Annotated in this window: 55 protein-coding genes (1 of these 55 running past the window's edge); 30 read left to right on the forward strand and 25 right to left on the reverse strand. The window is 66.5% G+C overall.

Annotation, left to right across the window (positions count from 1 at the left end; genetic code table 11):
* The 4 genes in view from R5H30_RS11125 to R5H30_RS11140 are tightly spaced (at most 39 nt apart) and all read left to right on the forward strand, a layout consistent with a single transcriptional unit that may run on beyond the window.
* Positions 1 to 612, forward strand: partial view of an oligosaccharide flippase family protein gene (locus R5H30_RS11125; protein WP_318328379.1) — the final stretch only. The gene continues 624 nt to the left of window position 1, outside the view; only the last 612 of its 1236 coding nucleotides appear in the window; its start codon lies beyond the left edge, outside the window; the stop codon is at positions 610 to 612.
* Positions 612 to 1526 (forward strand): glycosyltransferase family 2 protein, encoded by a 915-nt coding sequence (locus R5H30_RS11130; protein ID WP_318328380.1) that lies wholly within the window; start codon positions 612 to 614, stop codon positions 1524 to 1526. The genes R5H30_RS11125 and R5H30_RS11130 overlap by 1 nt, the downstream gene beginning before the upstream one ends.
* 12 nt (positions 1527 to 1538) lie before the next feature.
* Positions 1539 to 2513 (forward strand): glycosyltransferase family 2 protein, encoded by a 975-nt coding sequence (locus R5H30_RS11135; protein WP_318328381.1) that lies wholly within the window; start codon positions 1539 to 1541, stop codon positions 2511 to 2513.
* A gap of 39 nt (positions 2514 to 2552) precedes the next feature.
* Positions 2553 to 3536: a glycosyltransferase family 4 protein gene (locus tag R5H30_RS11140; protein ID WP_318328382.1), complete on the forward strand. Its 984-nt coding sequence runs from the start codon at positions 2553 to 2555 to the stop codon at positions 3534 to 3536.
* A gap of 63 nt (positions 3537 to 3599) precedes the next feature.
* On the opposite strand, the gene R5H30_RS11145 is transcribed toward R5H30_RS11140, so the two are convergent.
* Complete coding sequence (locus tag R5H30_RS11145) at positions 3600 to 4361, reverse strand: DUF2189 domain-containing protein (protein WP_318328383.1); 762 nt, start codon at positions 4359 to 4361, stop codon at positions 3600 to 3602.
* Between the two features lie 270 nt (positions 4362 to 4631).
* On the opposite strand from R5H30_RS11145, the gene R5H30_RS11150 reads away from it, so the two are divergent.
* Positions 4632 to 6590 (forward strand): HWE histidine kinase domain-containing protein, encoded by a 1959-nt coding sequence (locus R5H30_RS11150; RefSeq protein WP_318328384.1) that lies wholly within the window; start codon positions 4632 to 4634, stop codon positions 6588 to 6590.
* A 143-nt stretch (positions 6591 to 6733) separates the two neighbouring features.
* Positions 6734 to 6916: a hypothetical protein gene (locus R5H30_RS11155; protein ID WP_318328385.1), complete on the forward strand. Its 183-nt coding sequence runs from the start codon at positions 6734 to 6736 to the stop codon at positions 6914 to 6916.
* Positions 6917 to 7005: 89 nt separating this feature from the next.
* Here the strand turns inward: R5H30_RS11155 and R5H30_RS11160 are convergent, their stop codons facing one another.
* The 4 genes from R5H30_RS11160 to R5H30_RS11175 form a co-directional block, all read right to left on the reverse strand.
* Entirely contained in the window at positions 7006 to 7617 is a 612-nt protein-coding gene (locus R5H30_RS11160; protein ID WP_318328386.1) for an Isoquinoline 1-oxidoreductase subunit, read from the reverse strand.
* An 8-nt stretch (positions 7618 to 7625) separates the two neighbouring features.
* The gene (locus R5H30_RS11165; protein WP_318328387.1) at positions 7626 to 9809 is read right to left on the reverse strand and encodes a xanthine dehydrogenase family protein molybdopterin-binding subunit; all 2184 of its coding nucleotides are present in this window, start codon (positions 9807 to 9809) and stop codon (positions 7626 to 7628) included.
* Between the two features lie 4 nt (positions 9810 to 9813).
* Positions 9814 to 10272, reverse strand: a complete 459-nt coding sequence (locus R5H30_RS11170; protein ID WP_318328388.1) for a (2Fe-2S)-binding protein — start codon at positions 10270 to 10272, stop codon at positions 9814 to 9816.
* A gap of 110 nt (positions 10273 to 10382) precedes the next feature.
* Positions 10383 to 11192: an SDR family NAD(P)-dependent oxidoreductase gene (locus R5H30_RS11175; protein ID WP_318328389.1), complete on the reverse strand. Its 810-nt coding sequence runs from the start codon at positions 11190 to 11192 to the stop codon at positions 10383 to 10385.
* A 190-nt stretch (positions 11193 to 11382) separates the two neighbouring features.
* On the opposite strand from R5H30_RS11175, the gene R5H30_RS11180 reads away from it, so the two are divergent.
* The 3 genes from R5H30_RS11180 to R5H30_RS11190 all read left to right on the forward strand — a co-directional run bounded on the left by R5H30_RS11180 (position 11383) and on the right by R5H30_RS11190 (position 14845).
* Positions 11383 to 12336, forward strand: a complete 954-nt coding sequence (locus R5H30_RS11180) for a TAXI family TRAP transporter solute-binding subunit (protein WP_318328390.1) — start codon at positions 11383 to 11385, stop codon at positions 12334 to 12336.
* Positions 12337 to 12382: 46 nt separating this feature from the next.
* Positions 12383 to 14155, forward strand: coding sequence for a TRAP transporter permease (locus R5H30_RS11185; protein WP_318328391.1), 1773 nt, complete (start codon positions 12383 to 12385; stop codon positions 14153 to 14155).
* 171 nt (positions 14156 to 14326) lie between these two features.
* Entirely contained in the window at positions 14327 to 14845 is a 519-nt protein-coding gene (locus R5H30_RS11190; protein WP_318328392.1) for a hypothetical protein, read from the forward strand.
* On the opposite strand, the gene R5H30_RS11195 is transcribed toward R5H30_RS11190, so the two are convergent.
* The 6 genes from R5H30_RS11195 to R5H30_RS11220 form a co-directional block, all read right to left on the reverse strand.
* A complete protein-coding gene (locus R5H30_RS11195; RefSeq protein WP_318328393.1) occupies positions 14832 to 17966 on the reverse strand; it encodes an efflux RND transporter permease subunit in 3135 nt (1044 codons plus the stop codon). The two genes, R5H30_RS11190 and R5H30_RS11195, sit on opposite strands and share 14 nt — an antisense overlap.
* A gap of 24 nt (positions 17967 to 17990) precedes the next feature.
* Positions 17991 to 19124, reverse strand: a complete 1134-nt coding sequence (locus R5H30_RS11200; protein ID WP_318328394.1) for an efflux RND transporter periplasmic adaptor subunit — start codon at positions 19122 to 19124, stop codon at positions 17991 to 17993.
* A 189-nt stretch (positions 19125 to 19313) separates the two neighbouring features.
* On the reverse strand, positions 19314 to 20093 hold the full coding sequence (locus R5H30_RS11205) for an SDR family NAD(P)-dependent oxidoreductase (RefSeq protein ID WP_318328395.1): 780 nt from the start codon (positions 20091 to 20093) through the stop codon (positions 19314 to 19316).
* A 74-nt stretch (positions 20094 to 20167) separates the two neighbouring features.
* Positions 20168 to 20929, reverse strand: coding sequence for an ion channel (locus R5H30_RS11210; RefSeq protein WP_318328397.1), 762 nt, complete (start codon positions 20927 to 20929; stop codon positions 20168 to 20170).
* A 91-nt stretch (positions 20930 to 21020) separates the two neighbouring features.
* Positions 21021 to 21905, reverse strand: a complete 885-nt coding sequence (locus tag R5H30_RS11215) for a hypothetical protein (protein ID WP_318328398.1) — start codon at positions 21903 to 21905, stop codon at positions 21021 to 21023.
* Between the two features lie 98 nt (positions 21906 to 22003).
* Positions 22004 to 23215 (reverse strand): lytic murein transglycosylase, encoded by a 1212-nt coding sequence (locus R5H30_RS11220; protein ID WP_318328400.1) that lies wholly within the window; start codon positions 23213 to 23215, stop codon positions 22004 to 22006.
* Positions 23216 to 23393: 178 nt separating this feature from the next.
* On the opposite strand from R5H30_RS11220, the gene R5H30_RS11225 reads away from it, so the two are divergent.
* Positions 23394 to 23663, forward strand: coding sequence for a DksA/TraR family C4-type zinc finger protein (locus tag R5H30_RS11225; protein WP_318328401.1), 270 nt, complete (start codon positions 23394 to 23396; stop codon positions 23661 to 23663).
* Between the two features lie 88 nt (positions 23664 to 23751).
* The gene (locus R5H30_RS11230; protein WP_318328402.1) at positions 23752 to 24921 is read left to right on the forward strand and encodes a WD40/YVTN/BNR-like repeat-containing protein; all 1170 of its coding nucleotides are present in this window, start codon (positions 23752 to 23754) and stop codon (positions 24919 to 24921) included.
* A gap of 4 nt (positions 24922 to 24925) precedes the next feature.
* Here R5H30_RS11230 and R5H30_RS11235 read toward each other — a convergent pair whose 3' ends face one another.
* Positions 24926 to 25252 (reverse strand): DUF1330 domain-containing protein, encoded by a 327-nt coding sequence (locus R5H30_RS11235; protein ID WP_318328403.1) that lies wholly within the window; start codon positions 25250 to 25252, stop codon positions 24926 to 24928.
* 108 nt (positions 25253 to 25360) lie between these two features.
* Positions 25361 to 26716, reverse strand: coding sequence for an oxygen-independent coproporphyrinogen III oxidase (hemN, locus tag R5H30_RS11240; protein WP_318328404.1), 1356 nt, complete (start codon positions 26714 to 26716; stop codon positions 25361 to 25363).
* A gap of 53 nt (positions 26717 to 26769) precedes the next feature.
* Here hemN and fnrL point away from each other — a divergent pair, with 53 nt between their 5' ends.
* From fnrL to recR, 11 genes are all read left to right on the forward strand, one after another.
* On the forward strand, positions 26770 to 27504 hold the full coding sequence (gene fnrL, locus R5H30_RS11245) for a transcriptional regulator FnrL (RefSeq protein WP_318328405.1): 735 nt from the start codon (positions 26770 to 26772) through the stop codon (positions 27502 to 27504).
* A gap of 74 nt (positions 27505 to 27578) precedes the next feature.
* Positions 27579 to 27986 carry a universal stress protein gene (locus R5H30_RS11250; protein ID WP_318328406.1) on the forward strand — a complete coding sequence of 136 codons (408 nt, stop codon included), beginning with the start codon at positions 27579 to 27581 and terminating at the stop codon, positions 27984 to 27986.
* A 125-nt stretch (positions 27987 to 28111) separates the two neighbouring features.
* On the forward strand, positions 28112 to 29716 hold the full coding sequence (gene ccoN, locus R5H30_RS11255; protein ID WP_318328407.1) for a cytochrome-c oxidase, cbb3-type subunit I: 1605 nt from the start codon (positions 28112 to 28114) through the stop codon (positions 29714 to 29716).
* Positions 29717 to 29728: 12 nt separating this feature from the next.
* Entirely contained in the window at positions 29729 to 30553 is an 825-nt protein-coding gene (ccoO, locus tag R5H30_RS11260) for a cytochrome-c oxidase, cbb3-type subunit II (RefSeq protein ID WP_318328409.1), read from the forward strand.
* Positions 30554 to 30565: 12 nt separating this feature from the next.
* Positions 30566 to 30772, forward strand: a complete 207-nt coding sequence (locus R5H30_RS11265) for a cbb3-type cytochrome c oxidase subunit 3 (RefSeq protein ID WP_318328410.1) — start codon at positions 30566 to 30568, stop codon at positions 30770 to 30772.
* Positions 30765 to 31655, forward strand: a complete 891-nt coding sequence (gene ccoP / locus R5H30_RS11270; RefSeq protein WP_318328412.1) for a cytochrome-c oxidase, cbb3-type subunit III — start codon at positions 30765 to 30767, stop codon at positions 31653 to 31655. Before R5H30_RS11265 ends, ccoP begins: the two co-directional genes overlap by 8 nt.
* A gap of 142 nt (positions 31656 to 31797) precedes the next feature.
* A complete protein-coding gene (ccoG, locus tag R5H30_RS11275; protein WP_318328414.1) occupies positions 31798 to 33231 on the forward strand; it encodes a cytochrome c oxidase accessory protein CcoG in 1434 nt (477 codons plus the stop codon).
* Entirely contained in the window at positions 33228 to 33680 is a 453-nt protein-coding gene (locus tag R5H30_RS11280) for a FixH family protein (RefSeq protein WP_318328415.1), read from the forward strand. The genes ccoG and R5H30_RS11280 overlap by 4 nt, the downstream gene beginning before the upstream one ends.
* Positions 33677 to 35827: a heavy metal translocating P-type ATPase gene (locus R5H30_RS11285; RefSeq protein WP_318328416.1), complete on the forward strand. Its 2151-nt coding sequence runs from the start codon at positions 33677 to 33679 to the stop codon at positions 35825 to 35827. The genes R5H30_RS11280 and R5H30_RS11285 overlap by 4 nt, the downstream gene beginning before the upstream one ends.
* Positions 35824 to 35964: a cbb3-type cytochrome oxidase assembly protein CcoS gene (ccoS, locus tag R5H30_RS11290; RefSeq protein WP_318328417.1), complete on the forward strand. Its 141-nt coding sequence runs from the start codon at positions 35824 to 35826 to the stop codon at positions 35962 to 35964. Before R5H30_RS11285 ends, ccoS begins: the two co-directional genes overlap by 4 nt.
* A 115-nt stretch (positions 35965 to 36079) precedes the next feature.
* Positions 36080 to 36673, forward strand: a complete 594-nt coding sequence (gene recR, locus R5H30_RS11295) for a recombination mediator RecR (protein ID WP_318328419.1) — start codon at positions 36080 to 36082, stop codon at positions 36671 to 36673.
* Here recR and R5H30_RS11300 read toward each other — a convergent pair.
* Complete coding sequence (locus tag R5H30_RS11300) at positions 36670 to 37485, reverse strand: sugar phosphate isomerase/epimerase family protein (RefSeq protein WP_318328420.1); 816 nt, start codon at positions 37483 to 37485, stop codon at positions 36670 to 36672. The genes recR and R5H30_RS11300 overlap by 4 nt on opposite strands.
* A 122-nt stretch (positions 37486 to 37607) precedes the next feature.
* Between R5H30_RS11300 and R5H30_RS11305 the strand changes: the two genes are divergently transcribed.
* From R5H30_RS11305 to R5H30_RS11315, 3 genes are read left to right on the forward strand one after another with little or no spacing between them, the layout of a single operon-like run.
* Positions 37608 to 38462 (forward strand): transketolase, encoded by an 855-nt coding sequence (locus tag R5H30_RS11305; protein WP_318328421.1) that lies wholly within the window; start codon positions 37608 to 37610, stop codon positions 38460 to 38462.
* On the forward strand, positions 38459 to 39496 hold the full coding sequence (locus tag R5H30_RS11310) for a transketolase family protein (RefSeq protein WP_318328422.1): 1038 nt from the start codon (positions 38459 to 38461) through the stop codon (positions 39494 to 39496). Before R5H30_RS11305 ends, R5H30_RS11310 begins: the two co-directional genes overlap by 4 nt.
* Before the next feature lie 32 nt (positions 39497 to 39528).
* Positions 39529 to 40281 carry an SDR family NAD(P)-dependent oxidoreductase gene (locus R5H30_RS11315; RefSeq protein ID WP_318328423.1) on the forward strand — a complete coding sequence of 251 codons (753 nt, stop codon included), beginning with the start codon at positions 39529 to 39531 and terminating at the stop codon, positions 40279 to 40281.
* Positions 40282 to 40300: 19 nt separating this feature from the next.
* Here R5H30_RS11315 and R5H30_RS11320 read toward each other — a convergent pair whose 3' ends face one another.
* The 4 genes from R5H30_RS11320 to R5H30_RS11335 all read right to left on the reverse strand — a co-directional run bounded on the left by R5H30_RS11320 (position 40301) and on the right by R5H30_RS11335 (position 46107).
* Positions 40301 to 41530, reverse strand: a complete 1230-nt coding sequence (locus R5H30_RS11320; protein WP_318328424.1) for a tetratricopeptide repeat protein — start codon at positions 41528 to 41530, stop codon at positions 40301 to 40303.
* Positions 41531 to 41780: 250 nt separating this feature from the next.
* Entirely contained in the window at positions 41781 to 42959 is a 1179-nt protein-coding gene (locus R5H30_RS11325) for a type III PLP-dependent enzyme (RefSeq protein ID WP_318328425.1), read from the reverse strand.
* Between the two features lie 318 nt (positions 42960 to 43277).
* Positions 43278 to 44996, reverse strand: coding sequence for an autotransporter outer membrane beta-barrel domain-containing protein (locus R5H30_RS11330; RefSeq protein WP_318328426.1), 1719 nt, complete (start codon positions 44994 to 44996; stop codon positions 43278 to 43280).
* Positions 44997 to 45318: 322 nt separating this feature from the next.
* Positions 45319 to 46107: a DUF1013 domain-containing protein gene (locus R5H30_RS11335; RefSeq protein WP_318328427.1), complete on the reverse strand. Its 789-nt coding sequence runs from the start codon at positions 46105 to 46107 to the stop codon at positions 45319 to 45321.
* Positions 46108 to 46234: 127 nt separating this feature from the next.
* On the opposite strand from R5H30_RS11335, the gene R5H30_RS11340 reads away from it, so the two are divergent.
* A complete protein-coding gene (locus R5H30_RS11340) occupies positions 46235 to 46864 on the forward strand; it encodes a ribonuclease T2 family protein (protein WP_318328428.1) in 630 nt (209 codons plus the stop codon).
* Positions 46865 to 47075: 211 nt separating this feature from the next.
* On the opposite strand, the gene R5H30_RS11345 is transcribed toward R5H30_RS11340, so the two are convergent.
* Positions 47076 to 48050: a quinone oxidoreductase family protein gene (locus R5H30_RS11345; RefSeq protein ID WP_318328429.1), complete on the reverse strand. Its 975-nt coding sequence runs from the start codon at positions 48048 to 48050 to the stop codon at positions 47076 to 47078.
* 43 nt (positions 48051 to 48093) lie between these two features.
* Positions 48094 to 49077 (reverse strand): NAD(P)H-quinone oxidoreductase, encoded by a 984-nt coding sequence (locus R5H30_RS11350; RefSeq protein WP_318328430.1) that lies wholly within the window; start codon positions 49075 to 49077, stop codon positions 48094 to 48096.
* Between the two features lie 81 nt (positions 49078 to 49158).
* Here R5H30_RS11350 and R5H30_RS11355 point away from each other — a divergent pair, with 81 nt between their 5' ends.
* Entirely contained in the window at positions 49159 to 49503 is a 345-nt protein-coding gene (locus R5H30_RS11355; protein WP_318328431.1) for a hypothetical protein, read from the forward strand.
* Here the strand turns inward: R5H30_RS11355 and R5H30_RS11360 are convergent.
* Positions 49500 to 50198 (reverse strand): COQ9 family protein, encoded by a 699-nt coding sequence (locus tag R5H30_RS11360; protein WP_318328432.1) that lies wholly within the window; start codon positions 50196 to 50198, stop codon positions 49500 to 49502. The genes R5H30_RS11355 and R5H30_RS11360 overlap by 4 nt on opposite strands.
* 117 nt (positions 50199 to 50315) lie before the next feature.
* On the opposite strand from R5H30_RS11360, the gene rpsU reads away from it, so the two are divergent.
* Positions 50316 to 50522, forward strand: a complete 207-nt coding sequence (gene rpsU / locus R5H30_RS11365; protein WP_318328433.1) for a 30S ribosomal protein S21 — start codon at positions 50316 to 50318, stop codon at positions 50520 to 50522.
* 91 nt (positions 50523 to 50613) lie between these two features.
* Here the strand turns inward: rpsU and R5H30_RS11370 are convergent, their stop codons facing one another.
* From R5H30_RS11370 to R5H30_RS11380, 3 genes are all read right to left on the reverse strand, one after another.
* The gene (locus R5H30_RS11370) at positions 50614 to 50922 is read right to left on the reverse strand and encodes a hypothetical protein (protein WP_318328434.1); all 309 of its coding nucleotides are present in this window, start codon (positions 50920 to 50922) and stop codon (positions 50614 to 50616) included.
* Between the two features lie 154 nt (positions 50923 to 51076).
* Positions 51077 to 52672 (reverse strand): GMC family oxidoreductase, encoded by a 1596-nt coding sequence (locus R5H30_RS11375; RefSeq protein ID WP_318328436.1) that lies wholly within the window; start codon positions 52670 to 52672, stop codon positions 51077 to 51079.
* A 22-nt stretch (positions 52673 to 52694) separates the two neighbouring features.
* Positions 52695 to 53153: an Lrp/AsnC family transcriptional regulator gene (locus tag R5H30_RS11380; protein ID WP_318328437.1), complete on the reverse strand. Its 459-nt coding sequence runs from the start codon at positions 53151 to 53153 to the stop codon at positions 52695 to 52697.
* A gap of 135 nt (positions 53154 to 53288) precedes the next feature.
* Between R5H30_RS11380 and ald the strand changes: the two genes are divergently transcribed.
* Both ald and R5H30_RS11390 read left to right on the forward strand, forming a co-directional pair.
* On the forward strand, positions 53289 to 54407 hold the full coding sequence (gene ald / locus R5H30_RS11385; RefSeq protein ID WP_318328438.1) for an alanine dehydrogenase: 1119 nt from the start codon (positions 53289 to 53291) through the stop codon (positions 54405 to 54407).
* Positions 54408 to 54503: 96 nt separating this feature from the next.
* A complete protein-coding gene (locus R5H30_RS11390) occupies positions 54504 to 54728 on the forward strand; it encodes a hypothetical protein (protein WP_318328439.1) in 225 nt (74 codons plus the stop codon).
* Positions 54729 to 54811: 83 nt separating this feature from the next.
* Here R5H30_RS11390 and mscL read toward each other — a convergent pair whose 3' ends face one another.
* Positions 54812 to 55240 carry a large conductance mechanosensitive channel protein MscL gene (mscL, locus tag R5H30_RS11395; RefSeq protein WP_318328440.1) on the reverse strand — a complete coding sequence of 143 codons (429 nt, stop codon included), beginning with the start codon at positions 55238 to 55240 and terminating at the stop codon, positions 54812 to 54814.
* Positions 55241 to 55247 lie beyond the last annotated feature (7 nt).

Below are 55247 nucleotides of genomic sequence, written 5' to 3' on the forward strand. Positions count from 1 at the left end.
CGCCCGTTCATCGGCTTCGGGGCTGCCATCCTCGGTGTCGAGATCGTCAAGGCCATGCGCCAGCAGGCCGACAAGCTGGTCGTCGGCGCGCTGATGGGGGCCGAGGCGCTCGGTGTCTACTTTCTGGCCTTCAACGCCGGTCTCGGCCTTGCCAACTCCTTTGCGCAGGCTTTCTCGGTGGCGCTTTTCCCGCGTCTTTGCACCGCCGAGGACCGCAACACGGCGCTGCGCGACGCACTGCTGCTCGGCACGGCGCTGATCTCGGCCGCCGTCGTCTGCCAGGCGCTTGCCGCCCCGGTCTACGTGCCGATCCTCTTCGGGCCGGAATGGGACGGTATCTCGGCTGTGGTGTCGATCCTCTGCCTTGCCGCGATCCCCGGCGTGATCTGGTCCGCCGCGGCGCAATGGCTGCGCGCCCACGAACGCCCGCAGACCGAACTTGTCGTGACCGTCGCTGTGACTGTCGCCCTGATCGCGAACACCGCCCTGTTGGCCCCCGCCGGACTCGAGGCGGTGGCCTGGGGCTACCTTGCCATCGCCGTCATCGTGCAAGTCGGCGCCGCCATCCCGGTGCTGCTGCCGGTCCTGCGCAAACCTGCCGGAGCCTTCTGATGCCACGTTTTTCCATCGTCCTGCCCTGTTACAACGCCGCCGCAACCCTGCCCGAGACGCTGGCGTCGATCCGCGCCCAGACTCTCGCCGACTGGGAGCTGATCTGCATCGACGACGGCTCGGAAGACGACACCGCCCGCCTGCTGAAGGACGCGACCGCTGCCGACGGACGCATTCGCCTCGTGCCCAACCCGTCGAGCGGCCCAAGTGCGGCGCGTAACGTGGCCTTGTCGCACGCCCGCGCCGACATCATCGCCTTCTGCGACGCCGACGATCTCTGGGCCGCGCACAAGCTCGAGCGACTGGAGGCCGAATTCAAGGACCCTTCGGTCGCCGCGTCCTACGCCCGCGTTGCGTTCTTCGATGGCGACCGCGCGCGATCCCACTCGACCGTGCCACAGGGCGACCTGAGCATCGCCACCCTTCTGGGCGAGAACCCGGTCTGCACCATGTCGAACGTGGCCGTGCGCCGCGACGCCTTTCGCCAGACCGGAGGGTTCGACACAGACATGGTTCACAACGAGGACCTGGAATGGCTGATCCGCCTCGTCGGCGATGGTCACCGGGTGACCGGTATCGACGACTGCCTCGTCCAGTATCGCACAAGCCACTCGGGCCTTTCCGCCGATCTTGCCGCCATGCGTGCCGGGCGCGACAGGGCACTGGCCACCGCCGCGCGCTACGGCCATGTCGCCGACCGCGCCGCCGAAGCGGTCTACGCGCGCTATCTCGCGCGGCGCGCCCTGCGTGTCGGCGCCCCCGGCGCCGAGGCCTTCCGCCTGTCGCTGCACGGCATCGCCACCAGCCCGCGCGGTTTTTTCTCGGACTTGCGCCGCGGTCTTCTGACCGCGGCCGGCGCCTGCGCCGCCCCGCTTCTGCCCGCCGGCCTACGCCGGACACTCTTTGCCAGCTGAAAGGACTGCGCCATGCCCGCCGCCACCATCGTCGTCCCCGCCTACAACGTCGCCGAAACCATCGGCGACACCCTGAACAGCCTCTGCCGCCAGAGCTTCGAGGATTTCGAGATCGTGGTCGTCGACGACGGCTCGACCGATCAAACGGCTGAGGTCGTGCGCGCGGTCGCCGATCCGCGCATCCGCCTCGTCCAGCAATCCAATCGCGGCCTCGCCGGTGCGCGCAACACCGGGATCTTCCACGCACGCGGGCGCTACGTCGGCTTCTGCGACGCCGACGACCTGTGGCGCCCGGCCAAGCTTGGCACCCATGTCGCGCACCTCGACGCCCGCCCGGATGTCGGTATCAGCTTCTCGGGGTCCGAACTGATCGACGCCGAGGGACGCCCGAACGGCCTTGCCCAGACGCCGCGGCTGCGGGGCATCGATGCGGCGCATGTCTTCATGCGCAACCCCGTCGGCAACGGTTCGGCCCCGGTGATCCGGCGCGATGCACTCGACAGCATCGCCTGGCGCCCGGCGCACGAGACCTGCCGCGACTGGTGGTTCGACGAAAGCTTCCGCCAGTCCGAGGACATCGAGTGCTGGCTGCGCATCGCGCTCACGACCGACTGGATCATCGAGGGCGTGCCCGGCCTGCTCACCCGCTACCGGATCGTTCCGGGCGGCCTGTCGGCCGGAACCGAAAAGCAGTTCGCGTCTTGGGAGCGGATGGTGACCAAGCTCACTGCGCTTGCGCCCGAGTTCATGCAGCGCCACGCGCCCGCCGCGCGCGCCTATCAGCAGCGCTACCTCGCCCGGCGCGCGGTCACCTCCGGCAACGGGCGCGAGGCGCTGCGGCGCGCGATGGCCGGCCACCGGGCATCGCTGCGCCCGATGATGGAAGAACCGGTCAAGACCGGCGTCACCCTGGCAGCGGCACTGGTGCTCGCCGGCTTCGGCTGGTCACCGCTCAAGCACAGCGCACCGTCGCCCGCGGGCGGCTGACGACCGAATCGACAGGACAAAACAGGAAAGGACAGGGCAATGACCCGCATCGTACATCTCATCGACGACACCCAGCCCGGCGGCGTGATGCGCTACCTCGAATTTCTGGCGCGCGACGCCGGCCTCGCCGGTCTCGCCTCGCACGCGGTCGTCCCGGTTCCGCGCAAGGCGCCTTATGCCGTGCATGTCGAAGGCGACCTCATCGTGTCGCACCTCACGGTTTCCTGGGGCGGCCTCGCCGGCCTGATGACCCTGCGCGCGCTGCACGCCGGCACGCCGATGGTGCATGTCGAGCACAGCTACTGCGCCGGTTTCGCCGCAGCGAACGTCCGCGCTCCGCGCCGCTTTCAGACATTGCTGCGCTGCGCCTATGCGCTGTTCGACCGCGTCGTCGCGGTCAGCGAAGGACAGGCCGACTGGCTGCGCACCCGTCGCCTGGTCGATACCGATGCGCTGCGAGTGATCCGTCCCTGCGTCGATCTTTCCGGGTTCCGCAATCTTCCGGCACCGGCACGGATCCGCACCATCGGCGCCATCGGACGGTTCGACCGGCAAAAGGGTTTCGACCTGCTCATCCGCGCCTTCCGCGCCGTGCCCGACCCGGACCTGCGCCTGCAGATGATCGGCGACGGCGAGGAGGCCGCGGCGCTGGTCGCTTTGGCGGAGGGGGATTCGCGGATCACCTTCCCCGGCTTCGCGCCCGACCCGGTCGCGGCGATGGCCGGTTGCGACGCCATCGCCATGCCCTCGCGCTGGGAACCCTACGGGATCGTCGCCCTGGAATCGCTCGCCGCGGGCCGCCCGCTTCTGGTCTCGCGCGCCGACGGGCTGCGCGATCATGCCACGAACGGCGCCATCGCGGTTCCGGACATGAGCGTGGAATGCTGGAGCGACGCGCTTGCCCATGTCGCCGCGGGCGTCACGCCGCCGTCCCGGGGCACCTCGGCCGAAGCGACCCTGCGGCTGGGCTGGACCGCTCTTCTGGACGAACTTGTCTTCGACGCCGAGCCCTTGGCCGCCTGACGACGCCGGGCCGTGGACCACGACGGGGACCCTGCATCCCGGCGCGTCGCGCGCCGAACCGGCTCAGGGCACCACGCGCCGGTAGAGATGCCAGCTGGCGTGGCCCAGGATCGGCAGCACGAGGAAGAGGCCCAGGAACCACGGAACCAGCGCCAGCAAGGTCAGCACCGCGATCATGCAGGCCCAGACCAGCATCACCCGCAGGTTGTCGCGTGTCACGCGCAGGCTGGTCAGCATCGCGGTCACGAAATCGACCTCGCGATCCAGCAGCATCGGCAGGCTGACCGCGGTCAGCGCGAACAGCAGAAACGCCAGCACCGCACCGCTGGCAAGCTCGGTCAGTGTCAGGGCGAGGCCGCGCCCGGTCAGGTAATGAGTGATATCGTCCGGCGGGCCCAGCAACGCGGACGGCCCCATGAACAGCGCGAACAGCATGTGCGCAAAGAAGCTCCAGAACAGGAAGTAGATCACGATGATCGCGCCGGCCCAGGGGATCTGGCGGGTCCTTTCCTGCCAGATCACGCCGAGGATCTCGGAAAACACCAGCGGCGCGCCGCGCTCCAGCCGGCGGCTGACCTCGTAAAGCCCGACCGCAAGGAACGGCGCCACCAGCGGGAAGCCGAGCGACAGTGTCAGCGTCCAGGTGAACATCCCCGCGCCGAGCTGCAGCAGGATCAGCCCGGCCAGCACGTAGACCCCTGCGAAGAAGAGCCCGTAGACGGGGGCGGCACGAAAATCGGCCCAGCCGAGCCTGAGCACGGCCCGAAGGTCCCCAAAGCCAAGCCGGACCTCCTGCGTGTTTCCGTCATTGTCGAGGCTGCTCATCCCCAGCACCTTCCGCTTCGCCGCGCGCGACCGTCGTCCCGCACAGGCGCTCTCGTCGGCGTCCATCATGGTCGCAGGACCGCCCGTCCGGCAAGGGCGCTGCAACCTTTGGATGCGCCGCAGCGTTTGCGCGGCAACGACGCGAAGGAAACCGCGGTCCGTCGTGATTGCCTATTGCCAAAACCGCCACGTCTCCCATGATGCACGAGCAGGCGAATTCTCGCCAGACGGCCCTTTATGCTGAAACTGCAAGACCCAAATCTCGATCCCATGAGTTTCCTCGTCGGCGACGGCGAGATGGCCGGTCGCATCAGGGACTTCGATTGGGCCAACCATCCTTTCGGTCCGGCAGAGCAATGGCCGCAATCGCTGCGTTCGGCATTGGGCATCTGCCTGAACTCGGCCTTTCCGACGGCGATCTATTGGGGCCCGGAGCTGCGCCTGCTCTACAACGACGCGTGGTCCGTGATCCCCGGTCCGCGGCATCCGGCCTGTCTCGGCGCACGGGCCGAGGACGTGTGGTCGGACATCTGGCATGTCATCGAACCGCAGTTCAGCCACCTGATCCGCACTGGCGAAGGCCTTAACGTCGAAGACCAGATGCTGCCGATGCAACGCTACGGCTACGTCGAGGAGACTTACTGGAGCTACAACTTCACCCCGATCCGGGGCGAGGACGGAGCGATCCACGGCGTCTTCAACTCTGGCAGTGAAAGTACCTCAAAGGTCTTACAGCAACGACATTCGCAGTTCCTGCTGGCGCTCTACGAGGTGCTGCGCGACAGCACCGACGCCGAGGCGACGATGGCGGCCGTCTGTGACGCGCTGGGGCCGCATTTCGGCGCCAGTCGCGTTGTGTTGTGTGAGGTGGAACAGGGCGGAACGCTGCAGCAGTCGCCGGTCTCCGCGCACTGGAGCGCCGACCCGGAGGCAGCGGTCCCCGACCATCCTTCCGCCGAACTCGAGACCATCGCGCACGGCCTCGAGGGCAATGCCATCGTCAGGCACGACGACGTCGCCGCGATCACTTCGGAGGCGCTGCGCAAGCAGCTCGAGCGTCAGGGTGCCGGAGCCTTTCTTGCAGTGCCCTGGGTCGAGAACCGCGTCTTGCGTCACGTGCTGACCCTCTCGCTGCCCGATCCGCGGCGCTGGAGCGACGAGGATGTCTCGACGGTCGAGAAAGTTCTGGAGCGCACCATCGGTGCAATCGACCGCGCGAAGGCCGCGCAGCGCGAGCGGGTGATGGCCGGCGAAATCGACCATCGCGCACGCAACCTTCTGGCTGTGGTCAGCGCCCTGGCGCGGGTCAACGACGCGCCGGATGTCGACAGTTTCCGCGAGAAATTCCTCGACCGGGTGATGGCCCTGTCGCACACGCATACGTTGTTGGCCGGCAATCGATGGACTGGCCTGTCTTTGCGGCGGCTGCTGCACGAGTTGCTGGCTCCGTACAACTACGGCGCCGCGTCCCGCGTGTCGCTCGAAGGGCCGCGCATCCTTCTGGAGCCCGAGATCGCGCAATACCTCGGGATGGTCTTCCACGAGCTTGCCACCAATGCCGCCAAACATGGCGCTTTGCGGGCCAAGGACGGTAGCCTGCGCATCGTCTGGACGTTGCATGACAAGCAGCGCCTCGACATCGAATGGTGCGAGGACGGCATCGGTGTCGAGGACGGCACGCCGCGGTTCAAAGGTTTCGGCTCCATGCTGCTGCGCCGCATCATCGAGCAGCAGCTTGCCGGCACGATCTCCAAGACATTCGCGGCGGGCCAGCTGTCCTGCGACATCTCGATGCCTTTCAAGATGGTCGATACGACACGCGCCGAGCCACCGGCGCCGGTTGGTGACCCGGGCCCCAAACGCGACGCGGTTCGCGTGCTCGTGGTTGAAGACGACCCGATCATCGCGCTCGATCTCTCCGCGGCGCTGACCGAACTCGGCTATGCCGTGGTGTCGTCTGCGCGCACTGTCGAAAGCGCGCTGGCATTTGTCGAGGAAAGCGAACCGCAACTCGTGCTTCTGGATCTCAATCTTGCCGGCGAAAGCTCGGAACCGGTGGGCGTCGCTTTGGTCGAGCGCGACGTGCCGTTTCTTCAGATCACCGGGTACGAAAAGGACGTCCGTCCCGATAGCGTCTTCGCCAATCGTCCCCGGATCATCAAGCCCTACACGATGAGCGAATTGCGCGAACAGCTGGACGAACTCAGCGCGCCACTACGGCAGAGCTGATCGTCACAATCTCGCACGATTTCTGCAATTCCGGGCCGATTCTCGAAAATTCACCGCGAATCGTGTATCTTCGGTCTCCCATCCCGGCGTTCTCGCCTCAGGTCGCGGCGCCGGGCGCACTCCGAAGGCATGGAGGACATGACATGGATGCAATCAAGACAACCGAATACGCGCGCGCGCTCTATCGCGCCCACGGCGATGCCGCAGAAGCCGAAGCCGCGAAGCGTGCGCGCGACTGCCAGACGTCCGGCAAGACCGACGAGGCGCAAAACTGGCAGGCGATCCGACGTACGATCCACGAATTGCGCGGCCCAAACCAGGGGTGATGCGGCGCGCGCGTTTTCGTTGTCGATAAGAAACACGCGCGCCGGACCGACATCCGGCGCGCACTAATGGGGTCGTCGATGCGGCGAGGTCAGCCTTGCGGGCAGGCCGCGCCGGTATCGATCCAGGCCTGGGTCAGCTGGCCGAAAACCTCCTGCGTGCCAGGAACCGGCGTGCGCCCCTCGCCGGGATGCCAGCCCCACCCGACAAGACCGTCCTCGGCATTGTGCTCGTGCAATTCGGCCATCGTCTTGCCGCGATTGCGCTCCTCGTCTTGGATCTGGGCGCAGATCTCGGCCGGCGATTTGCCGACCCAGGCGGTTTCGATGGGTGCGAGTTGCCAGGGTTCATGGCCGGGTATTGACCCCTCGCCCGTGGTGTAGGCAACGTTTTCGGCCCCGTGGCAGGTGTTGCAGCGCATGCCCGGCGCGCCGAAATCGGACGCGCCGCGCACCACGGGCGGCTGGTGCGGCTGCATGTCGTCGCCCTGAAGCGGCGTGTCGCCCGCCGGATGGCAGTTCATGCACCGTGGATGCTGGAACACCACCAGCATCTCCTCGAAAATCGCGACGGACCGTTCGGTCTCGTCCGAGATACTCTCGAAGGCCGCGGGCGTCTTGAGGCCATTTACCTCTTCCTGCGCGGCAAGCGGCGCCGCGAGAAGAGTCGCCGCGAGGATCGTCGTCAGTCTGGTCGCTGTCATTGTCCCGCTCACACTCCGGCGTTGCCGGCGAACGGCAGCTTGGTCACGTTCCGGCCCGTCAAGGCGCGCCAGGCATTGGCGACGGCCGGACCGATGGGCGGCGTTCCGGGTTCCCCGATGCCGGTCGGATCGGCGTCGCTGTCGATGATCGCGACCTCGACCTCGGGCATCTCGTTGATGCGCAGCATCCGGTAGGTGTCGAAGTTGGTTTCTACCACCGTGCCACCCTCTTCCAGCGTCACCGCGTCGAACAGGATGCTGCCCAGCCCGTAGCCGATCCCGCCCTCGATCTGGGCACGGATCACGTTGGGATTGACCGCGACGCCGCAGTCGACCGCGCACCAGACCTTGTGAACGCGCGGCATGCCACCCTCGTCCGACACCTCGACGATCTGGGCGACGTAAGTGCTGAAGCTTTCGTGGACAGCAACGCCGTAGCCCTTGCCGTTCTTCACCTTCTCGCCGTTCCAGCCGGCCATCTCGGCGACGCGCTCAAGCACCGCCTTGTCGCGTGCCGCAGTGTCGCCGGTCATCAGGTCGAGCCGACCCTGGACCGGATCCTTGCCGCCCTTCTCGAGCAGCATGTCAAGGAAGACCTCTGTGGCGTATCCGGTGTGGGTGTGCCCGACGGAGCGCCACCAGAGCACCGGCACCGCGCTGTCCTGCCGGACCCAGGAAACACGCGCCGCCGGCAGGTCGTATGGCATTTTGGTGGAGCCTTCATACGAGGTCGGGTCCATCCCGTCCTGCATCATCGCCTCCATCGGGCCACCGGCCATGATCGACTGGTTGACCACGACGTTCGACCAGGCGGTGATGTTGCCGTCGGCATCCAGCCCCCCCTGCATTTTGTGAACGGTGAGCGGGCGATAGTAGCCGCCGGTCATGTCGTCCTCGCGGGTCCAGACCAGTTTCCAGCAGCCGTCGCCGCCCGCCGCCTTGGCGATCTCGGCAACTTCGGCCGCCAGATGCGCCGTATCCTGCGCGCGGCGCCCGAAACTGCCCCCGGCCAGCATCACGTTGATCCGGATGTTGGCGGGATCGAGTTCAAGGATCTGCGCCAGCGTCGGATGGTCGAGCGCCGGGAACTGCGAGCCCGCCCACATCTCGGCCTTGCCCTCCTTCACCTCGAGCACCGCGTCGAGCGGCTCCATCGGCGCATGGGCCAGGTAGGGAAACAGGAACTCGGCCTCTACCGTCTCGGCAGCATCTTCGAGTGCCGTGTCGAATTCGCCGATCTCTTCGGCGGATTGCCCGCCTTCCGCCGCGGCGGCGGAAAACTCGGCATACATCTGCTCGGACGACCGGGTCTCGGCTCCGCTTTCATCCCAGGAGATCTCGAGCGCGTCGCGCCCGCGCAGGGCCGCCATTGTCGAGGTCGCGTAGACCGCCACGCCGGACGAGATCTGGCGCACCGCCTCGACCCCGTCGACCGAAAGCGCGGCACTGTCGTCGAAGCTCGCGACGGTCGCGCCGAACTTCGGCGGGCGCGCCACGACCACGGTCTGCATGCCCTCGCGGTAGACATCCATCGTGAAAACCGCTTGGCCGGTGCTCTTGTCGCGGCTGTCGAGCTTGGGCACATCGGTGCCGATCAGCGTGAACTGGTCGCGCGTCTTGAGCGTGGGCTCGGCCGGCGGGGTCATTTCGGCGGCCTTCTCGGCGAAAGCGCCGAAGCCCGCTTCGTTGCCCGACCCGGCATGGGTGATGCGGCCTTTCGAGATCGTGATCTCGTCTTCCGGCACGCCCCATTCGGCGGCGGCCGCGGCAACCAGCATGGCCCGCGCGGCGGCCCCCGCCTGGCGCATCTGGGTGTAGGAATTGGCCATCGCGGTCGACCCGCCGGTGCCCTGCATCCCGAAAGCGAGGTTCTTGTACAGCTCGTTGTCGGAAGGCGCGCTCGCCGCGCGCATCTGGCTCCAGTCGGCGTCGAGTTCTTCGGCGACGAGCGTCGACAGGCCGGTGTTCGGCCCCTGACCGAACTCGATGTGCTTGATCAGAACCGTCACCGTGTCGTCGGGCGCGATGCGGATGAAGGCGTTGGGGGCGAAAGTGCCCTCGGGCACCGCGCCGGAGCCGAGCGCGGCTTCGGCGCCGGATTGCGCAAATGCGCGCGGCGGCAGGGTGACGGCGACGACGAGGCCGGCGGCGCCCTGAAGAAAACGGCGGCGGCTGGGTGTGTGCACGGTCATGGTCTCAGCCCTCCAGTGTCTTGGCGGCATCGTGGATCGCGGCCCGGATGCGGACGTAGGTGGCGCAGCGGCAGACGTTGCCGGCCATCGCGTTGTCGATGTCCTCGTCGCTGGGCTGCGGCATCTCGCGCAGCAGCGCGGTGGCGCTGACCACCTGCCCCGACTGGCACCAGCCGCATTGCGGGACGTCGATCTTGGTCCAGGCCGCCTGAACCGCTTCGGCCTCGGGGCCTTGCAGACCCTCGATGGTCTCGACATCCATGCCGTCGACCGAGCCCACAGGCGTCACGCAGCTGCGCCGGGTCATGCCGTTCATGACCACGGTGCAGGCTCCGCATTGCGCGATGCCGCAGCCGAACTTGGTTCCGGTCATCTTCAGCTCGTCGCGCAGCACCCACAGCAGCGGGGTGTCTTCGGGCACATCGACGCTGACGTCCTTTCCATTGACTGTGAATGTCACCATCTCGGGTCACCTTTCTGGCTGGGAAATTCGTCCATGCCGGAGGGTAGCCCGGGACGACGGGCTTTCCACCACCGATTGCGGATACGCGAGGCGGCGCCAAAAGGCGCGGCTCAGTCCTTGGCGGCGAACCGCTCGGCCCAGTCGGGATGCCAGCGCGAAAGCGCCGGGCGGTTCTCGATCATGTCGCCCGCCGCCCAGGCCATGCGTTTTGCATCCATCTCGGGCGTGACCTCGTTGTCCGGGCAGATGATGTAGAAGTCACCCCGCTCGAGGCGTTCGAGCATCAGCGCGACGACCTGATCCGGCATCCAGCCACCCGGGTCAGGCCGGCGCGGGCCGGTGATGGTCCAGCCCGGCACCAGCAGGTGCGCGCTGACCTTGCAGCCCTCGGTGTTGCGCAGCTGGTGCTGCAAGCCCTCGGTATAGGTCTTCAGGGCCGATTTGGTGACATTGTAGATCAGGTTGCCCGGCGGGTTGGTGATCCCCTGCTTCGAGCCGGTGTTGACGATCATCGCGGGACGTCCGGCTTCGATCATGCGCGGCAGAAAGGCGCGTTCGGCCTCAACGGCCGCCCAGAAGTTGACCTCCATCGTGCGGCGCCACTCGTCGAGATCCTCGCTCTGCCCGCCGGCGACCCGGCGCGCGGCGTTGTTCATCAGCAGGTCGACCCGACCGAAGCGGTCATAGACGTCGTTGGCAAGCTTGCCCATCGCGGCGCGGTCCGACACATCCATGGCGCAGGTCAGGATATCGCCCGCACCGATCTCTGCGGCGGCGTCCTCGAGTCGGGCCGCCTCGACATCGACCATGGCGACCGAAAGACCGCGCGCGACCAGCGCCTCGACCGTGGCGAGACCGATGCCGGAGGCGGCACCGGTGACAACGGCGACGGCTCCGGATGACAGGGCTTGATGGGACATGTCGTTCCTCCTTTGAGCCGCGCGGGACGGCGCGGTCGGGTGACGGACGCGCCTGCAGTCTGGCCCCCGCGGCCGTGTCCTGCAAGCCCTACGCAAGGTGGCGCGGGCGGCCCGCAGGCGGCGCTTTCCTTTCCAACGGCGCGTGCATAATCTGCGCGCGACACAACATGTCGAACCCCGGGAGGACTCCATGAAACACACCACATTCCTGATCGCCACCGCGCTCGCCGCAGGCATCGCCGGCGCTGCGGCAGCGCAGGAGCGCATCACCTACAAGTCCGCAAAGACCGGCACGTCCTACTACCAGATGGGCGTCGAACTGGCCGAGGCGGTCAAGTCCGGCACCGATGGCGGCGCCATCGTGACCGTCGAGGAAAGCCAGGGCTCGGTGCAGAACGTGATGGAGGTGCGCGCGCGCGCCGGCGACTACGTCTTCACCACGCCGCCGGGTCTAGTTTCGGCGGCCCAGAACGCCGCCGGCCCCTTCGACGGAAAGGGCGATCCGGCCTTCGACGGAATCCGGGCGCTGTTCCCGATCCCGTCGCTGACCATGCATTTCGTGATGTCTGCCGACAGCGGCGCCAAGACGCTCGCGGATCTCGAAGGCAAGACGATCCTGCTGGGCAGCGGATCCTTCGGGGCGACCGAAGGCGAGAAGTACCTCGAGCTCTTCGGGTTGACCGACAAGGTGACGCTGGCGGATTCCGAGCTCAGCAACGCCGGCGACGCGCTGAAGAACGGCCAGATCGACGGTTTCGTGACCGCCGGCTCCTTCCCTGCGCCGAACGTGATCGAGGCCGCGGCCTCGACCGGGGTCACGGTGCTGTCGATGTCCGACGACGAGGTGGCTCAGACCAAGCGTACCAAGCTGGTGATCCCCGCCGGAACCTACGCCGGACAGGAGGCCGACATCGTGACGACCTCGCTCGACGTGGTGGCCTTCGCGACCACCAAGATGTCCGAGGATACCGCCTACATGCTGACCAAGACGTTCTGGGAAGAGCGTGAGCAGATGGCCGAAAGCGCGCCCTGGTGGGGCGCCGTCAGCACCGACATGCTGACCTCGATCGGCACCAAGCTGCATCCCGGTGCGGTGAAGTACTACCAGGAAATCGGCGTCGAGCTCAGCGACGCGCAGATGTGACCAAAGGCGCCGGCCCGAGGCGGGCCGGCGCAAGGACTTTTCGCGCATGACGCCTTCTTCCTTCCGTCCAGCCTGGGTCGCGCTGGGGTTCCTGACCGCCGCCGCGCATCTCGGGCTGGTGTTCTACGGGCTCGTGCCGAACCTCGTCGCACGGCCCCTGCATATGGCGCTTCTGCTACCTTGGGTGTTCCTCTGGCCTGCCGAAACGCGGCAGGGCGCGCTGCTGGGCGCGGTCGCGACGATCGTCGGCGTCGCGATCTGCGTTTGGATCGCACTCAACCACCGCCTTCTGCGCGACCAGTACGGTTTTCTCGAAGGTCAGGGACAGGTCGTCATGGCGATCGTGCTGCTTGGACTGGTGATCGAGGGCGCGCGGCGGATGATCGGCTGGCCGCTGCCCGCAGTTGCCGCGCTGACGCTCGCCTATGGGCTTTGGGGGCACCTGCTGCCGGGCGAGTTCGGGCATGCGGGCACGCCGCTGCCGAGCTTTCTCGGCACGCTGACCATCGCAGAGGGCGGGGTCTGGGGCAGCCTGACCGGAGTGTCGGTGGGGGTCGTCGCGATCTTCGTGATCTTCGGCGCGGTACTCAACGCCGGCGAGGCCGGACAGGGGTTCATGAACGTAGCCGCGGCGGCGGCCGGACGGCTCAAGGGTGGTGCCGCCAAGGTCTCGGTGCTGTCATCGGCGCTCTTCGGGTCGATCTCGGGGTCGGCCTCGGCCAACGTCGCGTCGACCGGTGCCGTCACCCTGCCCGCGATGACCGGCCTCGGCTATCCGCGGCGCCTGGCTGCGGCGACCGAGGCGGTGGCCTCGTCGGGCGGACAGATCATGCCGCCTCTGATGGGGGCCGGCGCCTTCGTGATGGTGGAACTGACCGGCACGCCCTACACGCAGATCATTGCCGCGGCACTGCTGCCCGCGATCCTATACTTCTGGGCGGTCTGGTCGGGCATCAACGCCTATGCCAGCCGCTACAACCTGCGCGGCATCGCCGAGGACGCGCGGCCTTCGCGGCGTGACGTGCTGGTGACCTCGGCCTTCTTCGCGGTGCCCTTCGCGGTCCTGCTCTGGCTGATGTTCGGCGCGGGGTTCACGCCGCAATACGCCGCTGCGATCTCGGTTCTGGTCGGGGCCGCGGCCCTTTTTGCCGACGGGAGGCGCGGTCCGGACCTGCGGCAGGGTCTGGCGCGGATGGCCGAGGCCTCGATCGGCGCCGGACGCCAGATCGCGATGATCGGCTCGATCATCCTCTGTGCCTCGATCGTTATCGGCGTGCTCGGGATCACCGGGCTCGGTGTCAAGCTGACCTCTGTGATCGTCGGCAGCTCGGGCGGCACGCTCTGGCCGTCGCTGCTGCTGACCGCGCTGGCCTGCCTGATCCTCGGCATGGAGGTGCCGACGACGGCGGCTTACGTGATCTGTGTCTCGGTCGCAGGGCCGGCGTTGACGGCGCTGGGGCTGCAGCCGCTGCTGGCGCATCTCTTCGTCTTCTGGTTCGCGCTTTTGTCGACGATCACTCCACCGGTCTGCGGCGCGGTCTTCATCGCCGCTGGCATGGTGCAGGAAAACTGGCTGCGGGTCGCAGGCACCGCGATGGCATTGGGGGTCGGGCTCTACGTCATTCCCCTTGGCATGGTCGCGAACCCCGCGGTCATCGCGCTGCAGACCGCTCCCGGCGCGGCGCTGCTCGCTTTCGGCAAGATCGGCGCGGGGCTTGCCTGTCTTTCCTGGGCGCTGATCGGGCGGGCGGGTCTGCCGCTGCGCGCGGGGCTAGGTGTGGCCGGAGTCGCGCTGGTCTTCCTGCTGCCGGTGCGCTGACCCGGCGGGCGGAGGCGCGGGGTGCCGCATGCGGGAGCCTCCGGCGGGGATATTTGGAAACCAGAGAGGGGCCGATCGTTTTGCGGCAGGCGGCGTCGGTCAATTCGGAACTGGACGCGGCACGGCGCGCGGTGACAGACTGCCGGCTAGGGACGCAGGAGGAGTGGCGGTATGACGACGGACCCCGAGGCGCGCGGCTGGAGCCCGCGCTGGATCGCGGCGCTGATGATGGCCCTGAGCGGCCTTTTCTTCTTTCTCGCGTTGCTGATGCAGGACATGCGGGCGCTAGACTCGCTGAACCGGGAGACGGTTCCCATCGGGCTGATGCTCCGGTACGCGGTCGCGATGGCGCTGGGCGGGGCGCTGGCGGGATACCTCACGTCGGCCCTGTTCGGGCGCGGTGCTTTCGGTGGCTTGCTGCGCAGCTTCGGAGGCTACCTGCTGGCGATCGTCGCGGGCATTGTCGCCTCGATCTTTGCCGGCGCTTTCGGCGCGGCCTTCGGCGAGGTGCCGGAGCTTCTGCGCGACGGCTACCACACCCGTGACCTGGTGCCGATCGCAGGCGGCGCGGTGATCCTCGCCTTCGTTGCGGCCGGCCGCCCCGTGTTGCTTCTGGTCTGGTTCGGCATCGTCATCGCCACCCATGTCTGGACCCGCAAGGCGCGCCGCGCGCGGTTCATTCCGGGCTAGCCGCAGGGTCTGCCGGTGCCGGACGCGCCTTGCCGCCGCGGAAGAGGCGGGTGACGATCACGAAGAAAAGCGGGACGTAGATCACCCCGAGGATCGTCGCCGAGAGCGTGCCGCCCAGCACGCCCGAGCCGATGGCGTTGCGCCCGCCCGAGCCTGCCCCGCTCGAGATCACCAGCGGCAGAACGCCCAGCGAGAAGGCCATTGAGGTCATGATGATGGGTCGGAACCGCTCGCGCGCTGCCTCGACGACCGCATCGACGACACGCTCGCCCGCCTCGTAGCGTTCGCGGGCGAACTCGACGATCAGGATGGCGTTCTTGCCGGTCAGCCCGATGACCGTCAGCAAGCCGACCTGGAAAAAGACCCCGTTCTCGAACCCGCCGGCCCAGGCGCCGAGCAGCGCGCCGAGCACGCCGATGGGCATGGCGAGCATCGCCGCGAAGGGGATCGACCAGCTTTCGTAAAGTGCGGCCAGCGCGAGAAACACCGCGCCGAGCGACAGCGCGTAGAGCAGCGGGGCCTGGTTGCCCGATTGCCGTTCCTCGAGAGAGAGCCCGGTCCAGGCGACGTCGAAGCCGGTGCCGATCTGCGACGCGAGCCGTTCGATCTCGGCCATGGCCTCGCCGGTCGAAACTCCTTCGGCCGGGCTGCCCTGCAACTGCACCGCCGGGACACCGTTGTAGCGGTAGAGACCCTGGGCCCCGTAGGCCCAGTCGCCGCGGGCGAAGTTCGAAAACGGCACCAGCCCGCCGGTGGCGTTGCGCACGCGCCACTTGTCGATGTCGGTGGGCACGGAGCGCGCGCTTTGCTCGCCCTGTACGTAAACCCGCTTGATCCGGTCCTGGTCGATGAAATCGTTGACGTAGCGCCCGGCCCAGGCGATCGACAGCAGGTTTCCGACATCGGTCGGGCTGACCCCCATCGCACCGGCCTTGCGCCAGTCGATGTCGAGGTTGTACTGCGCCGCATCCTCGAGCCCGCTGGGCCGCGCCGATGCGATTAGCGGGCTTTGCGCGGCGAGGCCCAAAAGCTGGTTGCGGGCGGTGACGAGCTGCTCGTGGTTCTGCCCGCCGCGCGCCTGCAGGAAGAAATCGAAGCCCGACACGTTGCCAAGCTCGATCACCGAAGGTGGCACGATCGGGAATACCAGCGCGTCGCGGATCTGGGAAAAGGCACCGAAGGCGCGGCCCGCCAGTCCCTGCACGCTGAGATCCGGTGTCTCACGCTCGGCCCAGTCCTCGAGCTGGACGAAGGCCAGCCCCATATTCTGCCCCGAGCCCGCGAAGCTGAAACCGACGACACCGAAGACCGATTTCACCACCGCGTCCTCTTGTTCGAGGTAATAGCTTTCGACCTGCTCGAGCACGTCGAGCGTGCGCTCGGTCGTGGCTCCGGTCGGCGCCTGGATCAGGGTGAAGAGAATGCCCTGATCCTCGTCCGGCAGAAACCCGGTGGGCGTCCGCAGGAACAAAAGCGCCATGCCGGCGGCGAGTGCCAGGTAGATCGCGAAGGTGCGCACCGGGCGCTTCACCGTCCAGCCGACGCCGCGCGCATATCCGCCAAGCAGCCCCTCGAAGCCGCGGTTGAACCAGCCGAAGGGACCGCGTTTCGTGGCATGCGCCTTTGGTTTCAACAGCGAGGCGCAGAGCGCCGGTGTCAGGGTCAGCGCGACGACCACCGAAAGCGCCATCGCCGAAACGATGGTGATCGCGAATTGCTGGTAGATCACGCCGGTCGAGCCCGGAAAGAACGCCATCGGCACGAAGACCGCCGAGAGCACGATGGCGATGCCGATCAGCGCCCCGGTGATCTGGCCCATCGACTTGTGGGTCGCCTCGCGCGGTTCGAGGCCTTCCTGTTCCATGATCCGCTCGACGTTCTCGACGACGACGATGGCGTCGTCCACCAGCAGTCCGATTGCCAGCACCATCGCCAGCATGGTCAGGGTGTTGATCGTAAAGCCGAAAGCCGCGAGAATCCCGAAGGTACCCAGCAGCACGATGGGCACGGCCAGCGTGGGGATCAGGGTCGCGCGAAGGTTCTGCAGGAAGAGGAACATCACCAGGAAGACAAGGCCGATCGCCTCGAACAGCGTCTTGACCACCTCCTCGATGGAAATCTCGACGAAAGGCGTGGTGTCGTAGGGGATGACGTAGCTGACGCCCTCGGGGAAGAAGCGCGCGAACTCGTCCATGCGCGCCTTGACCACTTCCGCCGTTTCCAGCGCATTGGCGCCAGTGGCGAGGCTGATCGCCATGCCTGAGGCCGGGGCGGCGTTGAACCGCGCGAGGGTGGCGTAGTTCTCGGCGCCGATCTCGACCCGGGCGACGTCGTCGAGCAGGACCAGACCGCCGTCGGTCTCGGCGCGCAGCACGATCTGGCGGAAATCTTCGGGCGTGCGCAGCAGGGATTGCGCGGTGATGGTGGCGTTGAGCTGCTGGCCGTCGAGCGTGGGACGGCTGCCGAAGGATCCGGCGGAGATCTGCGCGTTCTGGGCCGAGACCGAGGCCACGACATCCGACGGGGTCATTTCGAACGCGGCGAGCTTGGACGGGTCGAGCCAGATACGCATGGCGTATTTTCCGCCGAAGACCTGCACCGACCCAACCCCTTCGATCCGGCTGAGTTCATCGACGAGGTTGGTGATCATGTAATCGGCGAGGTCGACGTCCTCGAAGCGACCGTCCTCTGAAATGAGGCCGATCACCATAAGGAAGCCGGCCGAGGATTTCTCGACCTGGATGCCCTGCCGCTGGACGATCTCGGGCAGAAGGGTCGTGGCCTGGCTCAGCTTGTTCTGGACCTGCACCTGCGCGATGTCGATGTCGGTGCCGGTTTCGAAGGTCAGGGTGATCTGAGAAGTGCCGTCGGACGTCGAGGACGAGGAGAAATAGCGCAAATTGTCGAGCCCGGTCATCTGCTGCTCGACGATCTGCGTGACCGTGTTGGCGACGGTTTCGGCGGAGGCACCCGGGTAGGTCGCGCGCACGGTCACCGAGGGCGGCGCGATCTCGGGATATTGCGCGACCGGCAGGACGCGGATCGCAAGAATGCCGACCGCCATGATGAAGATCGAGATGACCCAGGCGAAAACGGGACGGTCGATGAAAAAGTGGGCCATGCGGTCAGTCCCTTTCCGGCGCGATCACTCCGACGCCTCGGTCTCGGCCTGTGTCTCGGGCGTGACGGGCGCACCCGGCGCGGCCTTCTGGAAACCGGCGACGACGACACGGTCGCCGGGCGCCAGCCCGTCGGACACCACCCAGCTCGACCCCATGTCCTGCAGGATGGTCAGCGCACGCTCTTCGATGACGTTTTCGTCCGACACCGTCCAGGCCACGGGACGGCCGCGACGATCCCGGGTGACGCCTTCCTGCGGAACGAGATAGACGTCGTCCGCCTCTTCCACGGGAACTTCGACCTGTACATACATTCCGGGCAGCAACAGTTTGTCGTCATTCGGAAATTCCAGTCGCAGCGTGACGACGCCGGTCTGCGGATGCACGTTGGGCTCGGCCGCGGTCAGCTTGCCGGTACCGTCATAGACGCTGCCGTCGGCCAGGGTCAGGCGGACGGTATCGTCGCGGATCTTTCGCGTACCGCCATCCTTGCCACGCCGCCAGCGCATCAGGTCGGCGGCCGACTGGGTGACGTCGACATAGACCGGGTCGATGTTGCGGATCACGGCCAGCGGTGCGGCCTGGCTTGCGGTCACAAGCGCCCCGGGGCTGGTCTGAGCAAGACCGATCTCGCCGGAGAGCCGCGCGCGGATGGTGGTGCGTTCGAGCTCGATCTCGGCCGCGCGCAAGGCCGCGCGGGCCACCTCGAGCGCCGCTGCGGCCGAGTCGCGGGCGCTCGTCGCCTCGTCCAGCGCCTGTTCGCTGGCCACGTTGCGCTGTTGCAACGCGATCAGGCGGTCGGCTTCGGTGCTGGCGCGCTTGCGCTCTGCCTCGGCCTGCGAGACGCTCGCCCTAGCCTGCGCGACGGCCGCGCGATAGCTGGCGTCGTCGATCCTGAAGAGCACGTCACCCTCGGAAACCGACGCGCCTTCCTGGAACAGGCGTTCGATGATGATGCCGTTGACCTGCGGACGGACCTCCGCCTCGGCGGAGGCCGCGACCCGTCCCGGCAGGGTGCTGGTCAACGTCACGGTCTCGGGCTGCACCTCAACCACCGTGACTGCCGCCGGAGGCCGCCCTTCCTGCGCCGCAAGGCTCGCCGGTCCTGCTGCCAGGACCAGAGCCAGAAACCTGAAGCCCCGTCTGGACAAGTCGATCATCTGCGTCATCCTTCGCGGAAGTTGTCGCGCCGTGTGCGCCGGGAGAGGCAATGTGCGTCCACACCTGCCTAGTCCGCATCCTGACCCCAAGGCAAGCGGCCACCGACACGATCACGCGAAATCCATCGGGGTTAGGCTGGTGAGACCGAAATTGCGTCGTTCCGCCCGAACGGCGCGGATCTACCGCGCTCAGACGGTCTTCAGCATCCCGCCATCGACGTGGTAAGCCGAACCGACGCTGTAGGCTGCGCGCGGGGAACACAGGAAGACGCAGAAATCGGCCAGTTCCTCGACCGTGCCGAAGCGGCGGATGTCGGCATGTTCGTCGGCGACCTCCTGCAGGTAGGTCTCCCAGTCCTCGCCGCGCAATTCGCGCGTCGTATTCTCCCAGTCCGGCGTGCGGATCAGGCCGGGATTGACCGTGTTCACGCGGATGCCGCGCTTGATCATCTCGGTCGAAAGACATTTCGAGAACATCATCAGCGCCGCCTTGGTGGTGTTGTAGATCGGCTCGTACCAAAGCGGCTGCACCGCGCAGATCGAGGCGTTCATCAACATCGCGCCGCCGCCCTTGGCCTCCATCTGGTCGGCCAGCCCGCGCGACAGGCGCACGGCCGCCATCACGTGCAGGTTCCAGTAGTCCATCCACTTGTCGTCGGAAGCCTCGGCCACGGTCTCGTTCGATCCGGTGCCGGCGTTGGAGACGAAGATGTCCGCGCCGCCGAAATCCTGCGCCGCATCGATCACGTAGTCGCATCCCTCGGCGGTGGCGACATCCGCGGCGACCGACAGGCAACGCACCCTGTGCCGCGCGCTGATCTCGCGTGCCGCCTTTTCGATCGCCTCCTCACCCCGGGCATTGATGACGAGATGCGCGCCCTCGCGCGCGAAGGCGTTGGCGATCCCGAGCCCGATGCCTTTCGAGGCGCCGGTCACGACGGCAAGCTTGCCTTTCAGTCCGAGGTCCACCTGCGCCCCTTTCCTGCGGTTATCGCCCTCACGGTAACCCGGTTCGGCCGTTCCGGGCAAACTCCGCGCGCTGGTCAGACCGTCCCTTCCGTCTTGATGTGGATGGTTTCGCCGCAGTGCTTGCAATGGACCGCGTCGGCGTCGTGCAGCACCAGCCCACAGGTTCCGCACTCCTGCCGGACCTTCACGGGCCGCACGATGACCTGAAGCAGACGCAGGAACAGGGTGACGCCGAAGATCATCACCGCCACCGACAGCATACGGCCCCAGGGACCGGTCAGGATGATGTCTCCGAAGCCCGTGGTCGTCAGCGTGGTGACGGTGAAGTAAAGCGCATCGGCATAGTTCCGGATGTCCGGGTTGATCGCGACCTGAGTGGCATAGATCAGGCCCGTCATCACGAAGAGAAACACTGCGAGGTTGATCGAGGCCAGCACGATGTCCTCGTTCTCGCGAAAGAAGCGGAAGTCGCGGCGCAGTCGGTAGAGCAACTGGTAGGTGTGCAAGAGGCGCAAGGTCCGCAGGATGCGCAGGAACCCGAGCCCCTCGCCCGCGATCGGCGCAAGGAACGAGAAGATGGCGGCGATGTCTGCCCAGCTCGACAGGCGCAGCAGCATCCGCCCGCGATCTGACTCCAGCCAGAGCCGCACGAGGAAATCGCACAGGATGAGCAGGCCGAAGACCATGTCCAGCTTCTCGATGATCGGCGTGTGCGGAATGAAGGACGTCGCGATCACGAAGAGGATGGTGACGATATCGAAGACCAGCAACGCATAGCGAAACCGGTGCGCCCGGGGCGTATTGTCCTCGTAGAGCGATCTCAGTCGTGCAAGCAAACCCGGCCCTGTGCCTCTGCGCCGGAAGACGATGCCACGGCAGTGCAGGCTTGGCCAGATGCCGAAGTCCGCGGTCGTCGGCGCGTGCGTTTCAGGCCGTGTTGGTGCGTGGAGGCTCGGCGGTCTGCGGCCCGGGGAACGGGCCGAGACAGCTGGCACGATGCGAGACCTGGAAGACGTGGTTGTAAAGCTGCGCCACCCACTGCTTGCCTTCCATCGTCTGCTCGAGATGCCCCAGCGCCGGTCCGATCAGCGGCTGCACCTGTGACCAGAAGAAGTTCGGGAACTGCTCCATCAGGTCCATCGGGGTCTCGTAGCCGAGCTTTGCGGCCATTCCGGTTTCGACGAACTCGTGGAACAGCCCGTTGATCTTGCGGTGATAGAATGGGTCGGCGATCTGGCCGATCAGGTCGGCGGCCCGCACCAGTGCCGGTTCGCTGTCGGTGCAGCGGTAGGCCGGGTCCTCGGGCACAGGGAAGCGCGTGTATTCGATGGCCTTCGCGATCCGGTGCTCGTCGATCAGGCTGGCCTTGGCGAACCGCTGAACGGCGTAGAGCTTGCCGCGATCCACGTGGTAGGGCGCAAGGTAGGCGTCCGAGGCCCCGCGCGGCGGGCAGACGCGGTCGCCCGCGGCGTTGATCACGACCTCGGTATCGGTGTCGCCTTCGCAGACATCGCGCAGATAGCCGACGTCATGCACCAGCAGGGCGATCATGAAATGCAGCCAGTCCTCGGGTTGCACGGCCTGGGTGACGAGTTGTCCGCGCACGATCTGCTGGCCGACCAGCGTGACCATCATCGTGTGCTCGGCGTTGTGATAAAGCGCGTCCGAGTTGCCCAGACGCTCCAGCATCATGCGGGCGCATCCGTTGATGTAGGCAGCGTATTCCGCTTTCCGCCCCGAGAAGTACTGCAGATAGGTCTCGGAGAGGTAATCCCCGAATTCCGCAGCAACCACGGCGGTTGGGTTGAACATCTGCCGGCCTCCTGAGCGCGGAGAAGCTGGGCTATACTATCATAGGCCCCCCGCCCTGCATAGCGGCGGCGGCAAGCCGCGCCTGTGCCTCGAAAGGCTCAGCGCAGGCGGTTCAGCAGGTCCAGTGACGGCTCGCCGGTGACCGGCAGTCCCGCACTTTGCTGGTAGGCCGAAATCGCAGCCACGGTTTTCGAACCGATCACCCCGTCGGCGCCCGCGGTGTCGAAACCGCGCGCGGTCAGACGTTCCTGAAGCTCGCGTCGGTCGTCGATCGTCATGCCCTTTGAATCGGGCGGGAAATCGCCCTGGATCGGCGCGCCGCCGACGAGACGGTCGGAGAGATGGCCGACCCCGATCACGTAGTTGGTCGCGTTGTTGTAGCGCGAGATGACGGTGAAGTTGTGAAAGATCATGAAGGCCGGGCCGCGCCCGCCGGGCCGGATGATCGTCGCACTTCCGTAGTCCGGGATGCTGCCGCCCGCGGCCGGGCGCACGCCCAGCGCTGCCCATTGCGACGGCCTGCGCCGGCCCGAGGTCGAAACGCCGGCGGGCACCCGCACCTCGACACCCCAAGGCTGGCCCGCGCGCCAGCCCGAGCGCGAGAGATAGGCGGCGGCGGAGGCAAGCGCATCGGTAGGATCGTCCGACCAGATGTCGCGGCGTCCATCACCGGTGAAATCGACGGCATAGGCTTCGAAGGAGGTCGGGATGAACTGCGTATGCCCCATCGCCCCGGCCCAGCTTCCGGTCATGCGCTCGGGGCTGATGTCGCCGCGCTGCAGGATGCGCAGTGCAGCCATCAACTGCTGTTCAAAAAACGCGCCGCGCCGACCGTCGTAGGCCAGCGTCGAGACCGCCGAGATCACGGGGACCGATCCGCGCTGTTCGCCGTAACGACTCTCGAGCCCCCAGATCGCGGTGACGACTTGCGGCTCGACCCCGTAACGCCCCTGGATCGCCGACAGTGTCGACCCGTAGCGCCGCAGCATCGCCTTGCCGGTCGACACCCGCTCGGGCGAGGCGGCGATGGCGAGGTAGTCCTCGAGCGTTCGGGTGAATTCGGTCTGGTTGCGATCGCGCTCGACCACGAGCGGCAGGTAACCCGCGCCCCGGAACGCGGCGTCGATCGTGGACTGCGAAATGCCGCGACCGGCCGCGCGGCCCTTGAAGGCCGCGACCCAGGCATCGTAGCCCGAATTGGGCACCGCGCGGTATTCGGGCTCCGCAGATGGTGAGACGCCGCCGCCCCCCGCGCAGGCGGTCAGGAGAAGCGCCGGAATTCCGAAGGTAATTGCCCGTCTCGAGATCATGGCCCTTGCTCTCCCGTGCCCGCATGTCCGGCGGTTGATCCGCCGTGATCCAAGGTGCAGAGTTGCACGCTTCACGTGCAGCCGCAACATCGCGCACGCGGGCCGCGGGCCCACGCGGGCAAGGCTTTGCCAGCGGCCGGCGATGCGGCTAGTCTGGGTGACGCGCAGGGAGGTCAATATGGCAGGCGGATGGGCGCGCGATGGCGCGGTGAACGAACAGATCGAAGCCTCGATCGAGGACGAGTTGCAGCGCATGAAGTCGCGCAGCGCGCCGAGCGGCGAAAGCTGGACCCACTGCGCGGAGTGCGAGGAACCGATCCCGGAGGCCCGCCGCCGCGCTGTACCCGGCGTCAAGATCTGCATCGACTGCCAACGCGAGCGTGACGGCCAGCCCGCAACGCGCGGCGGTATCAACCGGCGCGGCTCGAAAGACAGCCAGCTCAGGTAGACCCTTCCAGCGCTTGCCCGACTCGGTCCATCGGTCCCATGATGCCTGCGGGCGCCCGAACACGGCCCCAGTGGATCGGAGCAAGACGATGACCACGACGATACTTCTGGGAACGACCAAGGGCGCCTTCCTGCTCGACGCCGATGACGAACGCGCGGCCTGGGAGGTGCGCGGCCCCTTCTGCGACGGTTGGCCGATCAATCATGTTCTGGGCAGTACGGATGGCCGGCGGCTCTGGGCCGCGGGCGGCAGCGACTGGCACGGCGCCGGCGTCTGGCGCTCGGAGGACGGCGGCGACAGCTGGTCACTCAGCAAGCTTGCCAATGGCGAGTTCGACGCGTGGATCGCAAACGATCCGGACATGGCGCAGCAATTCGGGCTGGAGCCTTCGCCGCCCGCGCCGTTCGACGGCGAGATCACGGCGCTTTGGTCGCTGGGCCGCACCGACGATTGCCTTTACGCGGGGGCCAAGCCCGCGACGCTGTTCCAAAGCACTGACGGTGGCGAAAGCTGGGAAAAGGTTTCGGGCCTCACGGACCATCCCTCCCGCGACAGCTGGCAGCCGGGCGGCGCGGGGCTGGTGCTGCACACCATCGTGGCGCGCGCGGACGATCCGCAAAAGCTCTGGGTCGGGATCTCCGCCGCGGGCGTTTTCGCCACCGAGGATGGCGGGGAAACATGGGACCGGCGCAACCGACGCTCGAACGAGGATGCCGTGGACCACGCGCCGCATCCCGGTCATGCCCATGACGACGGGCACGAGGTCGGGCATTGCGTCCACAACGTCGTACGCGCGGCGACGAACGGGTCCGGCGGCGACCTGCTCTACCAGCAGAACCATCACGGCGTGTTCCGCAGCCTCGACGGCGGGCGCAGCTGGCAGGATATCGCGGCCGGCCTGCCGTCGACCTTCGGCTTCCCGATCGCGGTGCATCCGCACGATCCTGAAACGATCTGGGTTCTGCCGCTCAACGGCGATTCGATCGGGCGATACCCGCCGGACGCTTCCGCCTCGGTCTGGAAGTCGAGCGACGGCGGCGTACGCTGGACCGGTCATTCCGAGGGGCTTCCGGTGAAGAACTGCTTTTTCACCGTGCTGCGGCAGGCGATGGCAACCGACCGCGAAGCGCAGCCGGGGCTCTATTTCGGCACCAACAGCGGCTCGGTCTTCGCCAGCGTCGACGGCGGCGAACGCTGGTCCGAGATCGCGCGCCACCTGCCCACGGTCCTGTCCGTCGAGACCGCCGTCCGGGCGTGAGATCTCAGCCCGCAGTCAGGTAGGGGATCGTCCCGGCGATATCGGTATCGTCGATCACCCGGAACCAGCTTTCGCTGCCTGCCTGGCGGGCATTGCCGTAAGGCGCGTATTCGGGGTCCTCCGCGAAGGCCGTCACCGCGTCTTTCGAGGGGAACTCCAGGATCGCGATAAGGGTGCTGCCGCTTTCCGCGCCTTCGAGCGTGTCGATGTTGCCGCTTCGGGCGAGGTATCGCCCGCCATGCTTCTCGACCAGCTTGTGAACGTTGGCGGCGTATTCGGGGATCCAGCCGTCGTCGGTCACCTTGATGTCGGCAATCAGGTAGGCACTCATTCAGCTCTCCTTTCCTGCAAGTCCGGCGGCCATCGGTCGACCGCCCGCGAGCAGTCTGCGCCGAACACCCGCCCCCGATCCAGCCCCTTGCACGCCGCGCAGCAGCGATCAGACCGCAAGGCTGTGCGACATCCCGGGTGTGACAAAGCGGTCGAGCGTGGCGGCGATGACACGGATCAGCGGGCGTCCGCGCCGCGCGATGACGACCCGGCCCGCCTCGTACCGACAGAGGTCCGGCCAGGTATCGAGAAGCCGCCGGGTGGCGCTGGCGATATCGCCGCGGGCGCCCGGGAACTCGGCCTCCAGGCCCCCGGTGTCGAGCGTGAAGTGGCACATCAACTGTTCGATCATGCGCGCCGCCAGTCGGTCCGCCGAGGACAGAACGAAGCCGCGCTGCCCGGCCAGCCGATCGGCGCGCACCATGCGCGAATAGGCCGAGGTCGCGGCGGCGTTCTGGCAATAGCCGCCGGCAAAACGCGAGATCGCCGAGGCGCCGAGCCCGATCAGCGTTTCTGCGGTGTCGTCGGTGTAACCCTGGAAGTTGCGCCGCAGCCGGCCCGCATCTCTGGCCAGCGCCAGCCCGTCGCCGGGCCGGGCGAAATGGTCGATGCCGACCTCGGTGAAGCCGCTTTGCAGCAAAAGCGCCCGCGCGACCTCGGCCAGTTCGAAGCGTTGCTGCGCCTGCGGCAGCGTCGCCGCCTCGATCATCGACTGGCGCTTGGACATCCAGGGCACATGCGCATAGCCGTAAAGCGCGATCCGGTCGGGCGCGAGGTCGAGGACCTTGTGCAGACTGCGCGCGAGCGTCTCGTCGGTCTGGTGCGGCAGACCGTAGAGCAGGTCGACATTGAGGCTCCGGACTCCCGCCTTGCGGAGGATCTTCACCGCGCGCCTTGTCTGGGCGAAGCTCTGCTCGCGACCGATGGCCGACTGCACGGCAGGCTCGAAATCCTGCACCCCGATGCTGGCGCGGTTCATGCCGAATTCCGCGAGCATCCGCAGCGCTGCCTCCGAAGCCTCGGTCGGGTCGATCTCGACCGAAAACTCGAAATCCTCGCCGGGATCGAAGGCGTCGAAGATGCCGGTGAGCAGAGTCTTCGCCAGGCTTGCGTCGAGGATCGTCGGCGTTCCGCCTCCGAGGTGCAGGCGCGACAGGCTGGGGCGGGCGGTCATCCGTGCGGCGACGAGGCCGATTTCGTGCAGCACGTCCTTCACATAGGCGGCCACCGGACGCAGGTTCGACGTTCCCTGCGTGCGGCAGGCGCAGAACCAGCACAACCTGCGGCAGAACGGGATGTGCACGTAGAGCGAGATCGCATCGTCATCGGAAAGCGACGCCAGCCAGGCTGCCTGGTTCTCGCCTCCGGCGGTCGCGGAAAAATGGTTCGCGGGCGGGTAGCTGGTGTAACGCGGTACACGTGCGTCGAAAAGTCTTTGCAGGTCAGCTTGATGATGCGTCAGCATGTGGTTACGCTTAATCACAGCGGCGGCTTATCTCATTGATCCAGGTCAAACCCATGACCATCTCGCTCAATACTCGCGTGACGTGCGACGCCTGCCCGATCCGGCATCGGGCGATCTGCTCGCGTTGCGACAGCGAGGAGCTCTCGCTGCTCGAACGGATCAAGTCCTACCGCACCTACAAGGCCGGCGAGACGATCCTGTGGCGCGGCGACGACCTGCATTTCGTGGCCTCGGTGGTGAAGGGCGTGGCGACGCTCGGCAAGACGCTCGAGGACGGCCGGACCCAGGTGGTCGGCCTGCTTCTGCCATCGGATTTCGTCGGACGCCCGGGCCGTCCGCAGATCGACTTCGACGTGACCGCCGTGACCGACGTCACCTTGTGCTGTTTCGAACGCGGAGCCTTCGAGGAACTGCTGACGACCACTCCGCATGTCGCCGAGCGGATGGTCGAGATCGCGCTGGACGAGCTGGACGCGGCGCGCGACTGGATGCTGCTTCTGGGGCGCAAGACCGCGCGCGAAAAGATCGCGACCTTCGTCGAGATGCTCGTGCGCCGCCAGAGCCTTGCCGGAGGCGGCGCAACCGGTGCTGCGCTGTCTCTGCCGCTGACGCGCGACGAGATCGCGAATTACCTCGGGCTGACGCTGGAAACCGTGAGCCGGCAGATGACAGCCCTGCGCCGCGAAGGCGTGATCGAATTCGCCGACCGGCGCCGCTTTGAAGTCAAGGATCTGTCCGCCCTGCACGTCGCCACGGGCGACGATGCGGACGGCGGGCCGATCAGTTGAGAAAACTGATCTGTGTCAATGTTCGGCACTGCGGCATGGTGTTTGTGTCGTGCCAGCCAGAAGGAGAATAGGCCATGTACAACAACATCCTGGTTCCCGTCGTTCTCGATCATTCGCGCAACGTCGAGGCCGCCATCGACGTGGCCCGGCAGCTTTCCGACGAGGGCGCCACGGTGACGCTGCTACACGTGGTCGAGACGATTCCGGACTACGTCAGCGAGTACCTGCCGCCGGACGTGATCCGCAAGCGGCATGAGGAAATGGAGGCCGACCTCGCGGCTCTGACGAAGACTCTCGACGGCGCCAAGGCCGCGGTGGTCCAGGGGCGCGCCGGCCACGAGATCACCAGCCATGCCGACACGCACGGTTGCGATTGCATCGTGATCGCCTCCCATGCGCCGGAGCTCGCCGATATCCTGCTTGGCTCGACGGCCAATTACGTCGTGCGGCACGCGAAGTGCGCAGTACACGTGTTACGATAATGACCTAAGGCAACGAAGTGCCCGGTCCGCGCCGCTGGCGGGACTGAAGACGACCTTGAGATGAAACGGTGCCGCACCGCGACACGAATTGGCGCGCACCGACCCGGGACAGGTGGGGGACGGATATGGAATATGTGAAGCTGATCTTGCTTGCGATCGTCGCGATCTTTGCAGGGCTGGCGGCGAACTGGGGGCATGACGCCGCCTACCAGGCGCACGCGGTGCTGATAATGCTGATCGCGGCGGGCATGTTCATCTGGGTGCTGCGCGGCATTGACGAACCGAGGCCCGTGGCCGCCCCGGCGACCGGCTACGAGGACGGGGTGATCCGCGCGGGCGTCATCGCTACCGCCTTCTGGGGCATCGCCGGGTTTCTGGCGGGCACCTTCATCGCGTTGCAACTGGCCTTTCCCTGGCTCAACTTCGACTGGGGCCAGCCCTACACGAACTTCGGACGCCTGCGTCCGCTGCACACCTCGGCGGTGATCTTCGCCTTCGGCGGCAACGCATTGATCTGCACGTCTTTCTGGGTCGTGCAGCGCACATCGGGCGTCCGTCTCTTCGCCCCGAAACTCGCCTGGTTCGTGTTCTGGGGCTACCAGCTCTTCATCGTGCTGGCCGCCACCGGCTACCTGCTGGGCGCCACCCAATCCAAGGAATACGCCGAGCCGGAATGGTACGTGGACCTGTGGCTGACGATCATCTGGGTCTGCTACCTCGCGATCTTCATGGGGACGCTCTTCTACCGCAAGGAAAAGCACATCTATGTCGCCAACTGGTTCTACCTGAGCTTCATCATCACGGTGGCGATGCTGCACATCGTCAACAACCTCAGCATCCCGGTCAGCATCTGGGGCTCGAAGTCGGTCCAGGTCTTCGCCGGCGTGCAGGATGCGATGACGCAATGGTGGTACGGCCACAACGCCGTGGGCTTCTTCCTGACGGCAGGATTTCTGGGCATGATGTACTATTTCGTGCCCAAGCAGGCCGGCCGCCCGGTCTACAGCTACAAGCTGTCGATCATCCACTTCTGGGCGCTGATCTTTCTCTACATCTGGGCCGGGCCGCACCACCTGCACTACACCGCCCTGCCCGACTGGGCCTCGACGCTCGGCATGGTGTTCTCGGTGATCCTCTGGATGCCGTCCTGGGGCGGCATGATCAACGGGCTGATGACCCTGCAGGGCGCCTGGGACAAGCTTCGGACCGACCCGATCATCCGCATGTTCGTGATCTCTCTGGGGTTCTACGGCATGTCGACCTTCGAGGGTCCGATGATGTCGATCCGCGCGGTGAACTCCCTGTCGCATTACACCGACTGGACCATCGGTCACGTGCATTCCGGCGCTTTGGGCTGGAACGGCATGATCACCTTCGCCTGCCTCTACTTCCTGACGCCACGCCTATGGGGACGCGCGCAGATGTACTCGATGCCGGCGATCAACTGGCATTTCTGGCTCGCCACCATCGGCATCGTGCTCTACGCCGCCTCGATGTGGGTCACCGGGATCATGGAAGGCCTGATGTGGCGCGAGGTCGACGACCAGGGGTTTCTCGTCAACAGCTTCGCCGACACCGTGGCCGCCAAGTTCCCGATGTACGTGGTGCGCGCGATCGGCGGCATGCTCTACCTCGGCGGCGCGCTGATCATGTGCTGGAACATGTGGATGACGATCCGCGGACAGAAAGCCGCCGTGGCCCCGGTGCCGCAAGCGACCCCTGCAGAGTGAGGATCTTCGATCATGGTTGACAACGAAAAGGTCCCGAGCGCCGAAAAGGATCCGAAGGTGAGCCAGGCGTCCGACTTCCCCGAGGAGATCCCCAACGAGCTGCCGCACCACACCGCGATTATCGAACGACACGCGATCCTCGAGAAAAGCCCGACGCTGCTGCTGGTCTTCTCTCTGCTGGTCGTCACCATCGGCGGCATCGTGGAAATCGCGCCGCTCTTCTGGCTCGAGAACACGATCGAGGAGGTCGACGGCGTGCGCCCCTACGCGCCGCTCGAACTGGCCGGGCGCGACATCTACGTGCGCGAGGGCTGCTATGTCTGTCACAGCCAGATGATCCGCCCGATGCGCGACGAGGTGGAACGCTACGGGCATTACTCTCTGGCGGCGGAATCGATGTACGACCATCCGTTCCAGTGGGGTTCGAAACGCACCGGACCCGACCTCGCCCGGGTCGGCGGGCGCTATTCGGACGCCTGGCACGTCGATCACCTCGTCGATCCGCAGTCGGTGGTGCCGGAATCGATCATGCCGAAATACGCCTACCTTCTGGACGCACGGATCGAGGCCACGCATATCCAGGACCTGCTCGAGACGCACCGCTTCGTCGGCGTGCCCTACACCGACGAGCAGATCGAGGCCGCGCGGGCCGACTTCCGCGTGCAGGCCAATCCCGACGGCGACACCGACGGTCTTCTCGAGCGTTATCCGGGCGCGGTGGTGTCTAACTTCGACGGCCAGCCCGAACTGACCGAGATGGACGCGCTGATCGCCTACCTGCAGGTGCTGGGCACGATGGTCGACTTCTCGACCTTCACGCCCGCGGCAAGCCGATAGGAGGCGCGAACGATGGACACCTATTCCCTGCTCCGCCAGATCGCCGACAGCTGGGTGCTGCTGGCGCTGCTGGTCTTCTTCCTTGGCACGGTGGCCTGGGCCTTCCGGCCCGGCAGTCGCCGGGTTCACGACGAGATCAGCCAGATTCCCCTCAACGACGATGCGCCGCGCCCCGATGGCGCGGAGGCCACGAACCGCGAAAGGACCGGCGATGTCTGAAGAAAGGGACAAGAAGAACGTGTCCGGCAACAAGATCGACGAGGTCACGGGGATCGAGACCACCGGCCACACCTGGGACGGCATCGAAGAGCTCAACAACCCGCTGCCGCGCTGGTGGCTCTGGACCTTCTACGCGACCATCCTCTGGGGGCTGATCTACGTCATCGCCTACCCGGCGTGGCCGCTGATCTCGGGCGCCACGGCAGGCGTGATGGGCTGGTCGTCGCGCGGCACCGTCGCGGCCGAGATTGTCGCGCACGAGCTGCGCAACGAGGATCTCGTGAACGCGCTCGAACAGGTCGAGATGGCCTCGCTGACCGAGAACGAGGATCTCAACCGTTACGCCGTGGCGCGGGGCGCCGCGGTCTTCCGCGCGCATTGCTCGCAATGCCACGGGTCGGGCGCGGCCGGGGCCAAGGGCTATCCCAACCTGCTCGACGACGACTGGCTCTGGGGTGGCGACATGGACACGATCGTGCACACGGTGCGCCACGGCATCCGCAACGACACCGACCCCGACGCCCATTACTCGGAAATGCCGGCCTTCGGCGAGATTCTCGGCGACGAGGAGATTTCGCAGGTCGTCGAATACGTGCTGTCGCTGTCGGACGAGGACCACGATGCCGCACTGGCCGAGGCGGGGACACAGGTCTACATGGACAACTGCTCGGCCTGTCACGGCGAGAACGCGGAAGGCGACCGCGCGCAGGGCGCGCCCAACCTCGCCGACGCGATCTGGCTTTACGGCGGGGACCGGGACACGCTGACCGAGACCGTCACCTACTCGCGCTACGGTGTCATGCCGGCCTGGGGCCAGCGTCTGAGCGAGGCGGACGTGCGCGCGGCCTCCGCCTATGTCCACGGTCTGGGCGGCGGCGAATGACCTTCGGTTGACCGCGCCGCCGCGCGGTCAAGCCTCCCGGTGCAGAGCCGTCCCGCCGGGGCGCACTGCCTCGGGAGGCACATGATGCGAAACGGCCCGCCTCGCGCGCCACGGGCGGCAACCGGTGAACGGAACAGGTGAAATGTCGTCAGTCGAACCACCTCCCTCCCTTTACGTCGCCCGCGAGCCGATCTTTCCGCGCCGGGTGCACGGCTTTTTCCGGAACCTGAAGTGGTGGATCATGGGCATCACGCTCGGCATCTACTACCTCACCCCCTGGATCCGCTGGGACCGCGGCCCGAACCTGCCGGACCAGGCGGTGCTCGTCGATCTCGCCAACCGTCGCTTCTACTTCTTCTTCGTCGAGATCTGGCCGCACGAATTCTATTTCGTCGGCGGATTGCTGGTAATGGCGGGCATCGGCCTGTTCCTCTTCACCTCCGCGCTCGGCCGCGTCTGGTGCGGCTATACCTGTCCGCAGACCGTCTGGACCGACCTCTTCATTCTCGTCGAACGCTGGATCGAGGGCGACCGCAACGCCCGCGTGCGCCTGCACCACGCCCCGTGGTCGGCCCGGAAGGTCCGCCTGCGGCTGACCAAGTGGGCGGTCTGGCTTCTGATCGCGCTCGCCACCGGCGGTGCCTGGGTGTTCTACTTCACCGACGCGCCGACGCTGGCGCGCGATCTCGCGTTGTTCCAGGCGCCGTCGATCGCCTATGTCACCATCGCCATCCTGACCGCGACCACCTTCGTCTTCGGCGGCTTCATGCGCGAGCAGGTCTGCATCTACATGTGCCCCTGGCCGCGCATCCAGTCGGCGATGATGGACCCCGACACGCTGACCGTGGCCTACAGAGAATGGCGCGGCGAGCCACGCGGCAAGCACCGCAAGGCGGCCGGAGCCGAGAACCTGGGCGATTGCATCGACTGCATGGCCTGCGTCAACGTCTGCCCGATGGGCATCGACATCCGCGACGGGCAACAGATGGAGTGCATCACCTGTGCGCTTTGCATCGACGCCTGCGACGAGGTCATGGAGCGCATCGGCAAGCCGCGCGGGCTGATCGACTATCTGGCGCTGTCGGATGCGCCCGCCGAGATCGCGGGTGAGCCGCCGAAACCGGTCTGGAAACACATCCTGCGCCCGCGCACGATCCTCTATACGGCGATCTGGGGCGCCTTCGGCCTCGCGCTGCTCTACGCGCTTTTCATCCGCAGCGACATCGACCTTACCGTCTCTCCGGTGCGCAATCCGACTTTCGTCGTGCAGTCCGACGGATCGGTACGCAACATCTACGATGTCCGCCTGCGCAACATGCAGGGCGACGACCGGGTCTTCCGGATCGGCGTCGACAGCGCCGCGGCCCTGAACATCGAACTGGAAGGCGTCGCAGAGGGCGCCGAAGTCACGGTGCCTGCGAACATCACCAAGCTGCAAAGGCTCTACGTCACGGCGGCCCCGGACAGTCCGGCGGCGACCGGCGACATCACCGAGCTCACGATCTGGGTCGAGGACACGCAAACCGGGGAGCGGGCCGAGCGCACTTCGAGCTTCAACGGAAGGGGTGGGGAATGACCCGCGAAATCAAGGGCTGGCACGTCTTCACCTGCTTTGCCGTGGCCTTCGGCATCATCATCGCCGTCAACCTCGTGCTCGCGGTCAACGCGGTGCGCACCTTCCCCGGGCTCGAGACCGCCAATTCCTACGTCGCAAGCCAGAGATTCGAGGCCGACCGCGACGCGCAGGACGCGTTGAACTGGGACGTCTCGGCACAGGTGTCGGGCGGAAAGCTCTACCTGCGTGTCATCGAGGACGGCGCGCCGGTATCACCCGAGATCGAAAGCGCCGTCTTCGGGCGCGCCACCTCGGTCGCGCGGGACCAGACACCCGACTTCCGCTGGACCGGTGACGCGCTGGTTGCCGATGTCGCGGCCGGTCCGGGCAACTGGAACCTGCGGCTCGAAGCGCGCGCCGCCGACGGCACGCTGTTCAAGCAGCGCGTGATCGTGAAGGTCGCGGAATGACCATGGTTTCCGCCTGCCCGGCCTGCGAGGCCGCGCCGCTGGCACAGGACAGGGTGCAGGCCAGCGAGATCCCGACGCTCTATCTTTCGGTGCCCGGGATGCACTGCGCGGCCTGTATTGCCAAGATCGAACGCCGTCTCTCCGCCCTGCCCGGCGTCGCCGCGGCACGGGTGAACCTGTCTCTCAAGCGGGTGTCGCTGGTGGCGCCCGGGCTGGAGCCGGAGACCGCCGTCGAGGCCTTGCAGGACATCGGCTTCGCGGCGTTTCCGCTCGACACCGCGACGCTGGCGCCCGCTGCCGACCGGACGGGACGCGACTTGCTGATGCGGCTCGCAGTCGCGGGCTTCGCGATGATGAACGTGATGCTGCTGTCGGTCGCGGTCTGGTCCGGCGCGCAGGATGCCACGCGCGATCTGTTCCACCTGATCTCGGCCATGATCGCGCTGCCGGTGGTGATTTATTCCGGCCAGCCGTTCTTTCGCAGCGCCTGGGCGGCGTTGAAAGCGCGCGGGCTCAACATGGACGTGCCGATCTCGCTTGCGATCCTGCTGGCGGCGGGCATGTCGCTCTACGAGACGTTGAACAGCGGCCGGCACGCCTATTTCGACGCCGCGCTTTCGCTGACCTTCTTCCTGCTGATCGGGCGGTACCTCGATCATCGCAGCCGCAGCGAGGCGCGTTCGGCGGCGCAGGAGCTTTCGGCGCTCGAGGTGCGGCGCGCCCAGCGCTTGCGCGAGGGGCGCACCGAGCAGGTCCCGCTTTCCGAACTTGTCGTCGGCGACAGGCTGCTGATCCCGACCGGCGCGCGGGTGCCGGTCGACGGTGTCCTGCAGGGCGGCGGCGCCCTGACCGATCGGTCCTTCCTCACCGGCGAAAGCGAGGCGGTCGCCCTTGAGGCAGGCGCAGTCGTGCAGGCCGGCGAAGTCAACCTCGGCCCGGCCATCGAGGTCACGGCGACCGCCGTCGGACCGGACACAACGCTGCGACGCGTCGCGGCGCTGGTGGAGACCGCCGAGACCGCGCGCAACCGCTACACCGCGCTGGCCGACCGCGCCGCGCAGGTCTACGCGCCCGTGGTGCACCTTCTGGCGCTGGTGGCCTTTCTCGGCTGGGTTGCCTTCGACGGCGATGTGCGCCACGCGCTCAACGTCGCCATCGCGGTGCTGATCATCACCTGTCCCTGCGCGCTCGGCCTTGCCGTGCCGGCCGTGGCGACGGCGGCCATCGGGCGGCTCTACCGGCTGGGCGTGCTGGTGAAGTCGGGCACGGCACTCGAACGGCTGGCCGAGATCGACACGGTCGTCTTCGACAAGACCGGGACGCTGACCCTGCCCGGTGTCGACGTCGATGCCGAAGGCTTCGGTGCGACCGAAAGATCGGTGCTGCGCGCGCTTTCCCAGAGCTCGGATCACCCGGTCTCGCGCGCATTGGCCGAGACGCTGGCAGAGGTCGCACCCGCCGAGCTCAGCGGTATCACGGAGGTCAGGGGCTGCGGCATCGAGGGCCGGCTCGGCGCCCGGATCGTCCGGCTTGGCAAGGGCAGTTGGCTCGGCGAGGACACCTCCGCGCTTTGCCTGCGCATCGGCAACGACCCGGCCCTGCCGGTACCCACCTCCGAACGCCTGCGCCCCGGTGCGCGCGAAACCGTCGCGGCCCTGCAGGAAGCCGGCCTCGTCGTGAAGCTTGTCAGCGGCGACTGCGCGGAGCGGGTGGCGGACGTGGCCGCATCGCTCGGGATCGAGGATGCGCGCGCCGAAGTGAGCGCCGAGGCCAAGCACGACCTGCTGTCCGGATTGGCCCTGGCCGGACACCGCGTGCTGATGGTGGGCGACGGGCTCAACGACACCGCTGCCCTGGCGGCGGCACACGTGTCGATCGCGCCGTCTTCGGCACTCGATGCCTCGCGCAACGCCGCCGACGTCGTGTTGCTGCGTGACGGGATGGAGACGCTGCCCCAGCTGCACCGCGTCGCCTGCGCCGCCGTGCACCTGTCACGCCAAAACTTCACGATCGCCACCCTCTACAACATCGTCGCCGTGCCGATCGCCCTCGCCGGTCTTGCCACGCCGCTTATCGCCGCATTGGCGATGTCGACCTCTTCGGTTACCGTGCTCTTGAACGCACTGCGCATCAGGAGAGTGCCGTGAACGTCCTCGTTGTCCTCATCCCGGTATCGCTGATCCTTGGCGGGCTCGGCGTCGCGGCGTTCTTCTGGACCATGCGGCACGACCAGTACGATGACAGCGAAGGCAACGCGGCGCGCATCCTGCTTGACGACGACTGAGCCGCGCGGCCCATCCCGCTTGTCTTTCCTGGCCACGTCCCTAGACTCTGCGCAGCGCATCCGGTTCGGGGTGAGCCGCGCGCAATGGCGGACAAACGGCCGGAGACAAGGCCACGTGAGCAGTACCAAGGATATCGACGCCCTGATCGAGATGATGGCGCGCCTGCCCGGGCTCGGGCCGCGCTCGGCGCGCCGTGCCGTTCTGCACCTGATCCGCAAGCGCAGCCTCCTGCTGGCGCCCCTGGCCGAGAAGATGCAGACCGTCGCCGCCACGGCACGAGAATGCCTGAACTGCGGCAACATCGGCACGGATGATGTCTGCGACATCTGCGCTTCCGAGAAACGCGCGAACGGGGAGCTTTGCGTCGTCGAGGACGTCTCCGATCTCTGGGCGATGGAGCGCAGCGGGGTCTTCAAGGGCCGCTACCACGTTCTGGGCGGCACGCTGTCCGCGCTTGACGCCGTTGGACCGGACGAGCTGCGCATCCCGCGCCTGATCGACCGCGTCGCGTCCGAGGACATCCGCGAGGTGATCCTCGCGCTCAACGCCACCATCGACGGGCAGACCACGGCGCACTACATCGCCGACCGGCTCGACGGGCAGGTCACGCTGACTTCGCTGGCCCAGGGCGTGCCGATCGGCGGCGAACTCGACTACCTCGACGACGGCACGATCACCGCCGCGATGCGCGCGCGCAAGGCGCTCTAGCGGCCCGCCACGAAGCCTTTCGCCGCCGCCACGGTCTTTTCGAGCCACGGACCTTCCTGGTCGCGCGCGGCTTCGGCGTCTCCATCCAGTGGCAGCCAGTGCTCCAGGATCACGCTCATGTCCGCAGGGCAATGCGCCAGCTGGTCGAGAAGCCAGGGGATCGGCGCACGCCCTTCGCCAAGCGGCACGCCGTGGATGTAGAAGCCGACCCCGTGCCGGTCCGGCGTGATGAGGTAGTCCTTGAGATGAAGGTTGATCGTGAACGGTGCGAGAAGGCGCACGGTTTCCTCGGGCCACTCGCCTGCGCAGATCGAATTGGCGACGTCGAGGCAGACACCCAGCGCATCGTCGTCGACCGTCTCGAGCAATTCGACCATCCGCGGCGAGGGATAGTTGAAATGGTTCTCGATGGCGATGCGGATGTCCGCATTGCGCGCCTCGTCGAGGAGCGGCCGCAAGGCTTTGGCCAGTTCCGGCACCGGCATCCGCGCATCACCCGCATCGAGCGCCACGCGCAGCAGCTTCGACCCGATACGCCGGCCGATCGTGAGGTAGCGCCGCACGTCCTCGGCATCAAAGCTCTGGGTGCCAAGTTCGAGCGTGATGCCCTTCGCTTCGGCCGCCGCGCGCAACCGGTCGAGATCGGCCTCGGACAACTTGTGCAGCGGCAGGTTGTCGGCATATTGCACGACCTCGAGGCCCAGACGCTCCGCCGCGTCGAGCACGTCGAAGGCGGTCATCGGGGTCTGAGGCACCTGATCGCCGATCCCGATGTTCCAGCGGAAGGCATAGCTTCCCAATCCCAGTCTCATGCCGTCCCCCCGGCTTGGTGCCGCGACCCTGCGCCGGCGCTCGGGCCGGAGTTTTCACGAAAGACATCGGCCCTGCAATGCGCTATCCCGGTGCCGAGGGAAAAGACGGCACGGGAGGAGACATGCCGCCAACGGAAAGCCCGGCACGGCTTTCGAATACCTCGCTCGCGCGCCGCGCCTGGAACATCCGGCGCAAGGCGCTGCGCATGGGCGAGGTGCAGGGACAAGGCTATATCGGCCAGGCGCTCGGCATTGCCGACGTGCTCGCCGCCGCCTATTTCCACGCCCTCGACTACCGCGCCGACGACCCGGAGTGGGAAGGGCGCGACCGGTTCCTTTTGTCGATCGGGCATTATGCGATCGCGCTTTACGCGACGCTAATGGAGGCGGGCATCCTGCCCGAGGAGGAACTGGAGACCTACGGCATGGACGACAGCCGAATGCCGATGTCCGGCATGGCCTCCTACACGCCGGGGATGGAGATCACCGGGGGCTCCCTTGGACAGGGGCTTGGCATCGCCGTGGGCATGGCGCTGGCACTGAAGCGCAAGACCAACCCCGCCTTCGTCTACAACCTGATGTCGGACGGCGAGCTTGGCGAAGGCTCGACCTGGGAGGCGGCGATGTCGGGTGCGCACTGGAAGCTCGACAACCTGATCTGCCTTGTCGATTTCAACGACCAGCAGGCGGACGGAAAGGCGACCGAGATGCTCTGCGCCGAACCGCTGGAAGCCAAGTGGGCGGCCTTCGGCTGGCATGTGCAGCGCGTCGACGGCAACGACCTCAATGCGGTTGTCGCCGCTTTCGACGCGGCGCGAAACCTGAGCGAACCACAGCCGCGCGTGATCCTCTTCGACACCACCATGTGCAAGGGCGTGCCCTTCCTCGAAGCCCGCGAAAGCAGCCATTTCGTGCGCGTTGAACCCGAGGAATGGGCGCAGGCGCTGGCCGTGCTCGACGAAGGCATGCCGCAATGACGCGTGACCCGATGGCCCGCAAGCACGCTCCGCGCAGACCGGCCCCGGCAGCAGAGCGTCAGGCGACGTCAGCGATGATCGCATCGCTGGCGGCCGAAGGATATGATACCGTGTCGGCGCCCTTCGGACATGCGCTCGTGGACCTCGCCCGTCAGGATGACCGCATCGTCGGATTGACCGCCGACCTCGGCAAGTACACCGACCTGCACATTCTCGCCCGCGACATGCCGGACCGGTTCTACCAGATGGGCATGGCCGAGCAGCTGCTGATGTCCGCCGCCGCCGGGTTTGCCCGCGAGGGATTCATCCCCTTCGCCACGACCTACGCCGTCTTCGCCGCGCGCCGGGCCTACGATTTCATCGCCATGGCCATTGCCGAGGAAAACCTGCCCGTCAAGATCGTCTGCGCCCTGCCCGGCCTGACCACAGGCTACGGGCCGAGCCACCAGGCGACCGAAGATCTCGCGATCTTTCGCGGCCTGCCCGAAATGACCATCGTCGATCCCTGCGACGCCTGCGACATCGCCGGGATGGTGCCCGAGATCGCCGCCCATCCCGGCCCGGTCTACGCCCGGCTGCTGCGCGGCAACGTGCCCAGCGTACTGACGCGCCACAAGCCCGACTACACCTTCCGGCTTGGACAGGCACAGATGATCCGAGACGGCGCGGAGGTGCTGGTGATCTCCTCGGGTTTCATGACCATGCGTGCCCTCGATGCCGCCGAGCGGCTGGCGGCAGACAGGATCGGCGTGGCGGTCCTGCACGTCCCGACGATCAAGCCGCTCGACACCGAGACCATTTGCGCCGAGGCCGCAAAAGGCGGGCGGCTGGTCGTCGTCGCCGAGAACCACTCGGTGATCGGCGGGTTGGGCGAGGCGGTGGCGGCGACGCTGCTGCGCGCCGGCCTCGCGCCGGCCTTCCGCCAGATCGGCCTGCCCGACGCCTTCCTCGAGGCCGGCGCGCTGCCGACGCTACACGATATGTACGGCCTCTCGGTGGAAAAGGTCGCGGAACGGATCAAGGGCTGGCTCTGACCCGGAGCGTGGCAGCAAAGAAGGAGACTGAGATGGGCTTGCTGGACGGAAAATTCGCGGTCGTGACCGGCGCGGCAAGCGCGCGCGGGCTGGGCAAGGCGACGGCGGCGCTCTTTGCCGCGCAGGGGGCGACGGTGGCAATCCTCGACCTCGACGAAGCTGCGGCCGCCGCGGCCGCGGCCGAGATCGGTTCGAATCACGTGGGCCTCGCCTGCGACGTCACCGACAAGGCCGCCTGCGCCGCGGCGGTCGATACGCTGCAGCAGCGCTGGGGCCGCATCGACGTGCTGGTCAACAATGCCGGTATCACCCAGCCACTCAAATTCATGGAAATCGAAGCCGAGAACTACGACGCCGTCCTCGACGTGAACCTGCGCGGCACGCTCTACATGAGCCAGGCGGCGATCCCCGGAATGCGGTCCCAGGGCTCCGGCAGCATCGTCAACCTCAGCTCGGTCTCGGCCCAGCGCGGCGGCGGCATCTTCGGCGGCCCGCACTACTCGGCCGCCAAGGCCGGCATCCTCGGGCTGACCAAGGCAATGGCCCGCGAACTCGCCCCCGACGGCATTCGCGTCAACGCGATCTGCCCCGGCTTCATCGCCACCGACATTACCGCTGGCAAGCTGACGCCCCAGATGCACGAACAGATCCTCGCCGGCATCCCGATGGGCCGCGCGGGCGAGGCGTCGGACGTGGCCGGTTGCGCGCTCTTTCTAGCCTCGGACCTGTCGGCCTATTGCACCGGCACCGAGGTCGACGTGAACGGCGGGTCGTTGATCCACTGAGGCTGGCTGCACATCCGGTTCAGTCGGAGTCGCGGTTCCGAACCCATTCGCAGGACCCTTGGTGACCCAGACGGCACGCCGTTTCGTAGTGATCGGTCGCTTGCCCGAGATCCTCGACCACTCCGATGCCGAACTCGTAGGCAAGCGCCACGCGGAAACACCCGACGCCGTGTCCTCCGGCACATCCTCGGCGGAAGAGGTCGAATGCTACCGATGCGTCCGACGCCATCATTGCTGAGACTCGTCCCAAATACGTGCAACCCGCGGGGATGTCGCTCTTGCAGGCACGGTCGTAGAGCTTCGCTGCGTCCCGAAGCCCCATCTCGCCCGACCACAGGAAACGCGGGTCCGCGCAGCCCCTGGTTTCTCCGCCGACGCATGCCAGACGGAGCATCTGGAGTTGCGCCTCCTCGGCGGGCGTCAGCGCGGCGACATCGAGACACACGCGGCCCTGGAAGACGGAACAGAGCGCGCGATCGGCCACCGTCAGCCCCGTCTCTCCGCGTGTCAGAGCGCCCGAGACGACGAGCGCGCCCAGAAAGGTCGTCAGACCGACAAGGTTCGACAGAACCATGATCGGACGATGCTCAACGTCGAGCCAGTCAGCTATCCGAAGACCTTTGCAGGCTCGCATCAGCCAGGTCGACCCGATATAGGCCCAGGTCCAGAGCGACGTCAGGAAAGTCGAATAGAAGAACACCGAGAAGACCGAAAAGACGCCCAGGACCTCGGCGAGTGTTTCGATTTCACCTGCGTAAAGCGGGCTGCGGAGCACCACGAATATCGCGACCCAGATGATTGCCGCAGAAAACAGCAGGTCGAGCAGCAGGACACCGGCTTGCGACAGCCATCGGCGCGGCATGCGTGACAGCAGAAGCCGTGTTTCGAGCAGGGATGCGTAGTCGGCCAGAACGTTGATCGCGAGACCGAAGAGCAGCACCGACCCAAATTCCAGATCGCTTTGCAGACGGACCCCAACCGCTTCACTTCGCCCCATGAGAAGCCAGATGACGACCACCGCAACGAGGGATGCTGCAGCGGACCGCAGGAAGCATCGGACAGAAAAATGGTTGCGACCGAACACCGCGTCGAAAAGAGATACGAAGCTTTTCGCCCAGTTGATTTCGGTCTGGGCGCCCATGAGCCAGAGAGCGATCTCATCCTTGCGCTCGCGGTTGAGCAGCCCGGCAAACGCGGTCAGGCCCATCATCGACGCGGCAAGGCCCGCGGCCGGACCCCAGTTGGTCAAGGATGAGGCGAAATCTCCCAACAGACGGCACACCCAGGTCGATGCGTTCGGCAGGCACCTTAACACGGACGGCGCTGAACTGCTCGATTAGCATGGTCTCGCCGCCTCTGGCGCAACCATCGACATCAGGCCAATTCCTTATCCGTGTCATCGAATGCGCAAGAATCTCCGGACCGCACAAGTGCTGAAACAGAAAAGACCGCCCGCGCCTCCCCGGTGCGGGCGGTCCGTTTTCCGCGCGATCCCTCGTTCAGAGAACGATCACATCGAGCGGCGGAAAGCCGTTGAAGCCGACCGACGAGTAGCTCGACGTGTAGGCGCCGCAGTTGCGGATCACCACGCGGTCGCCGCAGCGCAGGTCCAGCGGCAGGTTCACGGGGCGCTTCTCGTAGAGGATGTCGGCGCTGTCACAGGACGGTCCGGCCAGAACACAGGGACCGGTCTCGCCGCCGTCGTGGCGGGTCACGAACTGGTAGCGGATCGCCTCGCCCTCGGTCTCGGCAAGCCCCGAGAAGCGGCCGATGTCGAGATAGACCCAGCGGTGCAGGTCATCCTCGGACTTCTTCGACACCAGCAGCACCTCGGCCACGATGTGGCCGGCCTCGGCGACCATGCCGCGGCCCGGCTCTGCCATCAGTTCCGGCACTTCGCCGAACCGTGCCTCGACCAGGGCCACCACCTCGGCGGCATAGGCCTTCGGCGCCTGCACGGTCTGGCCGTAGAAGGCCGGGAAACCGCCACCGATGTTGAGCAACTGGAGGTCGTGGCCGGCGGCACGCGCGGCATGCCAGAGCGGTGCGATCTGGTCGAGCACCGGCACCCAGTACTCGGCTTCGCGGGTCTGCGAGCCGACGTGGAAGGACAGGCCGTAGGGCACGAGACCGAGGTCGCTGGCGAGGTCGAGCAACGCGGGCAGCTTGGAGGGCGCGCAGCCGAACTTGCGGCTCAGCGGCCACTCGGCCTTGTCGTTGTCGACGATCAGGCGCAGGTAGACCTTCGCCCCCGGCGCATTCTCGGCGATTTTTTCCAGCTCGGCTTCGGAATCGGCGGCGAACATGGTCACGCCGACGCTGTGTGCGAAGGCGATGTCGGAGGCCTTCTTGATCGTGTTGCCGAACGAGATATGCGCGGCATCGGCGCCCTGCCCGAGGCAGAGCTCGATTTCCTGCCGCGACGCGCAGTCGAAGCCCGAGCCTTTCTGGACCAGCATGCGCACGATCTCGGTGGCCGGGTTGGCCTTGACGGCATAGTGGATGTGCGCACGGCCCAGCCCTTCGGCCAGCGCATCGTACTGGCGCGCGACCCGGTCGCGGCTGATGACCAGCGTCGGCTTGTCAAAGCTGTTGGCCGCGATGAAAGCGGCTGCGGCGTCGGCAAAGACAGGCGTTGCGGCGCGCAGGGCGCCGTGGACGGTAGCGTTCATGGTCATCTCCAAAGAGCAGTTGGGGGATTTGGGCCCCAAGTGTCGTTTCAAGAGACGTTACCGTCGCTACATAAACGCGGGTCAGCCAGAAGGTGGTCTGACCGGCCAGAGGCGCGTGCGTTGGCGTCTGTGGAGGCGCATTTAAGCCATGCGCGGATTCGTTCAAGAGAAAAATCGGCCGATTCCGAAATTCTTTCCGGGGCTTGTCCGGTGTGGCGGAACGGCGACACGAATGCGCAACGTTGACCTGCCGCGGACGACGGCGGTCAAGGCGAAGGGTCGATCGACAGGCAGCAGTACCGGCCGGGGCCGCGCCGCAGGTCGTCAGAAGCCGTAGGACACGAACAGCCGGGCTTCGGTTTCGTCGAGCCCGCCCTGCCCGATGCTGAGATAGCCCAGGCTCGCCTCGACGTTGAACCGGCGCGCCACCTGCGCCCGGAACCCCAGCCTCACCGAACCCGACCAGCGCGACGGCGCCTCGAGGGTCAGGTTTCGCGTCAGCACCCCGCCCTGATCGGGCCGCTCGAATTCGTAAAGCGCGCCGATGGTGGCATAGGGCATCCACGTGTTGCCGTTCTCTCCGACGAAGACGCGGCTGAACTCGGTCTCGGCCGATAAGGTTCCGTAGTTGTAGGCGCTGCCAGCGAGCTCCACTGAGAAGTCGCGCCCGCGCACCCGGCCCGCGATGACGTGATCCTCCGAGTCGTAGCGTGTGAGGTCCAGCGAGAAGCTTGGCCGGATGATGGTCTCGCCCGCGGTGAAAAAACCGTGCAGGTTCAGCGACCCGCCGACGCTGTCGCTGTCGTAGTCCCCCTGCAGTGCAAGCAACGAAACATCGCTTTGGTATTCGCCCCAGGTGATCGCACCGTCCATTGACCAGTTGTCGGACAGGCGCACGCCAAAATAGGGACCGAACGTGACGCCGTCGGTGTCGATGTCGATGGCGCCGTCGAAGGCTTCGCTCCGGGCCTCCTGCGTCGAGGCCGAGAACCCCAGCACAAGGTTTTCGCTGACTCTGCGGTCCAGCCCGAAGCTCAACATGGCGATGTCGGATTCGCTGCCGCTGCCAAATCTGTCGTCGTCGATATCGGTGTAGGTCGCGTCGGCCCAGGTGTTCCAAAGGCTCGGCTCGAGGCTGTAGCGCCCGGGCGTCGAAGAGGCCCCCTGCGCGCGGGCCAGCGCCTCCTGTTCGGCCAGCAGTTCGTCCGGGCAGATGGGCAGACGCTGGTCCTCGGCGGCGCCGACCGCCCGCGGCGTCCGCGGGTCAACGCAAAGGGTCGGAACGCCGCCCGGCCCGAGAACCCGGCGCGTGCCGGGCAGTGTTCCAGACGGCAGGTTCAGGTCCGGGCGGGAAATCGGCGTGCCGCCGCCGGCCCCGCCTCCAGCCGAACCGCCACCTGTGCCGCCACCCCCGCCGCCGGTTCCACCGCCGCCACCCCCGGTCGGTCCGCCCGCGATCCCGCCGCCACCACCGGAGCCGCCGCCGCCAAATCCGCCGCCGCTGCCGCCACTTCCGCCGCCGGACGGACCGCCACCGATGCTGCCACCGCCACCGGTTCCTCCTCCACCGCCGCCAATTCCGCCCCCGCTGCCACCATTGCCTCCGCCGGCGCCACCGAATCCGCCGCCGCTTCCACCAGTGCCACCTCCGCCGCCGCCGAAACCTCCGCCGCTACCGCCGTTTCCGCCGCCGGTTCCTCCTCCACCGCCGTAACCGCCGCCGCTGCCGCCATTCGACGTGCCGCCACCGATACCACCGCCTCCGGGGGGACGGTGCAGCCAGGGCGGCAGCGTCAGACCGCCTTTCTGGTTCTGGGTGTCGATAAGACAGGGCTTGTTGCCCTGCAGGCTGTAGAGTTCATGCGTGCCACCACTTCCCTGCGATACGAAGGGCGACAGGGACAGACGCAGCCCGCGGCGCGATTTCGACCACGTGTCGACCACGTTGTTGCCCTTGGTCTGCAACTGGAATGATCCTGCGTCGCGCGTGCGCGAGAGCCAGACCGTCTGACTGTCGTCCCGGGTCTTCCCGAGGAATCGCAAGGATCCATCCCCGCCGCACTTCTGAGCAAGTGCAGGTGTTCCGGCCAGCAGGCTGCAGGCCAGGGCAAGGGAGAGCGGGGACAAGGCTGTCGGGGACCAACGCGTCATGGTTGAATCTGTAAAGGGTCCGGCGCCGTTCTCAAGAGTCGCGCGCGCGGCTGCCCACGAAAGACACCTAAGTCCGCAATATGTTGCACGCGCGCCGCAGGGCATGTCGGAATGCGCAGCACTCAATCGTGGCAGCAGACCATCGGCCGACCAAAAACGAAAGGCCCCGGTCGACAACCGGGGCCTTGTCGGTCTGGACGGACCTGCGCGCCGTTCAGCGGCGCGGATCGTCGCTATCGTCCTCGTCTTCGTCCTCGTCGTCGCCGTGCATCCCGTCGGGCAGGTTGAAGAAGCTGTCGGCATCGGCAAAGTCGCTCTTGGGCCGTTCCTCGGTCTCGTCGGGCGTGTTGCCTGACAGCGTAAAGGTCTCGAGCCCCTCGATCGCGGTCGGGATCTTCGGCTCGGTGTCCATGCCGAGACTCTGCTCGGTGCTGACAAGCTTGCGGCGCTCGTCGTCGGTCATCACCGGCGCGTCGGCAGCTTTCTTGGCAGCGGCTTTCTGGACGGCAGCGTCAAGCTCGCTCTGCTTGCAGAGGCCGAGAGCGACCGGATCGATCGGCTGGATGTTGGCGATGTTCCAGTGCGTGCGCTCGCGGATCGCCTGGATGGTCGGTTTGGTCGTGCCGACCAGCTTGCCGATCTGGCCGTCCGAAAGCTCGGGGTGGAACTTGACCAGCCACAGGATCGAGGCCGGGCGGTCCTGGCGCTTCGAAAGCGGCGTGTAGCGCGGTCCGCGGCGCTTTTCCTCGCCTTGCGCGGCCGCGTTGAACTTGAGCTTCAGCTTGTGCAGCGGGTTCGACTGCGCCGCGTCGATCTCTTCCTGCGTCAGCTGGTTGTTGGCGATGGGATCGAACCCCTTCACGCCCTGGGCCACGTCGCCATCGGCGATGCCTTGGACTTCAAGTTCGTGCATGCCTACGAAATCCGCGATCTGCTTGAAGCTGATCGTCGTGTTGTCCACCAGCCACACGGCGGTGGCCTTCGCCATGATCGGTTTTGCCATTCTGTCGCTCCTTTGAACAAACCTTCCCCGTCGCCTGGCTGGGCGGTCCTGCCGGGGCAGAACGGTTTCCATTGTGGGGGAACTCGGGGCCTATATAGTGAACCGCGACGGACAAGGAAAGAGGCGAATGCGGAGCATTCTGATCTGGTGCCTGCTCTGCCTGCCGGCCTGGGCCGACGGCGACAAGGCGGGCGAATTCGACTACTACGTGCTGTCGCTCAGCTGGTCGCCGAACTGGTGCGCGCTGGAAGGCGCGGCGCGCGGGTCCGACCAGTGCGACCCGCGTGCCGATCACGGATGGATCCTGCACGGTCTCTGGCCGCAGTACGAGAGCGGCTACCCGTCCTACTGCCCGGTGCACGTGCGCCCGCCAAGCCGCGGCATGACCGGCGCGATGGCAGACATCATGGGATCGGGCGGGCTCGCCTGGCACCAGTGGAAGAAGCACGGGGTCTGTTCGGGGCTCGATCCGGCCGATTACTTCGCGCTGTCGCGCGCGGCCTACGGAGGCGTGGTTCGCCCTGAGGTGTTCCGCAAGCTCGACGAAGCCGTGCGCCTGCCGGCGCGGGTCGTCGAGGACGCTTTCCTGCGTGCCAATCCCGAATTCGGGCGCGACGGGATCACCGTCACCTGCCGCGCGGGCCACATACAGGAAGCGCGAATCTGCCTCACGCGCGACCTCGAACCGCGATCCTGCGGGCGCGACGTCCGGGCGGATTGCAGCCTGGACGACGCGATGTTCGAGGCTATTCCCTGACACCAGCGGGGACGCTGTCCGCAGATCCTTTCACCGAGCCGGAGATGCGCGCACAAGTTGGGCCCGCGCTATCCGGTCGATGGCGCGGGCCCGTGATGCAAGCCCCTGATCCTAAGGCGCTTCTCCGTGGAACCTGCACGGGCCTCCCCGGTCCGTGCCGTACCCCGAGCCTAGCCGGACAAGGCTTAACAAAAGGTTTCCGATGCTGCGCTCAGGGCAATAGGACCGTACTGCCCGTGGTCTTGCGCGCCTCGAGCGCGCGATGCGCCTCGGCCACGTCCTCGAGCGCGAAACGCTGGTCGATCCTGATCGTGACCGCCCCGCTTTCGATCTTGTCGAAAAGCTCCCGCGCCATCTCCTGGCAGGTCTCGTGCCGGGCGATATGGGTGAACAGCGTGGGCCGCGTGATCTTGAGCGAGCCCTTCTGGGCCAGCGTCGCCAGCGCGAAGGGCGGCACGGCACCCGAGGCATTGCCGAAGGAGATCATCATGCCCAAGGGTTTCAGGCAGTCCAGCGACCCCTCGAACGTGTCCTTGCCGACCGCGTCCATGACCACGTCAACACCCGCCGCGTCGGTCAGCTTGCGTACCTTCTCGACGAAATCGGCGTCCCGATAGTTGATGCACTCCTCTGCTCCGTGGTCGCGTGCCAGCTGGCACTTTTCGTCCGTCCCGGCGGTGCCGATGAGGCGAATGCCTTCCGAGCGTGCCCATTGGCAGGCGATCAGCCCGACGCCGCCCGCAGCGGCATGAAACAGGACCGTATCGCCCTTGGCGATAGGCGTCGTGCGGTGGAAGAGGTAGTTCACGGTCAGCCCCTTCAGCATCATCGCGGCGCCGACCTCGAAAGAGATCGCGTCGGGCAGCGGACAGACCTGTGCTGCCGGCATCACCCGCGCCTCGCAATAGGCGCCGGGCGGGCTTGCCGCATAGGCCGCGCGATCGCCCTCCTTCAGATGGGTGACTCCCTCGCCCACCGCCTCGACGACGCCTGCGGCTTCCATGCCAAGCGGGTGAGGCAGGTCCAGCGGATAAAGCCCCGTGCGCTGGTAGACGTCGATAAAGTTGAGCCCGCTGGCCTCGTGCCGAATACGGATTTCGCCCTTGCCCGGCGCGCCGACGTTGCGGTCCACGACCTCGAGCGCATCCGGTCCTCCGAAGGCTTCGATGACGACAGTTCTGGACATGGCCATTTCCCTCTGATTCGATTTCGACAGGCTTCGGCGCGCCTCAACCGACCTTGAGCACGATCTTCCCGATGTGCCCCGAGCCCTCCATCCGCTCATGCGCGCGTGCCGCGTCTTCCAGCGCGAATTCCTGGTCCATGACCGGAGCCACGCGCCCGGCCTCGAGCAGCGGCCAGACCGCTTCGCGCAGATCCTGCGCGATGCGCGCCTTGGCCAGATCGCTCTGGGGGCGCAGGGTGCTGCCGGTCATCGTCAGGCGCCGGGTCATCAGCTGGGCGAAGTTCATCTCGACCTTCGGACCCTGCAGGAAGGCGATCTGCACCAGGCGACCATCGTCGGCAAGGGCCGAGAGGTTGCGCGGAATGTAATCGCCCCCGACCATGTCGAGGATCAGGTTGGCCCCGCCCTGCGCGCGCATCACCTCGACGAAATCCGCCTCGCGGTAGTTGATCGCCTCTTCCGCCCCGAGATCAAGGCAGGCCTGGCACTTCTCGTCCGATCCGGCCGTGGCGAAGACGCGCGCGCCGAAGACATTCGCAAGCTGAATCGCGGTGGTGCCGATCCCGCTTGACCCACCATGCACGAGAAACCTTTCCCCGCCCTCGAGGCCACCGCGCTTGAAGACGTTGGACCACACGGTGAAATAGGTCTCGGGCAGGCAGGCGGCTTCCTTCAGCCCCATCCCCGCCGGCACCGGCAGGCAATGCGCCGCCGGTGTCGCCACGTATTCGGCATAGCCGCCGCCCGGTAACAGCGCGCAGACCTCGTCGCCCTCCGCGACCCCGGTGACGCCGTCGCCGATCGCCACCACGGTTCCCGAGGCTTCGAGCCCCGGCAGGTCGCTGGCGGTCGGCGGCGGCGCGTAAAGCCCCGCGCGCTGCAGCGCGTCGGGCCGGTTCACACCCGCCCAGGCCACCTTGAGGACCACCTGACCGTGGCCGGGTTCGGGCACCGGGCGCTCGGTCAGGCGCAGCACGTCCGGCCCGCCCGCCTCGGTGATTTCGACTGCCCGCATCGTCTTGCCCATGCGTCCTGATCCTCTTGTACCTGTTGCGCGTAATTCCAGCACTGTCCGCGAGAACAGGTGCGATTACAACAGGAGCCCCGGATGCTTGCCGCCGCCTTCGCGCTGAACTGCACGGTGCTTGTCCCGGTGCTTTTCATGATCTGGAAAGACGGGCACGGCGCCCGAGCGGCCTTCGGTCCCGACGGTCCCGCGCGGCGCATCCTCGCCTGTCTCTACGGCGCGATCCTGCTTGCCGGCGCGGTCGTGTTGGGGGCCTTGCTGTCCGGCCGCGCGGAGGTCGCGCTGGCCATCGGCCTTGTTCTGCTGCCGGTGCAGATCGTTTACAAGCTGGCCACCGCGCCCGCGCTGGGACTCACTCACCCGGTGGTGCGCGCCAACCTCGGCATTGCCGCCGCGCACACGCTGGTTCTCGGCACGATCCTCTAGCGGCGCGGGCTGGTCCAGCTTCCCGGAAGGTTCATCCGTGCCATCCGGTTCGGCGCCTTGATCTGGCCCAGCAGCCAGTTCGGACCGGCCAGCAGCTTCGACAGGGTCGGGCTCTTGTTCACCTGCGCCTTGAGCTTCTCGATCTGCATCACGTCGTCGATGCGGCGGTCGAGGAAGGCCCAAGTTGCTGTGCTGTTCTCGCTCGTGTCGCCGAGCCAGTAGAGCACGGTCGAGGAATAGACCCCCGAGAGCGTCGCGCGCTTGGTGTACCAGTTCACGTCGTCCGATGTGTCGCCCAGCGCCTCCCAGATCGCGTCGGCGGTGTTCCATATCAGCTTGGCGCCTTCGGCCGCATTCGTCGGCAGCGCGTAGAGCGTCGTGGCGCGCCGCACCAGTTCCTTGTCGCCCGCCGCCTCGATACGGAACCGCACCGCGGCGGCGACCTTGTCGCGGAACCGCATCTCGGACATGTCTTCGGTCTTCAACCGCTCGACCATCGCTTCGTCACCCCGTCGGTGATGTTCGGCGGCGAGATCCTGCGCCCCGCGTGGACAGGCGGCACGCGCGAGGCCCACGTCGAGCCCGGTATCGCGGATCGCGGCATTGAAGGCACGATCCGTCCAGCCGTCGAAGGGGACATGCGTGACGATGGCGTCCAGAAGCTGGGTCCGGGCGGTTTCCTGTGGCATTGTCATTGGCAACACTCCTTTCGCTGCCGTTTCCGGCGGTACTGGACAAGTAGGGGTCGCCTTGCTATACGACCACCTCCTGCAATTCCTTGCAACTCAACTTAGAAAGGTGGTGAAAACCACATGCAGGTCAGTGTTCGCGACAACAATGTCGATCAGGCGCTTCGTGCCCTGAAGAAAAAGCTGCAGCGTGAAGGCGTCTTTCGCGAGATGAAGCTCAAGCAACATTTCGAGAAGCCGTCGGAAAAGCGCGCGCGCGAAAAGGCAGAAGCGATCCGCCGTGCCCGTAAGCTGGCACGCAAGAAACTGCAGCGCGAAGGCCTTCTCTGAAGCGCCCCGCTAAGTTTCTTTCGACACAAAGAAACCCCCGCAAGCCTTTGGCTCGCGGGGGTTTTTCTTTGGCTCCCAAACGTATTCTTCCCTATTGCTGGCTGGTCTGCACCAGAACGTCGACGGCCGCACCGTTCGCCGTGTAGATCGTGGCCTCGGTCGGGTCGGCATATGTCGAGGCATCGACATTGGTGACCGACGCGCAGACCGCGGCCGCCGCCGTCCCGTAGGTCTCGCCCGTGCCGGCGAGGAATGCCTCGGCCTGCGCTTCGCTGACCAGCACGTCTGTATCGCCACAGTCGATACGGATCGTGCCGTCCTGTTCCTCTCCCGGCGTCATTTCACCGCAGGCCGCCAGAAACGCCGTCCCGGCCAGCACGAACACGAATGATCTCGTCATGACTTCCACTCCTTTTGGGGTCTCGAGTTGCTTGCCCCTGTCGGAATGGTATGGCTCACGCTCGCGTGATCAACCAGTGAATCCAATTTGGCGCCGATACGCGGAAAACGGCTGATGTCCCTGTTTTCGTGGGACGGTCCGGGCAGCCGCGCGGCTAAGCCTGCCGCGTGTCTTCGAGGATCATGTCCGCCGCCTTCTCCGCCATCATGATCACCGGGGCGTTTGTGTTGCCGGAGGTGATCGACGGCATCGCCGAGGCATCGACGACACGCAGCCCCGCGACCCCGCGCAGGCGCATCCGTGCATCGAGCGGCGCGTCCGCGTCCGAGCCCATGCGCACCGTGCAGGTCGGATGGAAAATGGTGGTGCCGATGTCTCCGGCGGCCTGTGCAAGCGCGGCATCGCTGTCGCCGCATCCCGGTGTCAGTTCCTTCGGCGCATACCGGCGCATCGGTAACTGGCCCATGATCGCGCGGGCCTGCCGGATCGCCGCTACCGCGACGCGGCGATCGCCCTCGGTCGACAGGTAGTTTGGCGCGATGCCCGGTGGCTGCGCCGGATCGGGCGAGGCGACGCGAACGGTTCCGCGGCTTTCCGGGCGCAGGTTGCAGACGCTGGCGGTCATTGCCGGGAACGCGTGCAGCGGCTCTCCGAAGGCGCCCAGCGACAGGGGCTGCACGTGGTATTCGAGATCTGGCGTGGCGAGCCCCTCGCGCGATTTCGAGAAGGCGCCAAGCTGGCTTGGCGCCATCGACATCGGCCCGGTGCGCCGCAGCAGGTATTCGAGGCCGATGCGCGCCTTGCCGGTCAGGGACCCGGCCAGCGTGTTCAGCGTCTTGGCCCCGGTCAGACGCCAGGCGCAGCGCAGTTGCAGATGATCCTGCAGGTTCTCGCCGATCTGCGGCATGTCGCGGCGCACCTCGATGCCCACGCCTTTCAGATGCGCCGCCGGACCGAGGCCCGAGAGCTGCAGCAGCGCCGGGCTGTTCACCGCGCCCGCCGAGAGGATCACCTCGCCGCGCGCCTCGGCGACATGGGTGCGGCCCGCGTGGCTGTATTCGACGCCCGCGGCGCGGCCGTCGCGCAGCACGATCCGAAGCACCATCGCCTGTGTGAGAACCTTGAGCCCCTGCCCGGTCGCGGTGCGCAGAAACGCCTTGGCCGTGTTCATGCGCCAGCCGCGCCGCTGGTTGACCCGGAAATAACCCACGCCCTCGTTGTCGCCGGTGTTGAAATCGGTGACCGGGTCGAGCCCCCAGGCCACCGCTGCGTCGCGCCAGTGATCGAGCACCTCCCAGTGAAGGCGCTGGTTCTCGACGCGCCATTCGCCGCCCGACCCATGCATCTCTGACGCGCCGTCGACGTAGTCCTCGGAGCGTTTGAAATAGGGCAGCACGTCGTCCCAGCCCCATCCGGCAAGACCCGCCTGCCGCCAGCCGTCGTAATCCGCCGCCTGCCCGCGCAGGTAGAGCATTCCGTTGATCGACGAGCAGCCCCCCAGCACCTTGCCGCGCGGATAGAGCAGTGAACGTCCGTTCAGCCCTTTCTCAGGTGCGGTGCGGTACATCCAGTCGGTGCGGGGGTTGCCGATGCAGTAGAGATACCCCATCGGGATGTGGACCCAGTGGTAGTTGTCGCGCCCGCCGGCCTCGAGCAGCAGGACCCGACGTCCCGCTTCGCTCAGGCGCTTGGCCAGAACGCAGCCCGCGCTGCCCGCGCCGATGATGATGTGATCCCAGTCGCCCGTCATGCCGCCCCTCCCGGTCCGGTTCTTACACCGGCAGGGCGGTGGTCTTGAAGACCGTGCGCAGCGCGAAGCTCGATTGCATTTGCGCCACCCCCGGCAGCCGCGTGAGGTACTGGCGGTGGATCCGTGCGAAATCCTCGGTGTCCTCGGCCACCACCTTCAGCAGGTAGTCCGCGGCCCCGGCCATCAGGTGACATTCCAGAACGTCGGGAATCCGCCGCACCGCTTTCTCGAAGGCGTCGAGCACCTCGTCGGCCTGCTGCTGGAGCGTGATCTCGACGAAGACCGTCGTCGGAACGCCCATCTTGCGCGTGTCGAGCAGGGCGACGTAGCCGTCGATAAAGCCCTCGGCCTCGAGACGCTGCACCCGGCGATGACAGGCAGAGGCCGAGAGATGCACCGCCTCGGACAGGTCGGCGTTCGACATGCGCCCCTTGCGCTGCAACGCCGTCAGGATCTTGCGGTCTATCGTATCGAGGTCCATTTGCGCACGTTTCTCCGAACATTGGTCGTGTTTGCAGCAGACTATTCGAAGGATGGCTGGATTGACGAGGCGAAATAGGTGCAACTTTGCCATCTCGTCGCGGTACTCTTCGGCAAAGCCAAAGCGGAGGACCCCATGAAGATCGGCTGCCCGAAAGAGATCAAACCCCAGGAATTCCGCGTCGGGATGACCCCCAACGCCGCGCGCGAGGCCGTGACCCACGGGCATGAGGTCGTCATCGAAGCCGGCGCGGGCGCCGGATCGGGCTTTGACGATGCTGCCTACATCGATGCGGGTGCGCGTATCGTCGCGACGGCGAAAGAGGTTTTCGACCAGGCCGAGATGATCGTGAAGGTCAAGGAGCCGCAGGCCGCCGAGCGCAAGATGCTGCGCGAAGGCCAGTTGCTCTTCACCTACCTGCACCTCGCGCCCGACCCGGAGCAAACCCGCGACCTGCTGGCCTCGGGCTGCACCGCCATCGCCTACGAGACCGTGACCGACGACCGTGGCGGCCTGCCGCTCCTGGCGCCGATGTCCGAGGTCGCCGGTCGTCTGGCGCCTCAGGTCGGCGCCTGGACGCTGCAGAAAGCCAACGGCGGCCGCGGCGTGCTGATGGGCGGCGTACCCGGCGTCGGACCGGCCCGCGTGCTGGTGATCGGCGGCGGCGTCGTCGGCACCCATGCGGCGCGCATCGCCGCCGGTATGGGCGCGGACGTGACCGTGCTCGACCGCTCACTGCCGCGTCTGCGCTATCTCGACGACGTCTTCGGAACCGTTTTCAAGTCGGGCTATGCCAATGCCGGCAACACGATCGAGCTTGCGCGGCAGGCCGACATGATCATCGGCGCCGTTCTGATTCCCGGCGCCGCAGCGCCCAAGCTGATCACGCGGGCGCAGCTTTCCGAATTGAAACCCGGTGCCGCGCTGGTCGACGTTGCAATCGACCAGGGCGGCTGTTTCGAGACGTCGAAGGCCACCACCCACGAGGATCCGGTCTACGAGGTCGACGGCATCATGCACTACTGCGTGGCCAACATGCCCGGAGCGGTCGCGCGCACCTCGACCATCGCGCTCGGCAATGCCACGATGCCCTTCATGCTCGCCCTGGCCGACAAGGGTTGGCGGCAGGCCTGCATCGACGATCCTCATCTCCTGGCCGGCCTCAACGTGCATGCGGGGCAGCTGACCTATTACGCGGTCGGCAAGGCTCTGGGTATCGACGTGGTTTCCCCGGCGGTGATCGTGAAGCAGTAAGCGTGCGGTCCTGCGAAAAAGTTGCGAAAAATGGCATGAGCGCGTAACTTCGTTGTGCGTTCATTTTTGTTTGTGATTTCAAACAGGAGAACAGCCATGCCCGACGAGTTCAAATTCAATGCGGAAGAGAATTGGGGCAAGCTGACCAAGTTCGCCATTCAGGAAGTCGAAGGCTGGAACCAAGGTCGCCACTCCGCCGATCCCAGCGGCGACGGATTGGGACGCGAAGAGCGTGTCGGCCTTCCCAACATCTTTCCCGACGGCGACCTAACCGACACCTACCTCTTCGTTGCTGATCAAATCGGCTTCTACGACCTGTAGGCAACCCTCGGAACGACATCTCAAGGCAACCGGAACCGTTCGGAAGTCGTAGCGCCCGCCGATTTCGCCGCGGGCGCCAGTGCCTATCTTTTCAATGAGTCCCGGATCTCGAGCAACACATCGAGTTCGGACGGGCCGGTGTCGACTTCCGGCGCCACGTCATCGGGTTTTTCGGCCGCGGACTTGATGCGGTTGACCGCCTTCACAAGCATGAAGACCACGAAGGCGATGATGAAGAAGTTGATGCAGGCGGTGATGAAGGCCCCGTAGGCAAAGATCGCCGCTCCCGACTCGCGCGCCGCGGCCAGTCCCGCACCCTCCGGCACGTTGCCGGACAGAACGAAATACATGCTGGTGAAATCGACACCGCCGAGAACCAGCCCGATGATCGGGTTGATCAGATCGTCCACGAGCGAGCTGACGATCGCCGTGAAAGCAGCACCAATGATGATGCCGACGGCGAGGTCCATGACGTTGCCTTTGGCAATGAAGTCCTTGAATTCCTGAATCATGACTGAC

Source organism: Roseobacter sp. FCG-D35 (genome assembly GCF_033436665.1).
Taxonomy (GTDB): domain Bacteria; phylum Pseudomonadota; class Alphaproteobacteria; order Rhodobacterales; family Rhodobacteraceae; genus JAWQFO01.

Excerpts from the sequence above, each read along its gene's own strand:
- R5H30_RS11130 (WP_318328380.1), top strand. The coding sequence starts at position 612 with ATGCCACGTTTTTCCATCGTCCTGCCCTGTTACAACGCCGCCGCAACC.
- R5H30_RS11135 (WP_318328381.1), top strand. The coding sequence starts at position 1,539 with ATGCCCGCCGCCACCATCGTCGTCCCCGCCTACAACGTCGCCGAAACC.
- R5H30_RS11140 (WP_318328382.1), top strand. The coding sequence starts at position 2,553 with ATGACCCGCATCGTACATCTCATCGACGACACCCAGCCCGGCGGCGTG.
- R5H30_RS11145 (WP_318328383.1), bottom strand. The coding sequence starts at position 4,361 with ATGAGCAGCCTCGACAATGACGGAAACACGCAGGAGGTCCGGCTTGGC.
- R5H30_RS11150 (WP_318328384.1), top strand. The coding sequence starts at position 4,632 with ATGAGTTTCCTCGTCGGCGACGGCGAGATGGCCGGTCGCATCAGGGAC.
- R5H30_RS11155 (WP_318328385.1), top strand. The coding sequence starts at position 6,734 with ATGGATGCAATCAAGACAACCGAATACGCGCGCGCGCTCTATCGCGCC.
- R5H30_RS11160 (WP_318328386.1), bottom strand. The coding sequence starts at position 7,617 with ATGACAGCGACCAGACTGACGACGATCCTCGCGGCGACTCTTCTCGCG.
- R5H30_RS11165 (WP_318328387.1), bottom strand. The coding sequence starts at position 9,809 with ATGACCGTGCACACACCCAGCCGCCGCCGTTTTCTTCAGGGCGCCGCC.
- R5H30_RS11170 (WP_318328388.1), bottom strand. The coding sequence starts at position 10,272 with ATGGTGACATTCACAGTCAATGGAAAGGACGTCAGCGTCGATGTGCCC.
- R5H30_RS11175 (WP_318328389.1), bottom strand. The coding sequence starts at position 11,192 with ATGTCCCATCAAGCCCTGTCATCCGGAGCCGTCGCCGTTGTCACCGGT.
- R5H30_RS11180 (WP_318328390.1), top strand. The coding sequence starts at position 11,383 with ATGAAACACACCACATTCCTGATCGCCACCGCGCTCGCCGCAGGCATC.
- R5H30_RS11185 (WP_318328391.1), top strand. The coding sequence starts at position 12,383 with ATGACGCCTTCTTCCTTCCGTCCAGCCTGGGTCGCGCTGGGGTTCCTG.
- R5H30_RS11190 (WP_318328392.1), top strand. The coding sequence starts at position 14,327 with ATGACGACGGACCCCGAGGCGCGCGGCTGGAGCCCGCGCTGGATCGCG.
- R5H30_RS11195 (WP_318328393.1), bottom strand. The coding sequence starts at position 17,966 with ATGGCCCACTTTTTCATCGACCGTCCCGTTTTCGCCTGGGTCATCTCG.
- R5H30_RS11200 (WP_318328394.1), bottom strand. The coding sequence starts at position 19,124 with ATGATCGACTTGTCCAGACGGGGCTTCAGGTTTCTGGCTCTGGTCCTG.
- R5H30_RS11215 (WP_318328398.1), bottom strand. The coding sequence starts at position 21,905 with ATGTTCAACCCAACCGCCGTGGTTGCTGCGGAATTCGGGGATTACCTC.
- R5H30_RS11220 (WP_318328400.1), bottom strand. The coding sequence starts at position 23,215 with ATGATCTCGAGACGGGCAATTACCTTCGGAATTCCGGCGCTTCTCCTG.
- R5H30_RS11225 (WP_318328401.1), top strand. The coding sequence starts at position 23,394 with ATGGCAGGCGGATGGGCGCGCGATGGCGCGGTGAACGAACAGATCGAA.
- R5H30_RS11230 (WP_318328402.1), top strand. The coding sequence starts at position 23,752 with ATGACCACGACGATACTTCTGGGAACGACCAAGGGCGCCTTCCTGCTC.
- R5H30_RS11235 (WP_318328403.1), bottom strand. The coding sequence starts at position 25,252 with ATGAGTGCCTACCTGATTGCCGACATCAAGGTGACCGACGACGGCTGG.
- hemN (WP_318328404.1), bottom strand. The coding sequence starts at position 26,716 with ATGCTGACGCATCATCAAGCTGACCTGCAAAGACTTTTCGACGCACGT.
- fnrL (WP_318328405.1), top strand. The coding sequence starts at position 26,770 with ATGACCATCTCGCTCAATACTCGCGTGACGTGCGACGCCTGCCCGATC.
- R5H30_RS11250 (WP_318328406.1), top strand. The coding sequence starts at position 27,579 with ATGTACAACAACATCCTGGTTCCCGTCGTTCTCGATCATTCGCGCAAC.
- ccoN (WP_318328407.1), top strand. The coding sequence starts at position 28,112 with ATGGAATATGTGAAGCTGATCTTGCTTGCGATCGTCGCGATCTTTGCA.
- ccoO (WP_318328409.1), top strand. The coding sequence starts at position 29,729 with ATGGTTGACAACGAAAAGGTCCCGAGCGCCGAAAAGGATCCGAAGGTG.
- R5H30_RS11265 (WP_318328410.1), top strand. The coding sequence starts at position 30,566 with ATGGACACCTATTCCCTGCTCCGCCAGATCGCCGACAGCTGGGTGCTG.
- ccoP (WP_318328412.1), top strand. The coding sequence starts at position 30,765 with ATGTCTGAAGAAAGGGACAAGAAGAACGTGTCCGGCAACAAGATCGAC.
- ccoG (WP_318328414.1), top strand. The coding sequence starts at position 31,798 with ATGTCGTCAGTCGAACCACCTCCCTCCCTTTACGTCGCCCGCGAGCCG.
- R5H30_RS11280 (WP_318328415.1), top strand. The coding sequence starts at position 33,228 with ATGACCCGCGAAATCAAGGGCTGGCACGTCTTCACCTGCTTTGCCGTG.
- R5H30_RS11285 (WP_318328416.1), top strand. The coding sequence starts at position 33,677 with ATGACCATGGTTTCCGCCTGCCCGGCCTGCGAGGCCGCGCCGCTGGCA.
- R5H30_RS11300 (WP_318328420.1), bottom strand. The coding sequence starts at position 37,485 with ATGAGACTGGGATTGGGAAGCTATGCCTTCCGCTGGAACATCGGGATC.
- R5H30_RS11305 (WP_318328421.1), top strand. The coding sequence starts at position 37,608 with ATGCCGCCAACGGAAAGCCCGGCACGGCTTTCGAATACCTCGCTCGCG.
- R5H30_RS11310 (WP_318328422.1), top strand. The coding sequence starts at position 38,459 with ATGACGCGTGACCCGATGGCCCGCAAGCACGCTCCGCGCAGACCGGCC.
- R5H30_RS11315 (WP_318328423.1), top strand. The coding sequence starts at position 39,529 with ATGGGCTTGCTGGACGGAAAATTCGCGGTCGTGACCGGCGCGGCAAGC.
- R5H30_RS11325 (WP_318328425.1), bottom strand. The coding sequence starts at position 42,959 with ATGACCATGAACGCTACCGTCCACGGCGCCCTGCGCGCCGCAACGCCT.
- R5H30_RS11335 (WP_318328427.1), bottom strand. The coding sequence starts at position 46,107 with ATGGCAAAACCGATCATGGCGAAGGCCACCGCCGTGTGGCTGGTGGAC.
- R5H30_RS11340 (WP_318328428.1), top strand. The coding sequence starts at position 46,235 with ATGCGGAGCATTCTGATCTGGTGCCTGCTCTGCCTGCCGGCCTGGGCC.
- R5H30_RS11345 (WP_318328429.1), bottom strand. The coding sequence starts at position 48,050 with ATGTCCAGAACTGTCGTCATCGAAGCCTTCGGAGGACCGGATGCGCTC.
- R5H30_RS11350 (WP_318328430.1), bottom strand. The coding sequence starts at position 49,077 with ATGGGCAAGACGATGCGGGCAGTCGAAATCACCGAGGCGGGCGGGCCG.
- R5H30_RS11355 (WP_318328431.1), top strand. The coding sequence starts at position 49,159 with ATGCTTGCCGCCGCCTTCGCGCTGAACTGCACGGTGCTTGTCCCGGTG.
- R5H30_RS11360 (WP_318328432.1), bottom strand. The coding sequence starts at position 50,198 with ATGACAATGCCACAGGAAACCGCCCGGACCCAGCTTCTGGACGCCATC.
- rpsU (WP_318328433.1), top strand. The coding sequence starts at position 50,316 with ATGCAGGTCAGTGTTCGCGACAACAATGTCGATCAGGCGCTTCGTGCC.
- R5H30_RS11370 (WP_318328434.1), bottom strand. The coding sequence starts at position 50,922 with ATGACGAGATCATTCGTGTTCGTGCTGGCCGGGACGGCGTTTCTGGCG.
- R5H30_RS11375 (WP_318328436.1), bottom strand. The coding sequence starts at position 52,672 with ATGACGGGCGACTGGGATCACATCATCATCGGCGCGGGCAGCGCGGGC.
- R5H30_RS11380 (WP_318328437.1), bottom strand. The coding sequence starts at position 53,153 with ATGGACCTCGATACGATAGACCGCAAGATCCTGACGGCGTTGCAGCGC.
- ald (WP_318328438.1), top strand. The coding sequence starts at position 53,289 with ATGAAGATCGGCTGCCCGAAAGAGATCAAACCCCAGGAATTCCGCGTC.
- R5H30_RS11390 (WP_318328439.1), top strand. The coding sequence starts at position 54,504 with ATGCCCGACGAGTTCAAATTCAATGCGGAAGAGAATTGGGGCAAGCTG.
- mscL (WP_318328440.1), bottom strand. The coding sequence starts at position 55,240 with ATGATTCAGGAATTCAAGGACTTCATTGCCAAAGGCAACGTCATGGAC.